This is a genomic window from Streptomyces hokutonensis (assembly GCF_042751305.1).
GTDB lineage: Bacteria > Actinomycetota > Actinomycetes > Streptomycetales > Streptomycetaceae > Streptomyces > Streptomyces hokutonensis_A.
The window spans coordinates 682,554-724,484 of the sequence record NZ_JBHYWD010000002.1 but is presented as its reverse complement, the minus strand read 5'-3'; the positions used below and the strand labels follow the sequence as shown (position 1 = coordinate 724,484).

The 41,931-nt window shown below is 71.3% G+C and carries 34 protein-coding genes and 1 pseudogene; 15 read left to right on the top strand and 20 right to left on the bottom strand.

All coding sequences use genetic code 11. From position 1 onward, the window contains the following. Positions 1 to 7 precede the first annotated feature (7 nt). Positions 8 to 868, bottom strand: a complete 861-nt coding sequence (locus ACFXC1_RS09470) for a hypothetical protein (RefSeq protein WP_381240972.1) — start codon at positions 866 to 868, stop codon at positions 8 to 10. 178 nt (positions 869 to 1,046) lie between these two features. Here ACFXC1_RS09470 and ACFXC1_RS09465 point away from each other — a divergent pair, with 178 nt between their 5' ends. Next, entirely contained in the window at positions 1,047 to 1,703 is a 657-nt protein-coding gene (locus tag ACFXC1_RS09465; RefSeq protein ID WP_381240970.1) for a GNAT family N-acetyltransferase, read from the top strand. Positions 1,704 to 1,745: 42 nt separating this feature from the next. Here the strand turns inward: ACFXC1_RS09465 and ACFXC1_RS09460 are convergent, their stop codons facing one another. From ACFXC1_RS09460 to ACFXC1_RS09440, 5 genes are all read right to left on the bottom strand, one after another. After that, positions 1,746 to 5,936: a beta-galactosidase gene (locus tag ACFXC1_RS09460; protein WP_381240968.1), complete on the bottom strand. Its 4,191-nt coding sequence runs from the start codon at positions 5,934 to 5,936 to the stop codon at positions 1,746 to 1,748. A gap of 157 nt (positions 5,937 to 6,093) precedes the next feature. After that, the gene (locus ACFXC1_RS09455) at positions 6,094 to 9,387 is read right to left on the bottom strand and encodes a lectin (protein WP_381240966.1); all 3,294 of its coding nucleotides are present in this window, start codon (positions 9,385 to 9,387) and stop codon (positions 6,094 to 6,096) included. A 586-nt stretch (positions 9,388 to 9,973) separates the two neighbouring features. Then, on the bottom strand, positions 9,974 to 11,230 hold the full coding sequence (locus ACFXC1_RS09450; protein ID WP_381240964.1) for an MFS transporter: 1,257 nt from the start codon (positions 11,228 to 11,230) through the stop codon (positions 9,974 to 9,976). Positions 11,231 to 11,241: 11 nt separating this feature from the next. Continuing rightward, positions 11,242 to 12,135, bottom strand: coding sequence for a dihydrodipicolinate synthase family protein (locus ACFXC1_RS09445; RefSeq protein WP_381240962.1), 894 nt, complete (start codon positions 12,133 to 12,135; stop codon positions 11,242 to 11,244). Positions 12,136 to 12,170: 35 nt separating this feature from the next. Beyond that, positions 12,171 to 13,493, bottom strand: a complete 1,323-nt coding sequence (locus tag ACFXC1_RS09440; RefSeq protein WP_381240960.1) for an aminotransferase class I/II-fold pyridoxal phosphate-dependent enzyme — start codon at positions 13,491 to 13,493, stop codon at positions 12,171 to 12,173. Between the two features lie 231 nt (positions 13,494 to 13,724). Here ACFXC1_RS09440 and ACFXC1_RS09435 point away from each other — a divergent pair, with 231 nt between their 5' ends. The 3 genes from ACFXC1_RS09435 (at position 13,725) to ACFXC1_RS09425 (ending at position 16,847) form a co-directional block, all read left to right on the top strand. Next, positions 13,725 to 14,519 carry a class I SAM-dependent methyltransferase gene (locus ACFXC1_RS09435; RefSeq protein WP_381240958.1) on the top strand — a complete coding sequence of 265 codons (795 nt, stop codon included), beginning with the start codon at positions 13,725 to 13,727 and terminating at the stop codon, positions 14,517 to 14,519. 286 nt (positions 14,520 to 14,805) lie between these two features. Continuing rightward, entirely contained in the window at positions 14,806 to 15,243 is a 438-nt protein-coding gene (locus ACFXC1_RS09430; protein ID WP_381240956.1) for a DUF485 domain-containing protein, read from the top strand. Next, complete coding sequence (locus ACFXC1_RS09425) at positions 15,240 to 16,847, top strand: sodium/solute symporter (RefSeq protein WP_381240954.1); 1,608 nt, start codon at positions 15,240 to 15,242, stop codon at positions 16,845 to 16,847. Before ACFXC1_RS09430 ends, ACFXC1_RS09425 begins: the two co-directional genes overlap by 4 nt. Before the next feature lie 52 nt (positions 16,848 to 16,899). Here the strand turns inward: ACFXC1_RS09425 and ACFXC1_RS09420 are convergent, their stop codons facing one another. After that, positions 16,900 to 17,655 (bottom strand): lysozyme, encoded by a 756-nt coding sequence (locus ACFXC1_RS09420; RefSeq protein ID WP_381241147.1) that lies wholly within the window; start codon positions 17,653 to 17,655, stop codon positions 16,900 to 16,902. 292 nt (positions 17,656 to 17,947) lie between these two features. Between ACFXC1_RS09420 and ACFXC1_RS09415 the strand changes: the two genes are divergently transcribed. Continuing rightward, positions 17,948 to 18,757 carry an inositol monophosphatase family protein gene (locus tag ACFXC1_RS09415; protein WP_381240952.1) on the top strand — a complete coding sequence of 270 codons (810 nt, stop codon included), beginning with the start codon at positions 17,948 to 17,950 and terminating at the stop codon, positions 18,755 to 18,757. A gap of 50 nt (positions 18,758 to 18,807) precedes the next feature. Here ACFXC1_RS09415 and ACFXC1_RS09410 read toward each other — a convergent pair whose 3' ends face one another. After that, positions 18,808 to 21,102 (bottom strand): FUSC family protein, encoded by a 2,295-nt coding sequence (locus ACFXC1_RS09410; protein ID WP_381240950.1) that lies wholly within the window; start codon positions 21,100 to 21,102, stop codon positions 18,808 to 18,810. Positions 21,103 to 21,211: 109 nt separating this feature from the next. Next, the gene (locus ACFXC1_RS09405) at positions 21,212 to 21,640 is read right to left on the bottom strand and encodes an ankyrin repeat domain-containing protein (protein ID WP_381240948.1); all 429 of its coding nucleotides are present in this window, start codon (positions 21,638 to 21,640) and stop codon (positions 21,212 to 21,214) included. Positions 21,641 to 21,667: 27 nt separating this feature from the next. Here ACFXC1_RS09405 and ACFXC1_RS09400 point away from each other — a divergent pair, with 27 nt between their 5' ends. Then, positions 21,668 to 22,633: an NAD(P)H-dependent flavin oxidoreductase gene (locus ACFXC1_RS09400; protein WP_381240946.1), complete on the top strand. Its 966-nt coding sequence runs from the start codon at positions 21,668 to 21,670 to the stop codon at positions 22,631 to 22,633. Positions 22,634 to 22,645: 12 nt separating this feature from the next. Here ACFXC1_RS09400 and ACFXC1_RS09395 read toward each other — a convergent pair whose 3' ends face one another. Next, positions 22,646 to 23,305, bottom strand: coding sequence for a class I SAM-dependent methyltransferase (locus ACFXC1_RS09395; protein WP_381240944.1), 660 nt, complete (start codon positions 23,303 to 23,305; stop codon positions 22,646 to 22,648). 55 nt (positions 23,306 to 23,360) lie between these two features. Here ACFXC1_RS09395 and ACFXC1_RS09390 point away from each other — a divergent pair, with 55 nt between their 5' ends. After that, complete coding sequence (locus ACFXC1_RS09390; RefSeq protein WP_381240942.1) at positions 23,361 to 23,966, top strand: YdcF family protein; 606 nt, start codon at positions 23,361 to 23,363, stop codon at positions 23,964 to 23,966. Positions 23,967 to 23,969: 3 nt separating this feature from the next. Here the strand turns inward: ACFXC1_RS09390 and ACFXC1_RS09385 are convergent, their stop codons facing one another. Beyond that, positions 23,970 to 24,473, bottom strand: a complete 504-nt coding sequence (locus ACFXC1_RS09385) for a cupin domain-containing protein (protein ID WP_381240941.1) — start codon at positions 24,471 to 24,473, stop codon at positions 23,970 to 23,972. A 162-nt stretch (positions 24,474 to 24,635) separates the two neighbouring features. On the opposite strand from ACFXC1_RS09385, the pseudogene ACFXC1_RS09380 reads away from it, so the two are divergent. Further along, positions 24,636 to 25,085, top strand: a pseudogene (locus tag ACFXC1_RS09380) (RrF2 family transcriptional regulator). Positions 25,086 to 25,600: 515 nt separating this feature from the next. Here ACFXC1_RS09380 and ACFXC1_RS09375 read toward each other — a convergent pair. The 8 genes from ACFXC1_RS09375 to ACFXC1_RS09340 all read right to left on the bottom strand — a co-directional run bounded on the left by ACFXC1_RS09375 (position 25,601) and on the right by ACFXC1_RS09340 (position 33,124). Beyond that, positions 25,601 to 26,689 carry an LLM class flavin-dependent oxidoreductase gene (locus ACFXC1_RS09375; protein ID WP_381240940.1) on the bottom strand — a complete coding sequence of 363 codons (1,089 nt, stop codon included), beginning with the start codon at positions 26,687 to 26,689 and terminating at the stop codon, positions 25,601 to 25,603. 17 nt (positions 26,690 to 26,706) lie between these two features. Next, positions 26,707 to 27,708, bottom strand: a complete 1,002-nt coding sequence (locus ACFXC1_RS09370) for an LLM class F420-dependent oxidoreductase (RefSeq protein WP_381240939.1) — start codon at positions 27,706 to 27,708, stop codon at positions 26,707 to 26,709. Positions 27,709 to 27,779: 71 nt separating this feature from the next. Next, entirely contained in the window at positions 27,780 to 29,381 is a 1,602-nt protein-coding gene (locus ACFXC1_RS09365; RefSeq protein ID WP_381240938.1) for an ABC transporter substrate-binding protein, read from the bottom strand. Positions 29,382 to 29,396: 15 nt separating this feature from the next. Next, the gene (locus ACFXC1_RS09360) at positions 29,397 to 30,176 is read right to left on the bottom strand and encodes an ABC transporter ATP-binding protein (RefSeq protein WP_381240937.1); all 780 of its coding nucleotides are present in this window, start codon (positions 30,174 to 30,176) and stop codon (positions 29,397 to 29,399) included. Next, positions 30,173 to 30,559 (bottom strand): hypothetical protein, encoded by a 387-nt coding sequence (locus ACFXC1_RS09355; protein WP_381240936.1) that lies wholly within the window; start codon positions 30,557 to 30,559, stop codon positions 30,173 to 30,175. The genes ACFXC1_RS09360 and ACFXC1_RS09355 overlap by 4 nt, the downstream gene beginning before the upstream one ends. Next, on the bottom strand, positions 30,556 to 31,338 hold the full coding sequence (locus ACFXC1_RS09350) for an ABC transporter ATP-binding protein (protein WP_381240935.1): 783 nt from the start codon (positions 31,336 to 31,338) through the stop codon (positions 30,556 to 30,558). The genes ACFXC1_RS09355 and ACFXC1_RS09350 overlap by 4 nt, the downstream gene beginning before the upstream one ends. Beyond that, on the bottom strand, positions 31,335 to 32,177 hold the full coding sequence (locus tag ACFXC1_RS09345) for an ABC transporter permease (protein ID WP_381240933.1): 843 nt from the start codon (positions 32,175 to 32,177) through the stop codon (positions 31,335 to 31,337). Before ACFXC1_RS09345 ends, ACFXC1_RS09350 begins: the two co-directional genes overlap by 4 nt. Beyond that, the gene (locus ACFXC1_RS09340; protein WP_381240931.1) at positions 32,174 to 33,124 is read right to left on the bottom strand and encodes an ABC transporter permease; all 951 of its coding nucleotides are present in this window, start codon (positions 33,122 to 33,124) and stop codon (positions 32,174 to 32,176) included. Before ACFXC1_RS09340 ends, ACFXC1_RS09345 begins: the two co-directional genes overlap by 4 nt. 399 nt (positions 33,125 to 33,523) lie before the next feature. Between ACFXC1_RS09340 and ACFXC1_RS09335 the strand changes: the two genes are divergently transcribed. The 7 genes from ACFXC1_RS09335 (at position 33,524) to ACFXC1_RS09305 (ending at position 41,011) form a co-directional block, all read left to right on the top strand. After that, complete coding sequence (locus tag ACFXC1_RS09335; protein ID WP_381240929.1) at positions 33,524 to 34,435, top strand: LuxR C-terminal-related transcriptional regulator; 912 nt, start codon at positions 33,524 to 33,526, stop codon at positions 34,433 to 34,435. Between the two features lie 292 nt (positions 34,436 to 34,727). Further along, a complete protein-coding gene (locus ACFXC1_RS09330; protein ID WP_381240926.1) occupies positions 34,728 to 35,462 on the top strand; it encodes a hypothetical protein in 735 nt (244 codons plus the stop codon). After that, a complete protein-coding gene (gene asnB, locus ACFXC1_RS09325; RefSeq protein WP_381240923.1) occupies positions 35,462 to 37,288 on the top strand; it encodes an asparagine synthase (glutamine-hydrolyzing) in 1,827 nt (608 codons plus the stop codon). Before ACFXC1_RS09330 ends, asnB begins: the two co-directional genes overlap by 1 nt. Further along, positions 37,285 to 37,809: a flavin reductase family protein gene (locus tag ACFXC1_RS09320; protein ID WP_381240921.1), complete on the top strand. Its 525-nt coding sequence runs from the start codon at positions 37,285 to 37,287 to the stop codon at positions 37,807 to 37,809. Before asnB ends, ACFXC1_RS09320 begins: the two co-directional genes overlap by 4 nt. Continuing rightward, on the top strand, positions 37,806 to 39,290 hold the full coding sequence (locus tag ACFXC1_RS09315; protein ID WP_381240918.1) for a 4-hydroxyphenylacetate 3-hydroxylase family protein: 1,485 nt from the start codon (positions 37,806 to 37,808) through the stop codon (positions 39,288 to 39,290). Before ACFXC1_RS09320 ends, ACFXC1_RS09315 begins: the two co-directional genes overlap by 4 nt. After that, positions 39,287 to 40,120 (top strand): class I SAM-dependent methyltransferase, encoded by an 834-nt coding sequence (locus ACFXC1_RS09310; RefSeq protein ID WP_381240917.1) that lies wholly within the window; start codon positions 39,287 to 39,289, stop codon positions 40,118 to 40,120. Before ACFXC1_RS09315 ends, ACFXC1_RS09310 begins: the two co-directional genes overlap by 4 nt. Positions 40,121 to 40,156: 36 nt before the next feature. Next, positions 40,157 to 41,011 (top strand): helix-turn-helix domain-containing protein, encoded by an 855-nt coding sequence (locus ACFXC1_RS09305; protein WP_381240916.1) that lies wholly within the window; start codon positions 40,157 to 40,159, stop codon positions 41,009 to 41,011. Here ACFXC1_RS09305 and ACFXC1_RS09300 read toward each other — a convergent pair. Then, entirely contained in the window at positions 40,971 to 41,810 is an 840-nt protein-coding gene (locus ACFXC1_RS09300; RefSeq protein WP_381241145.1) for an MFS transporter, read from the bottom strand. The genes ACFXC1_RS09305 and ACFXC1_RS09300 overlap by 41 nt on opposite strands. Between the last annotated feature and the right edge of the window lie 121 nt (positions 41,811 to 41,931).

Genomic DNA, 41,931 nt, shown 5'->3' with positions numbered 1-41,931 from the left:
TCTATTTTTATTTTTCGCCCCACAACTTTTTTAAAAACTTTTTTTTTGTTCGTGAGTGTCTTTTGTTTATAAGAGACAGCCTTCGGTCGACGAAGTCCCCTGCCGCCGTGGCCGGGCCGGTGGTGGGGGTACCCGCGAAGACGAAGCGGAAGTAGCCGTCGGTCTTCGCCCTGGTGGTGGTCTTCAGCGTGCCGCCGACGCCGCTGGTGACGGTCTTCAGGGTGGTGTAGACGGAGCTGCCCTTCTTGCGGAACTGGAGCTGGACCGGCCGGTCCTGGTAGCCGGTGTAGCTGCCGCTGTCCCAGTTGGCGCGGGTCAGCTTGCCGGTGACCGTGATCGTCCTGCCCTTCTTCACCGGCTCGGGCGCGGCGTTGACCGTCACCTTGGCGTACCGCTTGAAGTTCGCCGTGCCGGCCTCGTCGATCTCCGTCCACTCGTCCGTGGCGTCCTGCGCCCCGGCGAGCACCTTCCAGGCTCCGGCGAGGCCGTTGTGGTCGAAGTCCCGCGCGGCGTCCACCGCGAGGCTCACCTTGCAGGTGGAGGTGGCCGGGTCCGCCGGCGACACCACGCATGCTCCCGTCGGCGGGTACAGCGGGATGGCGCCGTCGGCGTCGTCCGTGTTGGGGCCGTGCCACAGGTACGCCCAGGACGCGGCGACACCCTGAGGGTCGTGGGCCGTCCACGTGATCGTGACGGTCTTTCTGGTGGTCAGGCCGAGCACGATGTCCTTGCCTCCGTTGACCACCACGTTCGAGAACGTGGTGTCGTCGGCGGCTGTCCTGTCCGCCGCCTGGGCGGTGGCCGGAAGCATCGATGCGGAAAGGGTGGCTGTCAGGAAAGTGACGGCGACGGCCGGGCGCATGCGCATGAGGTCCCCCCTTGGGACGCCGGGTCCGCCGCTCCCCCAAGCGTCGGACCTGATGGTGTGTCATCGGGGGCTAGACCCATGAGGACCGGTCCCGGTTGCCCCGTTCCCTCTGGCAAGCCACCACCACTCCTGATGTAATAGGTGAAACGCGCAACCGTTACTTACATCGGGAGGGGCTTTGTCTTTCAGGAACACGGCTGAAGCCGTAGAAGCGTGGGTCCACGGCTGGGCCCTTTCGCGTGGCGCGGCCGAACCGGCGCCCAGCGCCTGGGGTTTCACCATCGACGTCGGCCTGCCCCAGCACGTCATGCGCCACGTCCTGACAGCCGCCGACGAGCCGACCGTCCGCAAGATCACCGAGGGCGCCGCCGCCCCGAACGTCTGGCTGAAGGCGTTCGTACCACCGGAGACGCTCACCCCCTGGCTGGCCCCGGGCTGGTCCCTGGCAGCCGGTCCCGGCTTCCTGATGTCCGCCCCGCTGCGCGCCTCCCGCGCCGAGGTCCCCGACGGCTACCACCTGCTCACCTGGAACCGCGCCGGCGTGACCCGCGCCCTGGTGCGCGCCCCGGACGGCGCCTTCGCCGCGCGCGGTCAGGTCGCCGTCACCGGCCCCACCGCCGTCGTCGACCAGGTTCAGACCGACCCGGCCCACCAACGGCGCGGCCTGGGGCGTCTGGTGATGGCCACGCTCGCCGATGTCGCCGCAGGACAGGGGGCCGCGGTCGGCGTGCTGGGTGCGACGCCGGACGGCCGGGCCCTGTACGAGCGCATCGGATGGCGCGTCCTGGCCCCGCTGACCAGCGCTGTGCGGGGCCCGGACCCGGTTGGGGCATGAGCGAGCAGCCAGTGGAGACGTCCACGCTGCCCTGCCTCTCGGTCATTCACACGTCAGTGTGGGCGTCCCCCAGTCGCCGTGGTCGTTGCCGTTGCCGTCGCCCGCGTCGCCGACCTTGAGGTCGAGCACCTGGGCACCGCTGACGTCGACGTCGATCGGCACCGCGGCCTGTTTGCCACGGACCGTCGGGGTGGTGACCAGAGTCCTGCCGTCGGCGATCACGGAGAACATCACCGTGCCCGCACCGTTCGTCTCGTCGTCGACTCCGACGGACGCCGTCAGCCGCGAGCACTGTCCGGCGAGGTACAGCTCGACGTCGCTCACCGAGTTGGTGCCCAGACCCTTGGCGTAGCCGACGCCCGCGATGGTGATCGGACGGCCGTCACCGGCCGCCTGCTCACCGACGCTGGTGTCCCGTTCCACCGGGCCCCACCCGTTGGTGGACGACAGGAACGGCAGACCGCTCACGTCGCTCTGCCCGGCGGCCGGAGCCGGCGGGATGCCACGGACGATGCGCTCGTCGTCGCCGACGGCCTGCCGTCCGTTCTGCCGGTAGCGCACCGTCGCGGTGACTGCCGAGGCCGATGGCAGCGTTCCGGCCGGGGGCTGGACCTGCCAGGTGAAGGCGGCCGACGCGCCGGGCCGCAAGCGCTCGACCGACGTGGGGCTCGTGGCAGTCACGGTCCAGCCGTCGGGCGCCGAGAGCGACGCCGTCAGTCCGGAGGCGGGCCGTCCGTTCTTCGGCACCCGGACCGTCGTACGGGCGGTGAAGGCCTGTCCCGGCTGGGCGGTGTCCGGCACGTCGAGAGTGACGTCCGCTCCCGGGCGCTTCGGCATCGCGTAGGTCCGGGCGTCGTAGCGTGGGCTGTCGTTCTGTGCGACGCGCAGGGACGAGGCGTAGCTGCCGTAGTCGGTCAGTGAGACCTGGCCGAGGCCGCCGGTGCTGCCGTCGAGGTTCCACACGGCGATGGCGATGCTGTTGTGGCCGTTCGGGTTCAGGATCCCGTTGGGGACCGGGAAGGTGTGCTGCGGGCCGAGGTAGTTGACGTAGTTGCCGACCTGCCAGCCGTTCACGAAGATCGTGGCGCGGTACTTGCGTGCCGGGTCGTCGGTGAACGTCAGCCCGAGCGAGGTGTCCTGACCGTACGGCAGGTCCAGCTTGGCGTCGGTGCGGTACCAGGAGACGCCGGGTGTCGTGTCGGTTGTCGGGAGGGACACACGGTTCCAGTCGGCGTCCGGGTAGCCCGGCAGGGACCAGCCGGCCCGCTCGCCGTAGAGGCCGCCCGTCGACAGCGGGCCGCGGACCGTGTCCTGGAGATCCTCGCCACCCCGTACGCCCTGGAGGCGCCAGGTGACGGACGTCAGCGGCGCGCCGACGAGAGAGGCGCTGGTCAGGCCGCGCGCGGCCTTGTTGCCGTTGGTGGAGTTGTAGTCCTCCTCGTGTCCCATGTTGACGGTGAGCACCGAAATGACGTTGTCCCCTTGGGACTTCACCGCGTCGGCCGGGAAGGCGAAGTCACCGCTGCCGGTGGTTGAGCTGCCCAGGAACGTTCCGTTGAGCCAGACGGAGAACGCCTGCGCGTCTCCCCCCGAGTCCGAGACCAGATGGATGCCGGTCTCCTTGCCGGTGGCGCGGAAGCGGCCCCGGTACCACGTGTTGCCGGTGTGGAAGCCGTAGTCGTCGGCGTAGAGCACCGGGAGCGAGTTGACGCCGGAGACGCTGTTGGTGGTCGCCTTGTCGGCCACCTGCCAGCTGGTGTCGTCGAAACCGGGGGCCGCTTCGGGGGATTCCTCGGCGTGCTTCCAGTTCGTCAGTGTCGGCAGCTGTACCGGGGCGGCCACCGGGATCTTCCCGGTGAGGCTCCCCGTGTCGGTGGCGTGGGTGCCCAACGCCCTTCCGTTCCAGGTGACTTGGGCGGCGGAGGTGAACACCTCGATGTTCTTGTCGTCGGCGTTGTCGCCGGTGAGCGCCACGGTACGGCCACCGTGCAGGCTGGTCGCCATCCGCAGCAGGTGGGTGCCGCGCACGAGCACCGGGCCATTCGCCGTGTCCTGGCGCCAGAAGGTCTTCGCGGTGGCCTTGTCGCCGACGAGCAGGAGGAGCGGGCGCTTGCCGTTGCCGCTGATGCTGATGCGGATCAGGCCCTTGTGCGTGTAGTTCAGGCGGAGGTCACCGGTGGAGGGGTCCCAACTGGTCGCGACCGTCCCGCCGTTGGCGGTCACGGTGGGCTCGGTGGCGTAGCGGAGGACCGTCTCACCGTCGGTCCCCTCGTCGCCGTAGAGCACGGCGATGTCCCGGTCCCCGATGGTCGCGCTGGTCATGATCTCGGAGGTCGAGTACTGCAACTGGGCTTCGCCGAGGCGGTAGTTGGCCACGATCACATGGGAGTCGCGTCCGTCGAGGGTGATGGCGGTGCCGGGCTGCTGCGGCACAACAGGGTAGGTCGGCTCGGCGGCGGAGTCGCCCGTCGGTACGTCGATGGCGTCTACGGCCACGTAGTTGTCCGTGGATCCCGAGCCGTGGTTCCCGGCGACGACGATCTTCAGCGTGTGCGCGCCGGGCGTCAGGCCGGTCTTCTGGAAGAGCACCGCCTGGCTCTCGCTGCCGGAGTCGTCGACCGTGGCCACCTTGGTGCCGTCGAGGTAGACGTCGGCGTTGCCGTGGTTGTTGGTCTTCGAGCCGATCCAGCGGATCGCGGTGCCGTCGAAGGGGACGGTGAGCGAGTCGCCGGCCTTGTTCGAGAACGACTCCGTGTGCTTGTAATCGCCGCCGGTGTAGCTCGTGTTGGCCACGTGCGACCACGAACCGGCGTACTGGAGCGCGGAGTCGGGGTCGTCCCAGGTGTAAGTGGTGTCGGCGGTCGGCTGGGCGTTGAAGTCCAGGGAGATGTGCGTCTTGTCGACCGCGGTTGAAGTGGAGTTGCCGTGCCGCAGGACGTGGAACTGCGTCTTGGTGTCGGGGTTCATCCGGGCGGTGTCCACGATCGCGGAGTCGTCCGGCGGTGTGGCCCTGATGGCCTCGGTCTTCGTCAGCGGGGCGACCGACTGTGTGAAGTACCCGATGAGTTTGTCCTCGTAGTACTTCGGGTCGAGCTGGCGGGTCTCGCGGATCGCGGCCCCGTAGTCGTACGAGGTGTAGTTCTGCGGCATGCCGAGCCAGCCCCAGTTGGTGCCGCCGTAGGTCATGTAGAAGCTCTGCGCGGTCGCGCCGACGGCGATGTTCTGCTTGTAGAAGACGTTGGCGAACTGGTCGTTGATGAGCTGGGCGCACTTGTCGTAGCCGGGGCCGCCCCAGGGGTCGAAGGCGCCGCCCTGGAACTCCGGTGAGTAGAGCGGTTTTCCGGCCGGGTGGTCGTAGCTGATGTCGGGGACGCCGTTCCACTTCGCGGGGTTGGAGCAGTTGAAGCCCTGCGGGTAGGAGTCGGGGCCGTCGACGTCCAGGGCGCCGGTACCGGAGTTGAAGGTGCCGTTGTTGTTGCCGGTCAGCGGGACCGTGATGCCGTCGGCGCGGGCCTTGTCCTCGAGGTGTTGCATGTAGGAGCGGCCGGCGGCCGAGCCGTTGTAGTACTCGTTCTCGACCTGATAGGCGATCACTGACCCTGTGCCGTTGGTCAGTTGGTGGCGGGCGATGATCCGGTCGATCTGTGTCAGCCACTCGTCCGCGTACTTCAGGAACTGCGGGTCGTCGCTGCGGTTGTTCCCGGCCTTGGTGGTCAGCCAGCCGGGCAGGCCGCCGCTGTCGACCTCCGCGTTGATGTACGGCGCGGGGCGGGCGATGACGTAGAGGCCGGCCTCCTGGGCCATGTCGAGGAGCTTGTCGACGTCCCGCACGCCGGTGAAGTCGTAGACGCCCGGCTTGGGCGAGTGGTAGCCCCAATCGAAGTACAGGGAGGTCGAGTTGAAGCCCGCGGCCTTCATCTTCTGGAAGATGTCGCGCCACAGGTCCTGGCTCGGGAGCCGGAAGTAGTGGAACTCGCCCGACCACAGGTAGGTGCGTTTCCCGTCGACGAGGAACGAGTAGCCGTCGAGTGTCACGGTGTGCGTCTGCGGAGCGACGGCGGAGGCGTCCGGAGTGACGGCGGGCGTCTGCTCGCCGATGTCCTGCGCCGCCGCCGTTGCCGGCGCGGTCAGGCCCGCCGCGAGGGCGATGGTCGCGGCCGTCGCGAGGACGGCCCTCCACCACCGGCGTCGACCGGGTCTCGCAGCTTCCGAACCGTTCCGACTACCTCGCACGGCGGCCTCCAGACCGACTGGGCGAACAGCATCAAACAGACTCAGGCAAAGCCGAACAGTAAAGGTGCACAGGGCTCACCACAATGGGTCGGGAGTAGACAGTTGAGGGGCCGGTTCCCGAGCTCGCGTCCGGGAACCGGCCCTTCAACCGACTGCGCTACTGGCCGAATCCGTACGCGAACAGGTGGTCGGCGCCCGACGAGCCCGTCACCGGCAGCGTGATCGACGCGACCTGCTTGGACGCGTCCAGCGGGACCTTCGTGGCGAAGACATAGGCCTTGACGTTGTCCCGGCCCCCGCTCCCGGTGTTCCGGTAGGCGGTCGAGACGGCCGTCGTGTCCCCCGCGAGGGGCGTGCTGCCACCGCCGTTGAGGGTCCAGTCCGAGAAGCCGATCGTCGCCTGCGAGGTGGTGCCGTCGGTGTAGGTGACGGTCACCGTGCCCGAGACCCCGCTGCCGTCGGTCGGCGCGTTGGTCGCGGTGCCCAGCAGGCCGAGCGACGCGCCGGACGCGCCGGCCGGCATCGGGATGGTCTGGCCGGCCATCTCCAGGTTGTCCAGCTGCCCGGACGTCACCGTCGGCCAGGTGTAGGAGATGCCGTCGGCGGTGACGGTGGAACCGCTGGTGACACCCGCCGCCGCCAGCGCGTTCTGCGAGAACGCCCAGCCGCCGTTGTCGAACCCGCCCGAGAAGCTGGTGCCGTCCGGGTAGATGCCCTCGTTGGTGGCGTACGGCCACAGCGCGCCGGGCTTGGCGACGGCCACGCGGAGGGTCGCCCCGCTCAGTGCCGTACCGGTGGTGTGGTCGGTGAGCGCGAAGGCGACCGGGTAGGTTCCCTCGCTCGCGCCCGCCGTGACCTTGACCTTCGCCTCGGCGCTGCCGGTGGCGGGGACTGTCAACGAACCGGACGACGTGTCCAGCGTGACGCCGGAGGGCGCCGTCGCCTTCCAGTCGACCGTGACGGCCGTACTGCCGAGGTTGGTGAGGTCGAGTGTGCCGTCACCGGACGCGCCCGGCTGGAGCACCAGGCCGTCGCTGGAGGGACCGGTCGCGGCCAGCACCCGCCCGCCGCCCGTGGTGTCCGAGGGCGGTGCGGCCGAAGGGCCGGACGCCCAGGCCTTGTTGGGCGCGGTGCCGAGCGTGAAGTCGAGCGTGCCCGCGCCCTGGAACTGCTGATAGCTCAGCCAGGAGCTGTTCCACGCCTTGCCCTTGACGGCGAGCGCCTGCACGTACGGCGCGTCGGGCGCGGCCTGCGGTGCGTTGATCCCCACGGTCTTGCCGTTGCCGAGGGTCACCTTTGCCACCGGGAAGGCCGGGCTGCCGAGTGCCAGGGTGTCCGTGCCCGGGGTCTCCGGGTACATGCCGAGCTCGGACCAGACGTACCAGGAGCTCATCGCGCCGAGGTCGTCGTTGCCGAACGAGCCGACGGGCGCGTTGAAGTACAGGTTCTGCTGGGCGTCGCGGACGGCCGCCTGGGTCTTCCACGGCTGGCCCGTGTAGTCGTACTCCCAGGGGATCTCCACACTGGGTTCGTTGCTGAGGTCGGCGTCGGTGTTGCCGGGGCGGGTGATGTCGTCGAGCAGGCTGTCCAGGTAGGTCGAGTACGCCGCGTTGCCGCCGCGTGCCTGGATGAGCTGGCGCAGGTTGAAGGGGACCATCGGTGTGTACTGGGCGGAGGTGCCCTCCACGAAGCCGTTGGAGGTGCCCGGAGTGAAGCCGCCCGCGAACTGGCCGTCCTTGTTCTTGGCCTGCATGTAGCCGGTCTGCGGGTTGAAGACGTTCATCCAGTCCTGGGCGCGGGTGGCGAACTTCTCGTAGACGGACGTGTTGCCGAGCGACTTCGCGAAGGCGGCGATGGCGTAGTCGGCGGAGTCGTACTCGAGTTGGGTGGAGACGGGGCCGTAGAAGTTGCAGCAGTTGTAGTCGTTCTCGTCGAGCGGGAGGTAGCCCTTCGCGTCCCGTACGGGCTCTCCGGGGCGGTCGTTGTTCGGGACGGTGGCCTCGTGCTGGAGGGCGGCGAGTGCCTTGGCCGTGTCGAAGTTGGTCGCGCCGAAGGCGTACGCGTCGGCGATGATGCCGGCGGCCGGGTCGCCGACCATCACATAGCTCTCGCCGTTGTTCGAGGCCCACTTGGGCAACAGGCCCGTCTGGTCGTACCCGTTGAGCATCGAGGTGACGACGTCACCGGCGACCTTGGGCTCGACCATCGCCATCAGCTGGGTCTGGGAGCGGTAGGTGTCCCAGCCGGAGTAGTTGGCGTACTGGGCCTTCTGGCCCTTGGCCAGCGTGTGGATCTGGTTGTCCATGCCCATGTACTGGCCGTTGTCGTCGGAGAAGACGTTCGGGTGCAGCAGCGCGTGGTAGAGCGCGGTGTAGAACTGCGTCTGCTGATTCGCGGAGCCGCCGCCGATCTGAAGCTTGGTCAGCGCCGTGTTCCAGGCGCCGTGGTTGGCCTGTTCGACAGCGGCGAGATCCCACTTCTTGATCTCGGTGGAGAGGTTGTTCGCGGCTCCGGCGTCACTCGTGTACGAGATGCCGACCTTGGCGTTCACCGTGGGGTTCGTGGTGGTGTCGAAGGTGAGATACATGCCGTTCGCGCCGGTGGTGGGCGGCTGGGCGGCAGCGGATGTCCGCGGTGCAGCGCTGGATGCCGGGGACGGCGTACCGGAGTGCTTGTTCGCGCTCGTGTGGATCGTCGGGGCGGGCTTCGCCGGGACGGTGAAGTGCTTCTCTTTCAGCGGCGCCGACTTCGCCTTCCGGGGGGCCAGTTGGACCTTGCCGGCCTTCAGCGACTTCGCGTCGGGGGTGATGGTGCCGCCGACCCAGGTGCCGCTCGCGGCGAACGGCCGGTCGAACTTGATGTCGAAGTGCAGCGTGTATCTGTTGGCGGCACCGCAGAAGTGACCGCTGTCGATCGCGCCGCTGATCTCCTGGCTGTTCACGACCTGGACGCGGGTTCCGTCGATCTGGGTGGCACCGCCGCTGAGCTTGAACAGCAGGTTCGCCTGCTGCCCCGCGGGGAAGGTGAAGCGGCCGAGGCCCGCGCGGGTGGTGTCGGTCAGCTCGGTCTTGACGCCGTTCGCGTCGGTGACCTTGTAGTAGCCGAGCCCCGCCTGCTCGTCGGTGTGACTGAAACCGGCGGACGTGGCCCCGAGGTCGCCCGACAGTGCGCCGGTCACCGGCAGGACGGGCAGGTCGCCCGCGACGGGGCAGCCCGGTCCCGAGATGTGGGTGAGGCTGAAGCCGGAGATCTTCTTGTCGTTGTACTCGTAGCCGCCCCCGTCGGGGCGGTCGGGCGTCGTGTCGGGACCCCACTGGACCATCCCGGCCGGCATGTCGGGGCCGGGGAAGGTGTCCACCGCACCGGAGGTGCCAATGAGGGGGTTGACGAGCGAGGCGGGGTCCGTTACCAGGGCCGGCGTCGCGCCGCTCGCGGCATACGCGTTGCCCACTGCCGGCAGTGGCAGAACGGCCAGGCCCAGGACGCAGAACAGGGCCGAATATCGGCGGGATCTCTTGCGGTCACGTGGCGCAGCTGAATGTCGGGGTCTCACCATCGGTTGCCTCCGCAGCAATTCGTGCCTGGCAGAACAGGTGCCGACGCACCGAGATCCCGGAACGCCGGCGACAGGCAACAGTTCCGGTCGCCCCCGGCGGCCTGACAACGTTGCCATGCACGAGTGTCGAGTGAAACGTGTGTGCTGATGGCATGTCAACGAGGCCAACGGGACTTTCTGAAAGCGAAGTTCACAAGGAGGCGCATGTGGCGAGGTCCCGGAGCAGCCCGACCCGCTTCGCCCTTGTGCGCAAACTCCGTCGCAAACTCGCCGAGCCGATGGCCTGCCTCCCGAAGTGGTTGCTCAACCGGCTGGCGCGGCAATGATTCCGGCAAGAATCTCCCAGCACCGGGTCATCCTGACGTCATGGGATGCCCATTCGCTTGTTCGGGTACGGACACGGTCAGACCTGGCAAGGCGGCCGACGAATTGCGGATTCCTTGAACGTGAATTGTGTCCGGAGGCGATTCCCTCGGTGCGGTCACGGGTGCTTCTCGTCGGCTCGCGCGAAGCGCGTCTCGGCGGTCGCGGCGGCGACGGCAACGGAGACGGCCAAGAGGCCGACGACGAGCGGCAGTCGGACGGACACACCGGTCAGTGATCCAGCCAGTGCCGTGCCCGCGGAGCCGGACGTGATCTTCAGGGCCGCGACCCAGATGAAGACCTGGCCGCGCGCTCCGCTCGGCGCGTACTCCGTGCGGGCCGCGAGGGTGGAGGCGAAGAAGAAGGAGTTGAGGATCCCGGTGAGGGCGTATGCCGCGACGGACACCGCGAAGGCGGGGCTCGCGGTCACGGTGAGGAGGCCGGCGACGACGCCCAGGGCGAGGCGGCGCATCAGCCGGTCCGGGTCGCCGGTGAGCGGGCGGGCCATGACCGCTATGGACCCGGTGAGATTGCCGAGGCCGTAGGCGGCGGTCAGTAAGGCCGCCGTGGCGGGCTCGGTGCCGAGGGTCCTCGTCAGATGGACCGCGGTGATCGGCAGCGCGGCGACGCTCAGGGCGACGACCATCGTCAGGTAGACGGTGCGCCGGAGCCGGCCCGTGCGGGCCATCAGCGCGAGGGTCGCTCCCGGCTTGAGGACGGCCGACCTGTCGCCACCGTGCGACGGCACGCTGTACGGCAGCAGCAGGACGCAGCCCGCCGCCGTGGCCGCTCCGGCGGCGAGTGCGAGAGCCGCCGCGGTGGGCGAGACCCAGCCCGACAGGGCGGCCACCAGGGACGGGCCGACGGTGCCGCCGATGCCGTAAGTGGCCACGTCCCAGCCCTGGGCCCGGCGCTGCGTGCGCAGTTGGGGTCCGACGATGGCGGGAAGCCGGCTGCTGATGCCGCCGGTCAGCAGCGGCCCGCAGGCCCCGGCCGTGGCCAGCAGCAGCGCGGGCAGTACGACAGGTGTGTGACCGTACGTCACCACACCGGCGGTCAGCGCGGTGGCGTACAGCAGACAGGCCGCCGAGATGACCTTGCGGCCGTCCCGGGCGAGGTCGAGCGATCGGGCGACGAAGGGGCCGAGCAGATGCGGGGCGGTGATGCAGGCGCCGAGTACCCCGGCGAGCGTCCCGGAGCCGCCGGACGAGGTGACGAGCAGGACGACGGCGACCACGGCTCCGCCGTCGGCGGTGCGGGCCAGGGCCGCGGCGACGACGTAGCCCGCCAGGCCACCGGCGCCCCCGTCCCGTCCGGACGGAGGCGAGCCCTCCCGCGACCGCTGTGAACTGCTCGCTGTGCGCTGCGAGTTCATGCCGTTCGTGCTCAGGAGGTGAGCCCGAGGGTGTCCAGGGCGGCGACGACCTCCTGGCGGGCGGTCTCGTCCAGCCCTCGCAGCGGTAGCGGCAGGTTCGGTTCTCCTGTCAGTCCGAGGTGGGAGGCGGCGGCGGAGATGACGCGCAGGCTGCCGTGGCGGCGGAACAGGGCCCACAGCGGCTCGAGTTGCGCGGAGAGGTCCACCGCCGGACCCGCGTGGCCGGACTGGGCGGCGCGGGTGATGGCGAGCGCGGTCAGCGGGAAGGTGCCGCCGATGACCGAGTACCAGGCGTCGCACCCGGCGTTCAGACCGCGCGCGGCCGTCCAGTCCCCGCTCACCCCGATGGTGACGGTGTCGGGGATCAGCGCGCGGAGTGCGGCGACGCGGAGTCCGGCCTCGCGCGGGTCGTCGGGCACACCGGGGATCTTGATCGAGCCGATGTTGGGCAACTGCGCGATACGGCCGTGCAGTTCGTCGGTGAAGTGCACATGCGTGGTGCCCGGGTTGTCGTAGACGCACAGCGGTACGGAGAGGTCGCGTGTCACGTCCTCGTACAGGCCGAACACCTCGTCCTCGGTGAGGGGTTGATACGTCATCGGGGCGAGCAGCACTCCGGAGGCGCCCGCCCGCTGGGCGTCCTCGGCCAACTCCCGTACGTGCGAGGTGCGCAGCGCGCCGATGCCGACGATGACGGGCACCCCGTCGGCGGCCTCCACCGCGATCTTCGCGGCGTGGGCGCGCTGTTCGCGGGTGAGGTAGGCGTAGCCGCCGGTGGAGCCGAGCGCGCCGATGGAGTCCACGCCGGCGGCGGCGAGCCGTGCGACGAGCGCCGCGTAGGCCGTTTCGTCGATGCCCTGCTCGTCGGTGGGCGTGAGGGGGAAGGCGCTCAGGCCGCGGAACATGGTGACTCCTTGCGTGGGTGGGACGTGCGTGCTGGTCAGTTGGCCGTCGCCGAGCGCAATTCCTTGACGACCGCGGCGAGTTCGGCGGCGAAGGCCTCGGCCTGCCGCTCGCTGACGGTGGAGGAGGTGACGCGGATCGCACCCTGGTGGGCGGCCGGGTCCGGCGCGAAGAGGTGCCCGGGCCGTACTGCCCACCCGCGCTGGGCGAGGGCCGCGACCGCGGCCCGTGCGTCGACGTCGAGCTGGACCCATACGTTCAGTCCGTCGGGCCGGTGCGGGACCTCGATGCCCTGCGCGTGCAGTCGCCCGACGAGCAGGCCACTGCGCCGGGCGTACAACTCGCGGGCCCGTTCGTGGAGTTCGTGGACGCCGGGGTCGAGCAGGAGTTCGCGGGTGACGTGCTGAAGCAGGCGGCTGACCCAAGTGGTGCCGGCGCTCAGCCGCGCTTCCAGGCGCGCGGCGGTCTCGGCGTCGGCGGCGACGAGGGCGAGTCGCAGATCCGGTCCGAGGAACTTGGACACGGACCGCACCAGCGCCCAGCGTGAACTGTTCGGCGGTGTGATGCGGTGGTACGGCCGCGCGGAGACCACCGAGAAGTGGTCGTCCTCGATCACGAGGACCTGGGGGTACTCCGTGAGGATCGTGCGCAGGTCGGCCGCCCGTTCCTCGGTGAGGCTCGCGCCGGTCGGGTTGTGGGCCCGGGGTGTGCAGACGACCGCGCGGGCGCCGGCTTCCAGGGCCGCCCGCAGGGCGTCGGGGCGCATGCCGGCGCCGTCGACGCCGACGGGTGCGGTGCGGTAGCCGTTGAGGCGCAGGGTGCCGATGCTCGCCAGGAAGCAGGGATCCTCGATCGCCACCAGATCCCCGCGGGTGAGATGGGCGTTCAGGAGCCGCTCGGTGGCGTCCACCGCTCCGTGCGTCACCAGCGTGCGGAGGGGTTGGTCGATGTCCTCGGCGAAGTCGGCACCGGCCCATGCCTCCAGTCCGGGGTCGATGGCGGGCGCGCCGTACAGCGGCGGGCTGTAGTCGCCGCGCCGGGTGGCGGCCAGAATGTCGGGCAGCAACCTCGGGTCGGGGTTGCCACTGGCGAGGTCGACGCAGTCGGCGCCGACACCGACGCCTTCGCGCGCGAGCTGCGGCACCGCCGCGACGACCGTGCCGCCGCGGCCCCGCGTCTCGGCGACTCCCGCCTCGACAAGGCGCCGGTAGGCGAGGGCGACCGTGTTCCGGTTGACGCCCAGCTCGGCCGCGAGCGTCCGCACCGGGGGCAGACTCGTCCGCGGCGCCAGCTCGCCGGAAGCGACCTGGTCGCGCACGCTCCCCGCGATCTCGGCCGCGGTGACGCCCCTGATAGCCACGTGATCAGCTCCACCCGAGGAGAAGGATTCGTCCAAGCACCAGGATTCGTCCTATGCCAAAGTTTGTCCTATGCCAAACATACGCCACGGGCGACCACCGGCGCCACCGTCCTCGTCGAGCGGGTGGAAACCCCGGACGTCGCCGGGGCCCGCTGGTTCCCTCTTCTGCTGGTAGCGATCCGCGTGCTGCCGGGCTGTCCCGACCGGCCCGCTCTTGCCAGGGTGAGGGGCATGACTGTGGGTGTGGGTTTCAGTGGTGAGGTCGCCGAGTTCTACGCGAAGTACCGTCGTGGCTATCCGCCTCCGGTCATCGAGGCGCTGCGAGCCGCCTTCGCGCTCACCGCCGACGACATCGTGCTCGACCTCGGATGCGGCACCGGCCAGCTCTCTCTTCCGCTCGCCTCCCGGGTCCGTTCCGTCATCGGCATGGACCCGGAGCCGGACATGCTGCGGCTCGCCGGGGAAGCGGCCGCGGGGCAGGACGTGCGCAATGTGACATGGGTGCTGGGGGCCGACAGTGACGTCCCCGCGGTGGGGGCGCTGGTGGGGCGGGGCTCCCTGGCGATGACGGTGATCGGGCAGGCGCTGCACTGGATGCGGCACGAGGAGCTCTTCCGTACCTTGGCGCCGTTGTTCCGTACGGGCGGCGGCATCGCCGTCGTGGCCAACGGCACACCGTTGTGGCAGCAGGACTGCGCCTGGTCACACGCGCTGCGGGCCTGTCTGGAGGAGCACTTCGGCAGGAGGCTGGAGGCGACGTGCGGGACCGCCGCGCGCGACCGGCGCCGATACGAGGAAGCGCTCCGTGCGGCCGGGTTCACGGATGTGCGGGAAACGGTGATCGACCACAGCGTCGAGCTGAGCGTCGACGAGATCATCGGCGGCGTCTACTCCGCGATCCCCGCGGACAAGCTGCCCGGGCAGGAGGACCGGCCGGCGTTCGCCGAGCGGATTCACCAAGCGCTTCCGTCCGGCCCGTATCTCGAAAGCGTCCGGGTCTCCGTACTCGCGGGCCGGGTGGCCTGATCGACCTCACAACTGGCGATGAGCCAACTCCCGGGTGCCGCGCGTCTCTCCACCGTTCGACCGTCTCGACGCGGCGAAGGCTCTCACGACACTCCCGTGAGGTTCCATCCCACCCCTCACAACGGCAACATCCGAGGTCAGCGCGGTGCAACGGTCCTCACCAGGGAGTTCGTCGGAAGTCCTGCGCGGGCTCCGGCGCCCGCATAGCGTGCGGTGACCAGGACCGTTCCCCGCGTTCTCGCGGTCGGTACCTGTTGGGGCCCACGACCCACTAGGAGATCTTGGAATGTCCGCCGACAGCTCCGAGTTACACCCGCTGCGCCACCGGCCCGCGCGACACGCCTCCCCCATCCCGCCCTCGCCGCCACCCGCTCAGCACAACAACAGCAACTGGCGGTCGGTACGGGCCCGTTCATGGACCGGGCCCCACCGCGATCTACGACTCCTGCGCCGGGCCTGCCGCCGGCAGCGACGCGTCGCGGCATTCGTCGCACTCGGCTACTTCGCCGTCTTCCTCACCCTCACCGTCGAACTCCCCTCGGTGATGACCGCTCCCGCCGTCGGCGGTCTGCCCGCCGGCCTCTGCCTGGCCCTGGTCCAACTCCCCGTCACCTGGCTGGCCGTGCTCTTCTACGAGTACACCGCGCGACGCCACGTCGACCCCCTCGCCCGCCGGGTGCGCCACCAGACACCGCACCCCCGCGACGAGCAGGTCCTGCCGTGACCGACTTCAAGGGCGCCGCACAGTCCTGGTCACTCGTGGCGTTCTTCAGCGTCGTCACCCTCACCCTGCTGCTGTGCGTGGTCACCGGCCCCGACCGCGACGACCTCGACGAGTTCTACACCGGCTACCGGTTCCTCTCCCCGCTCCGCAACGGCCTGGCCATCGCGGGCGACTACATCTCCGCAGCCACCGTCCTGACCGTCGGCGGCATCATCGCGCTCTGCGGCTACGACGGTGTCGTCCTGGCCCTGAGCACGCTACTCTCCCTGCTGCTCCTGATGTTCCTGCTGGCCGAACCGCTGCACCACACCGGCAGGTTCACCATGGGCGACGTACTGGCCCGCCGGATGCCGGGCCGCGCGGTGCGCATCACCGCGTGCGCCGTCACCCTCGCCGCGCTGGTGCCCATGATGGTCGTCCAACTCGCGGGCGTGGGGCAGCTGTTGGCGTACGTTCTCGGCTTCTCCGACAGCACCATGCGCACCGGCTGCGTCGTCGGTGCCGGGGCGCTGATGATCACGTACGCGGCTCTCGGCGGCATGCGCGGCACCGCGCTGATCCAGATCCTGAAGACCGTGATCCTCCTCGGCTCGGGCCTGGTCGTCGCCGCGCTCATCCTGCACACCTTCGGCTGGAGCCCGCCGACTCTCTTCCGGACCGCCGCACGGAACAGCGGGGCGGGGCCCAACTACCTGCGCTACGGGCTCCAGTTCGCCGGCGGACGGCATCCCGCCCTCGACATGATCAGCACGCAGTGCGCCATCGTGCTCGGCGGTGCGTCCCTCCCCCACGTCACCATGCGCATGTACACGGCCGGGAGCACCCGTCAGGTGCGCCGTGCGATGTCGTGGGCCGTGTCGGCGGTTGCTCTGTTCATCGCCGTCATGACCGTCGTCGCGGTCGGCGCGACCGCGCTCATCGGCTCGAAGACCATCACCACCGCGGATCCGCGCGGCTCGACCGCCTATCTCCTCGGGGCGCGCGCCGCGTTCGGCACCGATCTCTCGCGTCCGGAGAGCCTGCTGTTCACCACCGTCACCACGGCCATCTTCCTGACCCTGCTGGCCTCCGTGGCCAGCATGACCCTGGCCTGCGCCAACTCCCTCGCCCACGACATCGCCGCCCGCCCCGACACACCGCCGCTGCGCGAAATGGCGCTGGCCCGCCTGTCCGCCCTCGCCGTGGGAATCCCCGTGATCGGCCTGGCCGTACTCGCCCAGCACCGCAGTCTCCAGCCGCTCGCCATCCTCTCCTTCTGCCTGGGCGCCTCGGCGATCGCCCCGGCGCTCCTCTACAGCCTCTTCTGGCGCCGCTACACCCGCGCCGGTCTGCTGGCCACACTCATCGGCGGCACGGTCAGCGTCCTCGTCCTCCTCCCCGGCACGAGCCTCGTCTCCGGCACCCCCCAATCGGCGTTCCCCGACGCCGACTTCAACTGGTTCCCCTTCACCACGACCGCGCTGGTCTCCGTCCCGGCCGGGTTCCTCTGCGGCTTCGTCGCCACCGTCCTGTCCCGCAGAAGGTCCGGCGCCCGCGCACGCAACCGCTACGAAGCCATCGAGCCCGTCCTGCTGGCCGGACCGGCGTACCCCAAGAACAGATGACAACCCGCCGCCGAGGTCGGGACCGGGGGCCGCGGCCCCCGGCACCCGCCTGTCAGCCGGCGACAGCGAACTGGCGCAGCGCGTCCTGGGAACCGTTGAACCGGTCGTGGTCACCGACCGTCTGCCCGGACGACGTGTACTGCCACATCGTGTACGCCGACCAGCCCGCCGGAAGCGCCCCCACGGACGAGGCGTACCGGGCCACCCACAGGGGGTTCGTGGCACCGAAGCCCCGGTAGCCGCCGGTGCAGCTGCTCCACCAGCTGGTGGACGTGTAGATCACGGCATTGCGACCGGTCCGGGTCTTGTAGCGGTTCAGGAAGTCACCGATCCAGGTGACCATGCCGCTCGCCGACTTGCCGTAGCAGGAGTCCCCGTAGGGATTCCACTCGATGTCCAGTGCCCCCGGGAGCGTCCGGCCGTCGCCCGACCAGCCCCCGCCGTGGTCCACGAAGTAGTCGGCCTGCGCGGCTCCGCTGCCGCCGTCCGGTGTGGCGAAGTGGTAGGCCCCGCGGACCATGCCGACGTCGTACGCACCCTCGTACTGGTCCTCGAAATACGGGTTGCGGTAGGAGGTGCCTTCCGTGGCCTTCGTGTAGGCCCACCTGGTACCGGCGCTCCACAGGCCGGTCCACGCCACATCACGCTGATAGCTGGAGACGTCCACGCCCTCGGTCTGTCCGGCCCGCTCCTCCGGGGACACCGTGCCGGTCCTGCCGCTCGTCCCGTCGTGGGCCAGGACGCCGATGCCCATGTAGGCGCTGCCCCGTGCGGGTCCGGGTTCGGCCGTGGTCGGCGCGGGGGCCATACCGGTCACGGTGAGGAGAAGGCCGGACACCACCACGGCCACGCACAGACGGGAAAGCCCGTCCCAGGTTGATATTCGTCGTCGCATACCGCCTATACGAACCGCAACCGTGCCGCATCGCACGTCATGTACCGCCAACCACGCCCGCACCCCGTACCTCTGGGCATCCGTGGGCCCGGCGCACGGCTCGACGAGGGCGAGGCCGCCGACGAAGCCGTAGGAGGACGTGATCTCCTGGATCGAGGCCGACCCGGGAAGGTTCGCCCGCACACGACTGGAGTGGTGAAGAGCAGTGACGAACGAGCATGACCTGGACGACGCGCTTCGGGTGGCCGTGGAGCTGGCCGCGTGGGCGTCGGAGACGATCCGCGGCGGGAACGGAGGGGCCTCGGGCCCGGTACGGCAGAAGGCGAGCCCGGCCGACATCGTCACGGACACGGACGAGGCGGTGGAGCGGCACGTACGGTCGGTGCTGCGGCGCGAGTTCCCCGGCTGGGGGATCGACGGCGAGGAGTACGGCGTCGAGGAGGGCGCGTCGGACGCGCCGCACTGGGTGATCGACCCGGTGGACGGAACCACCAACTACGCCCACGGGCTGGGCTGGTGCTCCTTCTCGCTGGGCCTCGCGCGGCCGGACGGCTCCCCTCTGCTGGGCCTGGTCGCGGACCCGTGGCGGGGCGAGGTGTTCACGGCCGTACGGGGCGGGGGCGCGCACCTGAACGGCGTCCCGATCCACGCGGCGGACCACACGACACTGACCGGCCATGTGTTCATGACGGAGTGGGCGGCGCACGCGCACTGGCCGGGCCTGGACGCACTGCTCGCCCAAATGGCCGAGCGGCACTGCACGGTACGCGTGATGGGCTCGACGGCACTGTCCTTGGTGCAGGTCGCGGCGGGCCGGGCGGCCGCCGCCGCGATCGGCGAGTTCCACCCCGTGGACGGTCTCCCGGCGCTGCTGATCGCAACGGAGGCAGGAGCGGTGGCCTTGCCCCAACTCCCCGCCTACGACGAGCCGTTGCTGCTGGCCGCGCCCGGAGTCGCGGCGGAGGCACGGGAGTTGTGGCAGTCGACGGTCAGTCCCCCGGTCCCGCGACAGTGACGACGACCTTGCCCTGCGGGTGGCCGTTCTCCAAGTGGCGGTATCAGGCATCAGGCCGAAGCGCTCGGCTTCGCCGCCGCCGTCAGGATGTACTGGAGTCGGCGGGCCGCGTTGAGATGGTCCGCGGTCCAGATGATGCGGACGGCGGTGGCCGTGGCGCGTCCGTCGTCGTCGCGCAGGTCGCGGCGCAGGGAGTCGACGAGGCGCGCTTCCTCCTCCGGATTGCGGGCCAACGGAGCCGGTACGGCGGTGTGTTGACCGAGTCCGGCGGCCAGGTCGCGATACCAGTCGGAGAGCCGGACGACGGTGTCGAGGAGGATCAGCCGGGCCTCGGAGCGGTCGGGCTGGATCTGTTCGTCGCCGCCGTTGCGCTGCCACAGTTCCAGCACGGCGTCGGCGGCGAGGCGCAGTCCCACGATCCCGGTGACCAGGGTGGTCATGTCGGAGAGCCGTACCGGCTTGGCGCCCCGTTCGGCGAGGTAGCTGCGGAAGGCGTCGTCGAGCCGGCGGGACGCGGCGGCCGCCTGCCGGCTCGCCTCCAGCGGTGCGTCGGTCGGCAGACAGCCGATGCTGCAGCGGCTGGCCGCGTACTCCACCGCGTCCGCGAGATAACGGGCACTGGCGTCGTAGGCGGCCGACAGCGCCCGGTCCACGGCGGCCCCTGCGCCTCGCGGCCAGAAGAACAGTCCCACCAGCACACTCACCGCGCAGCCCAGGGCGATGTCCTGGATACGCAGCAGCACGATGTGCCAGTCGGGGTCCTGGCCGATGTTGAACAGGATGACCAGGGTCACGGTGAAGGCCGCCTGTCCGGCGGCGAAGGAGATGGCGGCGGGGGCGATTCCGGCGAAGAGCACGGCGACGGGGAGCAGGAACCAGAGCAGGGTGCCGTGGTGGCCGATGAGCTGGAGCAGCCCGACTCCCACGAGCGAACCCACCAGGGTGCCGCCGAGGGCGCGCAGCGCGTTCTGCCCGGTGTTGAGCGCGTTGGAGCGCAGCACCGACAGGGTTCCGAGCAGTACCCAGAAGGAGTGCTGGACCCCTGTCGCGTTCGCCAGCGCCACCGCGATTCCTAGACCGAGCGCGCCCCGGAGGCTGTTGTGCAGCCAGACCGAGCGCGGCTCCAGGTGGGCGGCGGCACGCTCGACGGCCGAGCCCAGCGGCTGAACCAGAGCACCCGGTTCCCCGCCTAGCAGTCGCTCCGGCCAGCTGCGCCGCTCGGCAGCCGCGGCGAGATCCACGTTGCCGGCGATCTGCAGGGTGGCGAAGCCCAACTCCTGGGCGCGGAACGAGAGATCGAGGGTCTCGATGAAGGCGCGGACCTCCGACTCCGTGCGCGGCTTCGGCTGTTCCACGGGCAGCCGGTGGGTGGCGCCGTCCTCCATGCCGTCCATCGCCGCGCGCAGGACGACCAGGGCGGCGCGCAGGGCGTCGGGCGCTTCGCGCGGGGCGTCGAGGAGTACGGCCGCCTCGTCCAGGGCCGTGGCCGCCGCCCGGCGTACGGTGCGTGCGTCGGCGTCGCAGACCCGGCGTTCGGCAGCCGCGGGACCGCTGTCCTCCACGATGGCGCTGAGCCAGGTGAGTTCGTCGACCAGGCGGACCAGGGCGCGGGAGCCGACGGAGAGACCGGTGGGCCGGTAGGGAGTGGCGTCGAAGGCGGTGCGCAGGTCCGCCGCGGCGGCGGTGGCCCGGTCGGCGGCGGCCTCGCACTGCCGGGCGGTCGGCGCCTGCGGGCCGCCGTCCAGCCAGGAGGCGTCGGTGCGCAGTTGTGCCGCCGCCGCGCGGCAGACCCGGGCGGCGGGCGCGCTGAGCGGGTCCCCGGTGGGCCGGGGCCACAGCAGGGAGATCGCGAGCATGGCGGCGACCGCGGCGAGGCCCGCGCCCGCGAGCCGGTCGGGCAGTTGCGACAGCGGGGCCGGCGAGGTCACGGGGAGGATGAAGGCCAGCAGGAGAGCGGTCGTGGCGCCCGCGAGGACGGAGCTGACCACCCCCGAGAAGAGCACCAGGAAACCCACCACGACCATGGTGGCGACCGCCAGCCAGTTCGTCCGCGCCACCAGCGTCCCAAGACAGATGAGCGCCGCCCAGCCCAGCGCGAGTCCCACGTGCGCCCGCAGGCGCTGCACCATCGGGCCGGTGAACTCCACCAGCAGGAGCATCGAGAACGACCCGAACGCCGCGTAGGTCGCCATCGTCGAGGATTTCAGCAGTTGGCCGCAGAGGGCGAACAACGCGGGCATCACCAGTGCGGTGCGGGCGGCCCTGCGGGTCGCCGCGAGCCCCGGATCGTGGGCACGCAGCCACGTCGGAATCCGCCGGGGCAGTCCGCGCCAAGGTCTCTCCATACGCCGGCGCACCTCCAGCCCGCGCAGCACCCATGTGCCCCGCCATCCCGAGTATCCGCCATGCCCGGCGATCGTCCCCACCGGGACGGGCCAAGGCGCGGGAGGCCCATCACCCAGTGATCGCCAGCGCGCCGGCCTCGGCGAGGAGGGCGGCCGTCACGGGATGAGGACCGTGGTTCGCCCACTCCAGCGGGGACCGGCCGGTGCCGTGATCTTCCCGTACGTTCGGATCGGCGCCATGCGCCAGCAGTTCGCGGACCGTGTCGGAGTGCCCCCAGCAGGCCGCCGCGCACAAGGGCAGGCCCTCCGCGCCGATGCCGCTGCTCTCGGTGCCGGGGAGGGCGCCGGCCGAAAGGAGCAGGCGGACGATCTCGGCTTGCCCGTTCACGGAGGCGGCGTAGAGCGGCGTGGTGCCCTCGCTGTCGACTCGCCCCGGGTCGGCACCGGCCCGTAGCACCGATTTCACGGCACCGGCGTCACCCACGACTATCGCCCCGAAGAGCCGCCGGGAGAGCTTCTTCTGCTGCCGCTGCTTCATGGGCCGAGATTAGGTGATGATGGGTTCATGGCATTGACGACGGCGTTCACGAAGCTGTTCGGCGTGCAACACCCCATCGCCTTGGCGCCCATGGGCGGATCGGCCGGTGGCGCGCTGACCGCGGCCGTCTCCCGTGGGGGCGGGCTCGGCCTGCTGGGCAGTGGCAACGGCGAACGCGACTGGCTGGCGAGGGAGTTGGCCATCGTCACCGAGAACACCACGAACCCGTGGGGTATCGGTTTCCTCACCTGGCAGATAGATGTCGCGGCGGTGGAGCACGCGCTGGAACACCAACCCCGGGCCGTGATGCTGTCGTTCGGTGATCCGAGCCCGTTCGCCGAGCGAATTCGCCGTACGGGTACGCCACTTGTCATTCAGGTCACCGATCTGGAGGAAGCCCGGCGGGCGGTGGACCTGGGCGCCGACGTGATCGTGGCGCAGGGTTCCGAGAGCGGCGGACACGGTGCCCGGCACGGTCGCTCCACGCTGCCGTTCGTGCCGGTCGTCGTCGATCTGGCAGCTCCGACACCCGTACTCGCCGCCGGTGGCATCGCCGACGGCCGTGGGCTGGCCGCCGCTCTCGCCCTGGGAGCCGCCGGGGCACTCATCGGCACCCGCTTCCAGGCCACCGCCGAAGCCCTGGTCGCCCCCTCGACCAGCACGGCCATCGTCCAGGGCCACGGCGCGGACACCGAGCGCAACAGGATCCTCGACATCGCCCGAGGCTCCGACTGGCCGTCGAAGTACACCGCCCGCACACTCGGCCACCCGTTCCTCGACCAGTGGCGCGACCGGGAGACGGAACTCGCCACCGACCCCCACGCCCGGCACGCCTACCAAGCCGCCCTGGCCCAGGGCGACATACCGCCGCTGCCCGTGTGGGCGGGCGAAGCAGTCGACCTCATCAACGACCTGCCGTCGGCCACCGACCTCGTCAACTCCCTTGTCACACAGGCCGAGGAGGCACTCGCCCGAGCCGGAAAGGAACCCTGATCTCATCTGACGTTATGTCAGGTCGGCCTTTCGAGCGAGGATCTGGATCCCCTTCGACTCATGGCCGTTCATCGTGGACACCGTCACGGTCCGGGTGCCGATGCCTTCGAAATCGGCGAGCAGCGCGGTGAGCCACTCGCGGGAGTGATGGCGGCACACCGCGCCGTCGCCGGTCCGGAACACGCCGTAACTGACGTCACCGCGGCCGGCGTAGTCGTCGTAGCGGCTGCGGTTGCGCTCGTCGTCCTGCAGCAGGAGGTCACTGACGTAGAGGACTCCGCCGGGCTCGAGGACGCGGTGCAGCTCGGCGATCAGTCGGCGTTGAGCTTCGTCGCCCGGGACGCAGGTCAGTACGGCGAAGAGCAGGACCACGTCGAAGTCGGCGTCCGGGGAGGGCAGGGACGGAGGTGCGTCCAGGGTGGTGAAGTGCACGGCGGGGTGCAGGAGTTGGGCCCGTTCGATCATCGCCGGTGAGATGTCGGCGCCTGTCAGATTGCGGAAACCGTGCTGTTCGAGTTCGTCCAGCGTGCGGCCGTAGCCGCATCCGTAGTCGAGAATCGCGGCCTGCCTGCTGATCCCCGCCAGCCAAGGCAGATGGAGCGGGTGCGTGAATGTCTTCGTGGCCGCGGCGGCGTCCCAGTAGGAGATCTGGGTGTCGAGATGATCGGACACGGTGGATGCCTCTCTGCGGAGCAGCAGGGACACCAGGGTGACCTAGAGTCGCCGAATGCGACAAAGGACAGGCGTGGTGGCAGCCGGGGTGGTGGTCCTGGCCTGGGGCGAGTGGCTGAACCGCCGCTGGTCTCGAACTCTCGTGGGAGACAACGGGGGTGAAGTCGAGGCAGTGGTCGTGCTGGGATACCGGAACCCTCAGGCGACGGCGAATTTCATCAACCGTTGGCGAGTCCGCGCCGGAATTCGCTCCATCACCGATGACGGCGCGCACGACACTCGCGTGATCTTCAGCGGCGGCACGACGACCAGCGGTGGTGTCTCCGAGGCCCGGCTGATGGCCGACTACGCGCGGTCGGTGCTCGAATTCGACGGCCCGGTTTTCCTCGAAGACGAAAGCACGACGACATGGGAGAACGTCACCAATGTGATCCCGCTGCTCGAGGACGCAGACCGCATCAAGATCGTCTCCCAGCCGGCACACGCCCTCAAGGCCCGCGCCCACTTGCGGCGGCAGCGCCCCGATCTCGCGAAGAGGCTCGTGCGCGCGGACGACTACCGCCCCGGCGAGTGGCTGATCGTCAAACCGCTGCTGGCGCTGTACGGGCTCTGGAAACTCCGCGACCTGAAGGCCGATGAGCGGAGGACGACACCTGACTGACCCTCAACTCCCGGCTCCCAGCACGTACAACCCCGGAAGGTTGACCACGATCGCCTCCTGGGTGCTGCGGGCGATCACGACCACGGCTTCCTCCGCGGGGTCGGGGTTCTCCTCGCGGTGCGGGACGAACGGGGGGATGAAGATGTAGTCGCCGGGGGACGTGCGCAGGCGTATCTCCTCCGGCTGCGGGCCGGCGTCGTCGAGGAAGACGAACTCGGGGTGTCCGCTCACCACGTAGATCGCGGTCTCGGACTCGCCGTGGTGGTGGTCGGAGGAGGCCGTGGAGGGGGCGACATGCGTCTGGCCCATCCACAGTTTCTCGGAGCCGACCGTCTTCCCGCTCACCGCGGCGAACCTGCGCATGCCCCCGCTCTGCGCCGTGTCGCCGTCGAGGGCGTCGGCGCGGATGTGGTGCAGGCGGTTGCGCAGTGGGGTCGCGGGCTGCCCTGCGGCGTCATGGAGATGGGGGTGGAAACCTTCGCCGGCGGTGGTCAGCGGCTCGCTCATGCCCGGTGACGCTAGAGCCGCCCCGAAAAGGATGTCAAGAGGTGTCCATTGCCCTTCACCTGCGGCAATGTTCCCGCAATGTATGCGGGAATGGGCGGGCGATCCCGCGCTGGGAACCCGTGGAAGTTCTCGTGCCGGGGCCCGCGTCGGCATTATGTGCGCATGCATATCTCCGCGAAGGCGGACTACGCCACGCGGGCCCTCTTGGAGCTCGCCTGCGAACCTGCCCGTCCCCTCACGTGCGAGGCGATCGCCTCCTCGCAGCAGATCCCGTTCCGGTTCCTGAAGTCCGTGGTGGGTGAGTTGCGCAGAGCCGGTCTGGTGCGCAGCCAGCGCGGCTGCGAGGGCGGCCACTGACTCGGCCGGCCCGCCGACGAGATCACACTCCTGGACGTCTCCCGCGCCGTGGACGGCGAGTTGGTCACCCTGCGCGGCGAACCACTGGCCGGGCTCGACTACCCCGGACCCGCCTCCGGCCTGCCAGGCGTGTATCGCCGTATCGAGGCGGAGGCCGCCGCCCTGCCCGGCGGCACCACCCTCGCCACCCTGCTGCCCGCCGCCACCGACGAACACGCGACTGCCGGGCGCCTGAGCCGCCGGGGAGCCGCATGACGACCCCGCCGACCAACTCGCCGTAGAAGTCGTCGAGTTCACGGATCCCCTGTGTCCCTGGGCCAGAGGATCCGAGCCCGTCTTCCGCCGGCTCCGAGCCGCCTTCGCGGGACAGGTCCGCCGGCGTCGCGCGTACCGCATCCTCTTCGACCACGACGACGACCCGGCACCCGATCCCGCCGCGGAGACCGCCTGGTACGCGCGCTACGTCGAGGACATCGGTGCCCACACCCACGCGCCGCGAGCCCGTCGGCTCAGCCGGGTGGCCGCGAGTTCCTGGCCGGCCGCCCTGGGCGCCAAGGCCGCCGAAGCGCAGGGCGCCGAGGTGACCGATCGGGTGCTGCGGCGGCTGCGGGAGAGCGTGTTCGTGCTCGGGGAGCCCGCGGACACGGCCGGGCCGGCGCTCTCCGTGGTGTCGGGCGTACCCGGCTCCCGCGGCCTCGTCCGGGTGCAGCCACAGGCGGCCGTGCGGCGGTGCTCGCGTCCACGGCGTGAAGCGCGGGGGCGGTCCGTGCCTACCAGCCCCTTCGGCCTTGAGATCGGCCCGTGCGGAGGAGGGTCACCAACTCCCGTCGCAGGGAACGGTCTTCCTCGGTCTCCACGGCTGTGTCGAGCTGGACGATGTCGATGCCGCTCGAGCGCAGCCAGTCGATGCGGTCCGCCACGGTGCGGGGCGAGCCGACGAAGGCGGCGGCGAGGGAACGGCGGATGTACGCGGTGATCTCGGCCGGGCCCGGGCCGGGTACCGAACGGCCGCGTTCGCGGTCCCGGTCGAGCTGGACGGCCTCGCTCCAGCGGGAGGTGTGTGCCGCCGTGCTCAGCCGGACGGCGTCGTCGGCGATCCGCCGGGCCCGGGCCTGGGCCTGCTCGTCGGTGCCGGCGAGCACCAGGTTCACGGGCCGCCAGATCCGCAGCGACCGTCCGTGCGCGGTCGCGGCGGCTCTGATCTCGGCGACGCGGAGGCGGGTCGCGGTGAGGGGCATCGGTGCGATGGCGTACACCTCGGCGTACCGGGCGGCCAGGTCGAGGCCCTCCGGGGACGAGCCGCCGAAGGAGACCAACTCCCCGCGCGGTGTGGGGAGTAGGCCCGACCGTGCCCCCCGGACGCTGTAGTACTCGCCCTCGAAGGCGAAGTCCTTCTCCTCGGTCAGTGCCCGGTGGAAGACGTCCAGGTACTCGCCGGCCCGCCGGTAGCGCTCGGCCTTCGGCAGTGTGTCGCCGTCGCGCGCGACATCGGTGTCGCTCGATCCGACGACCACGTGTGCGGTGGCCCGGCCGCCGGACAGCCGGTCGAGGGTGGCGAGCGACCGGGCTGCCGCGGTGGGCGCGGTGGTGCCGATCCGGTGGGCGACGGCGATGCGCAGCCGGCTGGTGGCGGCGAGCGCCCAGGACGCGACGAGCCAGGGGTCCGGCCAGGAACTCGACTGGGTCACCAGGGCGCTGTCGAGGCCGTCCTCCTCGTTCTCCCGGGCGGTGCGGACGACGTGGTCGGGGTCGGCGTCCCGGTCGCGGGGATCGGGGGCGAAGCGCAGCGCCTGCCGCTCCCGTGGCGTGTCGCCGAGGACGGGAGCGGCCCTGACGCCGCCGCGTATGTCGAGTTCCATGCCGGAACCTCCGCAGGTCAGCCGCCGGTGGGTCCGAGGCGGGCCAGGGTGTCGAGCAGCCTGGCCCGGCTGACGAACACCTCGGGCGGCAGTGAGACGTACAGCTGGAGCGTGGTCACGCCGGGGCGGTGGTAGCGCAGGATGCGTTCGCGGCACTCCTCGGGCGAACCGCTGATGAAGAGGCCGTCGACCACTTCGTCCGGCAGGGCCTTCTGGGCGGCCTCGATGTCTCCCGCGGCCCAGCGTTCGTGCGATTCGCGCAGCAACTCGCCGTGTCCCAGCCACTCGTGGAACTTTCGGTAGGGCTCCCGGTTGAGGATCCAGGCGAGGAAGGGCCGGGTGGCGCGGTGAGCGTAGTCGAGGTCCTCGGTGGGGCAGACGAAGACCTTGACGACGAGTTCCTTGCCGGGCGGCTGCGGGCCGACGGCGTCGAGGATCTTCGGTACGTCCTCGGGGAAGAGCAGGTTGGTGATCGCTCCGTCCCCTTCGGTGAAGCCGAGGCGCAGCATGCCGGGCCGCAGTGCGCCGAGGATGACCTTGACCGGGTCGGTCGGTGGATGCGGCAGCCGGTAGCCGGTGATGGAGAAGGTGTCGAAGTCGCCCGCGATGTGTTCGCCGCGCAGTGCCCGCGTCACGAAGCGAAGCACGTCGCGGGTCCGCTTGAAGGGGTCGTCGAAGGGGATGCCGTTGATATCGGTGACGTGCGCGGGGACTGATGCGCCGAGCCCCAACAGCAGTCTTCCGGGCGCGAGTTGGGCCAGTGTGGCGGCGGTCTGGGCGAGGACGGCCGGTCCGCGGGTGTGCACGGGAACGATGCCGGTGGCGATCCGCAGCGTCTCCGACCAGGCGGCGGTGACGGCGAGCGGGGTGAAGGCGTCGGTGCCGCCGCCCTCCGCGCTCCACACGTCGGTGTAGCCGAGGTCGGGCAGGCGTTCCACGAGGAAGCGGTGCCGGTCGATGGTCAGGCCCGGCAGGGGCAGGGTGATGCCCCACTTGGGCGGTTGCCGGTCATCGGTCATGCGGACGGCCGTCCTTTCGTACGTCGTCTGGGCCGGTCGGCCGCTTGTCCTTCGTCGTTCGGGACGGCCGGTCACTTGCCGACCCACACGGTGGTCAGGTCCAGGAACCAGGACTGCGGTTGGACGAGTCCGTGGACCGCGGGCGAAAGGGCGCGCGGATTGCGGTCGTTGACCACGAACAGCCAGGGCGCGTCCTGGGTGACCTTGGCGAGCGCCTGCCGGTAGTCGCTCTGCCGGGTGGTCCTGTCGGGTGAGGCAGCGGCCTCGGCGAGGAGTTTGTCGACGGCCGGGTTGCTGTAATGGCCCGTCCAGAAGGGGCTGTTGCTGCCGATGAACAGCGGCAGCAACGCCTCGGACTGGAAGAGCGTGGTGGACTGCGCGATGGCGTCCGAACCGAGGGCGACTTTCCCCTTGGCCTCGGCGCCGATCAGCGTGGACCAGTCGGTGGTGCGGATGGTCACCTTGATGCCCACGGCAGCCAGGTCGCGTTGCAGCGCCTCGGTGATCGGCACGGGCAGCAGATTGCCGGAGCCGCCGGTCGGCACGGTGACGGAGGTGCTGAAGCCGTCCGGGTAACCGGCCTCTGCGAGCAGCTTCTTGGCCTTGGCGGGGTCGTAGGAGTAGGTGTTGCCCTGCGGGTCGTAGGCGAAGGTGGCGCGCGGGGCGGCCTGGTAGGCGGGGTCGGCGGTGCCGTGCAGGAGGTCGTCGGCGATGGCCTTGCGGTTGATGGCGTAGTTGGCGGCCCGGCGCACGTCGGCGTTCTTCCAGGGGCCCTTGGTGGTGTCGAGGATCCAGTACCAGAGGTGGTCGTAGCTGTTGGTGAGGATCTGCGCGCCGTCGGCCTTGAGGCTCGCGAGGTCGTCCGGGTTGGGGTACTCGATCCAGTTCACGGAGCCCGAGCGCAGGGCGGCGGTCCGGGCGGCCGGGTCGGGGAGCGCCTTGATGATCAGGCGGTCGAGCCTGGGTGCGCCGCGCCAGTAGTGCTTGTTGGCGACGAGTTCGATCTGCTCGCCGGAGGTCTGCGACTTGAAGGTGAACGGCCCGGTGCCGACGGGGTGCTGGGAGAAGTTCGCGGAGCCCGTCCTGCGTACGGCGGTGGGGCTGGCGATCAGGACGTGGGCGAGGTCTTCGGGGAAGTGCCCGTTGGGGGTCTTGGTGGTCAACTGCACGTGGTCGGCGTCGAGTTGGCGGTACTGGACGATGTCTCCGGCGTACTCGCTCGCGGCGGCGCCGAGGACGGTCGTGTAGTACGGGCTCTTCTTGTTCAGGTAGCGGTCGAGGTTGAAGATCACGGAGTCGGCGTCGAAGCGGGTCCCGTCCTGGAAGGTGACGCCCTTGCGGAGGGTGAAGGTCCAGGTCTTGTGGTCTTCCGCGACCTTCCAGGAGGTGGCGAGGGCGCCGGTGATCTCGGGCGGAGCGTCGGTCTTTGACAGGTCGTAGCGGGTGAGGCCCTCGTACAGCTGGAAGGAGACCAGCCGCTTGCCCTCGAAGCCGGCCCCTCCGATGACCGTGTCGGGGTTGGGGAGTTTGCCGGTTGCACCGATGACCAGGGTGCCGCCGCGCCCGGTGGCCGTGCCGGCGGACTGACCGGCGGAGGACGAACTGCAGCCGGCGACGGCGAGCAGGAGAAGGGCCGCGGGCAGGATGGTTCTGGTTCGGGGGCGGTGCGTCATGGGATTCCTGTCGGTTCAGTGGAGCAGGGAGGGTTCACCGGTGGCGGCGGCCAACAGGGCCTGGGTGTAGGGGTGTCGGGGTGCCGTCCAGACGGTGTCGGCCGGGCCTTCCTCGACGGCGCGGCCGTGCCGCAACACCGTGACCCGGTGGGCCAGTTGGCGTACGACGGCCAGGTCGTGCGAGATGAAGAGGTAGGCCAGGCCCAGGCGGTCCTGGAGTTCGGTGAGCAGGTGGAGGACCTGGGCCTGCACCTTGGGGTCGAGGGCGGAGGTCGGTTCGTCGCAGATCACGAGCCGGGGGTGGGTGGCCAGCGCGCGGGCGATGGCTACGCGTTGCAGCTGGCCGCCCGACAGTTCGCCGGGATGGCGACGGGCGAGGTGTGGATCGAGTCCGACCTGGGAGAACAGCTCGGCCACCACGGCGGGCCGCTCCCGGCGCGGCATGCCGTGGGTGCGCAGTGCGAAGTTCACGGCCTCCCCGGCTCGCAGGCTCGGGTTGAGCGAGCCCCGGGGGTGCTGGGGCACGAACTGCAGCCGGGCCCGGACCGCCCGTCCGCTCCGGCCGCGCAGCCGGCCGGGGTCGTGCCCTGTGAAGCGCACCGTGCCCTCACTGGGCGCGATCAGGCCGAGGGCGAGGCGGGCGAGGGTGGACTTGCCGGAGCCCGACTCGCCCACCAACCCCAGGGTTTCGCCGGGAGCGACGGTCAGGGTGACGTCGTCGACGGCGACCTGGCCGCGCGGGTAGCGCTTGGTGACGTGGTCCAGGATCAGCAGCGGGTCCTGGGGGGCGGTCATGGGCGGTCTCCCAGCGGTGCCGTGAGAAGTTCGGCGGCAGGGCGGGCGAGTGTCTTCTCGGGCGGTGCCGCCACGGGGATCCGTCCCGCGCGCGTGACGGCACCGCGGCCGCCGACGCGGCGCGCCGTGGTCGGGTCATGGGTGACGAGCTGCGCCAGGACGGTGAGCGGCCGAACCCTGAAAACGGTCATGGACGACCTCCCAGCGGCGCAACGCGTAGGCCGGCGGGCGGAGTTGGCGAGCACCTTCCTGCGCAGCGCCGGCTCCACGATCCGCCCCTCCCGCAGGACAGCCACATGGCCGCGGATACTGCGCGCCGCAATCAGATCGCCGGTAACGGGCAACACGGAAACAGTGAGCAGCGAAACCCTGAGAACAGTCATGGGCGGTCTCCCTGCGGCGCAGCGAGCAGCCCGGCCGCACGGCGCCCGGAGCCGGCGAGCACCTTCTCTGTCGGTCCCGTACCGACGATCCGTCCCTCACTCATGACGACCACATCACCGCCGATGCGGCGTGCCGCGGTCAGGTCGTGGGTGACGAGCAGCAGGGAGATGCCCTGTTCGGTGCGCAGGGTGTCGAAGAGGTCGAGGATGCGGCCTCGGACGAGGGCGTCCAGGGCGGTGGTGGGCTCGTCGGCGATGAGGAGTTCCGGTCCGCAGGCCACCGCCAGGGCGATTGCCGCCCGTTGCTTCAGACCTCCGGACAGCTCGTGGGGGTACGCGCGTGCCACGCGGTCCGGGTCCGTGACGCCGGCGGTGGTGAGCAGGCCGGGGACGGCTGCTCGGGCGGCTCGTCGGTTGTCGGCGATGCGGTGGCGGAGGAGGACTTCGACGAGTTGCGGGCCGATCCGGCGGAGCGGGTCGAGGGCGCCGTTCGGGTCCTGCGGTACGTAGCCGATGCGGCGCCCGCGGATGCGGGAGAGCTCGGCCTCGCCGAGGGTTCGCAGGTCGGTGTCGCCGAGCCGTACCCGGCCGGTGATGTGCGCCTCGCGGCCGGGCAGGCCCAGGACGGTGCGGGCGACCGTGGTCTTGCCGCTGCCGGACTCCCCGAGGAGGACCAGGGCCGCGCCCGCTTCGAGGGTGAGCGAGACGTCGTCCACCGCTCGCACCGGGCCGTCGGGCCCGTCGTAGCGCACGGACAGGTTCTCGACGTAGAGGCTCATCGCGCCCCCTGCGGGAGCCGTGCCGCACGGTCGCCGACGTGGTGGCGCAGGGCGTCGCCGAGTGTGTTGAAAACGACCGACACGACGAGGACGGCGAGTGCGGGCAGGACCGCGACGAAGGGGTGGGTGAAGATGGCGGGGCGCAACTCGTCGAGCATGGCGCCCCATTCGGCGGTCGGCGGTGCGACACCGAGGCCGAGGAAGGACAGGCCGGCGGCGTACACGACGGAGAGGCCGACGAGCGAGGACGCGTAGACGAGTACGACCGGGGCGACGACGGGGGCTACTTGGCGCAGGGCGACGGCCGCGCGCCCGGCGCCGCTGACCCGGGCGGCCTCCAGGTATTCGGCGGTTCGGATGCGCTGCACCTCGGTGAAGACCACTCGGGCCACGGCCGGGGTGAGGACGACGGACAGCGCGAGGACGGTGGCGGCGAGGCCGGGCTGCAGCAGGGTGGCCACGGCGATGGCCAGCAGGACGCCGGGGAAGGCGTAGAGCACGTCGAGGGTGCGCAGCAGGGCCTGTTCGGTGATCCTGCCGCCGAGTCCGGCGGCGATGCCCAGGGCGGTACCGGCAGTCGTGGCGACCGCCACCGGCAGCAGGCCGCCGATGAGCGAGGGCCGGGTGGCGAGGATGAGCCGGCTGAGCATGTCTCGGCCCTGGGAGTCGGTGCCGAGCGGATGGCCGGGGCTGCCGGGATCCAGCAGCCGGTGCTGGAGCGATCCGGCGGTGGCGGTGTATGGGGCGAGGAGGGGGCCGGCGAGGGCGAGCAGGAGGAGCAGTGCGGCACAGGTGGCCGGGATCAGGAGGCTCGCGTCACGGTGCAGGGAACGGGTCATGCCGTACTCCGCACGCGAGGGTCGACGAGCGCGTGGGCCGCGTCGACCAGGATGTTGACGCCGACGAAAGCCACGGCCACGACCAGTACTCCGCCCTGGACCAGAGGAAGGTCGCGGGCAGTCAGCGCGTCGTAGAGGAGGCGGCCGATGCCGGGCCAGGCGAACAGGGTCTCCACGAAGACCACTCCCTCCAGCAGGTAGGCGAGTTGGAGGCCGCCGATGGTGAGCAGGGCGGGTGAGGCGTTGTGGGCGCAGTGGCGCAGGATCGCCGTGCGGCTCAGGCCCCGGGCCCGGAGGCCGTCGGCGAGGTCCGAGGCGAGGGTGGAGGCGAGCGCGGTGCGGAACACGCGTGCGGTGAGGCCGAGCGGGACGAGGGCGGCGGCGGTCGCCGGCAGCACGAGATGCCGTAGCAGGTCCAGTGTGCCGCCGGAGCCGAACACGTCGTGCGTGCCGCCGGCCGGGAGCCACCGCAGCCGGATCGCGAACACGGCGAGGAGGAGCAGGGCCACCGAGTACTGCGGGGCGGACACGGCCAGGGTGCTCAGCGCGCCCGAGAGTCGGCCGGTCGCGCCGTGTGGGCGTACGGCGCCGAGTGCGCCCAGCAGTACGCCGCCGGTGACGACCAGGAGGAACGCGGTGCCCGCGAGGATCAGGGTCTGGCCGAGCGCGGGCAACAGGAGTTCCCCGACCGGGCGTTGGGCGGAGATCGAGGTGCCCAGGTCACCGTGTGCGGTGTGCCAGAGCCAGCTCGCGTAGCGCGCGGGCAGCGGACGTCCGGTGCCGAGGCGGTCGGCGAGTCGCTCGCGGGCCTCGGCGGGGGCGCCGGGGCCCAGCAGGGCGGCGACCGGGTCGCCGGGGATGAGGGCGACGGTGGCGTAGACGACGGCGCTCACGCCGAGCAGGGTCGGTACGGCGAGCAGCAGCCGGCGCAGCAGGAACCGGGTCATCCCGGGGCACGGTGGTTCGGGGGGCCGGGCATGGGGGTGGTTCCTTCCTCGGCGGGCGAGTTGCGGCGTGAGGAAGGGTGCGGGGCGGGCCGGGGCGGCAACCAGCCAGGCGTTCGTGCTGATACCGGGGGTCATAGGATCGCCGGGACCCGGCAGACCGACCTTGACCCGGCACAAAATGGCCAATTACCCTTCCTGCATGGCCCCTTGGCGAACCGACTACACCCTGGTCGGTATCGGCGGCTCGTGGCACCGCAGGTGCTTCGACGAGATCTGTCGTCCCCGCGCACGACGCTGACCGCCCGGCCTGTTCGCCGTCCCGGCAGCGTCCTCCTCAGCCATCCCCGCCGGTCCCGGTCCAGGGCTCGGCGCCGCCGTATCCGAGGGGACCGCGACACGATGCCACGCACCGTCGAAGCACCGATCGAACTCCCGGCGCCGCCGCGCCAGCCGGCCCTCCGCAGGGCGCCCGGCACTCTGCGCAGGTCGCCCGGCGCGGCCGCGCTGCACGCGGAGATAGACAATCCGCTGGATCTGATAGCCGGTCACCAGCTGCTGGCCGAGACCGAGCACCGGCGCGCGGAGGCGCACCCGCCGGGCCGGACCGCCTGCGACTGCGGCCACCCCGCGTGCGGGGCGCCGGCGAGCGGGCCCGCCGCCGGGACCCGGGTGTTCCTGCTGGAGCGGCATCCGGTGGCCCGGGCCGGGCTGCGCAGTGTGCTGTCGACGGTGCCCGGGCTGACCGTGGTGGGCAGTACGGGCGATCCGGCGCACGCTCTGGGCAGTGTGCGGCGGGTGCGGCCCGACGTCGTCCTGCTCGGGCAGGGTGACTCCCTCGGCGACGATCTGGCCGCGGTGGTGCGGCTGCGCGGGCCGGACGGCGCGCCGGACACGCGGGTGCTGCTGCTGCGCCGGGCCGAGACCACGGCCGAGGCCAACCGGATGCTGCTGGCCGGCGCGAGCGGCTGCTTCCCGCTGGAGCTGGCGGAGGACCGGATCATCGGCGCGGTGACCCTGGCCGCCGCGGGGGGCTCGGTGTTCCTGCCCGCGCCGCCGGCCGCCCGGCTCCAGGCCGCGAGCGTGGCCGGACACGCCACCGAGCCACCGCCCCAGCGCTGCGGGCTCACCGACCGCGAACGCGACGTCCTGGCGCAGCTGGCCCAGGGGCTGAGCAACGCCGAGATCGGCCGTGAACTCGCCCTGGCCGAGGCCACGGTGAAGAAGCACCTCACCCAGGCCATGCGCAAGACCGGCCAACCGGACCGGCTGCGGGCGGCGTTGTACGCCCATCGGCACGGCCTGGCGGGCTGATCCCGTACGGCATTTCGCAGGGCGGGCCTCCGATCGGGGGCCCGCCCTGCGGGCTGTCAGGACGGGTGCGTGCCGGAGCCCCCACGATGCGGGGCGGCACTCCGGAGTCGCCGACCGGCCCCGGCCCTGCGTCGACTCCGGCCGACGCGGGCGACCTTCGGCGCACTCCGACCGGTCCGATCGTCGCCCCCGCCGCATCCCTTCGGGGCTTCTGGGTGATCGGGCCCGCGCATAGCGTTGCCGACGACCTGAACCCCGAGGTCAGCACTCCCCCACTGCTGAAGGAGATCCCATGAGCGATGCGCCCGACGCAGGCATCGCACCCACCGGAGCCGACGTCCTGCACGATCCGTACGCCGGCACCCGCACCGAATCCGCCCTGCCCCACTCCCCGTACCGGGGCATGTCCGACGCCGACCGGTCGGCGCTGTGGCAGCAACGGCTGCACGAGGCCGAGGCGGGTCTGACCCGGCTGCTCGCGGCGCGCGGCGACGAGGTCCACCTCACCGACTGGTTCGCGCTCCAGGCCGAGATCTTCGCCGACCTGCCCGACCCGCTCACCGCCGAACCACCGGCCTGGCAACGGGTGTTCTTCCGCGGCCAGGCCCTGATGGAGCGCTTCCTGGTGGCCCGCTACGGCGAGGAGGTGCTCGCCGACTGGGCGCGCGCCAACGCCGAGATACACCGGCAGGTGGAGCCCGACCACGGCCGGGGCGCCGCCGACCCCATCCACCGGATCGCCCGGCAGGCCGAACTGTACGGCTCCACCTACGAGTTCGACGACGACGCACCACCCGCCGCCGAGCGGGCCGCGCTGACCATCACGCACTGCTCCATCTGGGACTACCGCGAGCAGGCGCGGCGCACCGGCGTCAAGATCACCCTCGCCTCTCCGTGCACGTACTGCACCGAGGCCCTCTCCGCCAACATCCGCGCGAAGGGCTTCCGGCCCTCGCACCAGTTGCGCAGCGGCCCCACCGGCCACGGCTGCCGCTGGGAGGCCACCGACGAACGGCAGGAGCCCTGATGTGCGGCGTCTCCGGATGGGTCGACTGGGAGACCGATCTGCGTACCCGGGAGCGGACGGTGCGGGCCATGGCCGAGACCCTGGCCTGCCGGGGACCCGACGCCGGCGGCCTCTGGCTGTCCCGGCACGCAGCTCTCGGTCACCGCAGGCTCTCCGTCATCGACCTGGAAGGCGGCGGTCAGCCGCTGCCCGACCAGGACACCGACACCGCGCTCAGCTACAACGGCGAGCTGTACAACTACCTTGACCTGAGGCGGGAGTTGCAGTCCCTGGGACACGCCTTCCGTACCCGCTCCGACACCGAGGTCGTGCTGCGAGCCCATCTCCAGTGGGGCCACGACGCGCCGCGGCGCTTCAACGGCATCTTCGCGTACGCGCTGTGGGACGGCCGTCGACAGGAACTCCTCCTGGTCCGCGACCACTTGGGCGTCAAGCCGCTGTACTGGTATGCCCACCGCGACGGGGTGCTGTTCGGCTCCGAGCCGAAGGCGGTGCTCGCGAATCCGTTGTTCCGCGCCGAGTTGGACGCCGAGGGCATCGCGGAACTCTTCGCCCTGCCGGCCGCCCCGACCGCGGGGCACGGCATCTTCCGGGGGCTGCGCGAACTGCGCCCCGGCCATCTGCTGGCCGTCGGCAGGACTGCGACGCGTGAACTGCGGTACTGGCAGCTGGCGTCGACGCCCCACACCGACAACGCGGCGACCACCCGCGAGCGGGTCCGTGATCTGCTCGCCGACACCGTCGAACGCCAGATGCTCAGCGACGTCCCGCTGTGCACCCTGCTGTCCGGGGGCGTCGACTCCAGTGCGATCACCGCCCTCGCCGCGGCCGCCCGGGAACGGACCGGGCACTCCAAAGTGACCAGTTTCTCGGTGGACTTCCCCGGCAGCGCCGACCGCACTCCGGACGCCTGGCGCACCAGCGCCGACGCACCGTTCGTGCAGGCGGCCGTGGAGCACATCGGGACCCTGCACACCTCGGTCGTGGTGCCCGACGACGACCTGCTGGACGCCCGCGACGCCGTGCTGCGCGCCCGCGACCGGCCCGGCTGGGGCGAGATGGACGCCTCGCTGCACCTGCTCTTCCGCGAGGTGCGGCGCCGCTCGACGGTCGCCCTGTCGGGTGAGGCGGCCGACGAGATCTTCGGCGGCTACCCCTACTTCCACGATCCGGCGGCGCTGGCCGCCGACACCTTCCCGTGGCTGCACGGCCGTACGACACCCGCCGCGCTGCTGCGTCCCGACGTACGCGCCGAGGTACGGCCCGAGGAGTACACGGCCGAGCAGTACCGGCGCTCCCTTGCCGAAGTCCCTTTGCTGCCCGGCGAGGCGGGTGCCGACCGGCGGATCCGTGAGGTCTTCCACCTGGCGCTGGCCCGCTGGCTGCCGCCGCTTCTCGACCGGGCCGACCGGGTCAGTATGTCGGTGGGTCTTGAGCTGCGGGTGCCGTTCTGCGACCACCGGCTCGTGGAGTACGTGTGGAACGTGCCCTGGGCGCTCAAGGCTCCGGGCGGACGCCCCAAGGGGCTGCTGCGCGACGCCGTACGGGATCTGTTGCCGCCGCAGGTCACCGACCGGCCGAAGAGCGGTTATCCGTCGACTCCCGCGGTGCGCTACACCGAGGTGCTGACGGCCCGGGCGCACGAGTTGCTCGCCGATCCGAACGCCCCGGTCTTCGACCTGGTGGACCGGGCCGTCGTCCGTGCCTCCCTCGCCGAGGGCCGGCCACTGCCCAGTCCGCGGACCGCGCCGAACCCCGTGGGCGGCCTGGATCACCTGGTCCAGGTGGACGAATGGCTGCGGGCCTACCGCGTGGGCCTGCGATGAGCGCACCGGTTCTCGACGCGTTCCGTGAGGCCGCCCGGCGGTGGACGACCGGAGTCGCGGTGCTCACCGCGCGGCACGGCGAGGAGGTGTTCGCGAAGACGGTCTCCTCGCTGTGCACGCTGTCGCTGGATCCGCCGTTGGTGAGCGTGGCCGTGGACCGGCGCAGTCCGCTGGTGGGCGCGGTGCGCGCCGACGCGCGGTACGCGGTGTGTGTGCTGGGCGCCCGCCAGGAGGGGCTCGCCCGGCGGTTCGCCGCACCGGGGGCCGGCCGGGCGCTGGGCCTGTTCACCGGGGCGCCCATGCGGATCGCGGCGACCGGGGCGCCGGTCCTGGAGGAATGTCTCGCCTGGTTCGACTGCCGGCTGCACGCCGTGCTGCCCGGGGGCGATCACGCGCTGCTGGTCGGCCGGGTCGTGGCCGCCGGGGACAGCGGGCCGGGCGACCCGCTGCTCTACCACGACCGTGCGTTCCGTTCCCTCGCCTCTCTGCCCGCACCGACCCCCACGGGAGTCAGCACATGACCCTGCCCGACCCCACCCCCAGGGGCCTGCTCACCGGCGACCGCTACCGCGCGGAGCTGAACGACGGCCGCGAGGTCTATCTCGACGGCAAGCGCGTCAGCGATCCCGTCACGCATCCGGCCTTCCGCCCCGCGGTGGACGAACTGGCGCGGCTGCTGGACCTCCAGCACGACCCCGCCCACCACGACCTGCTCACCTGCAAGGATCCCGACAGCGGCCGCCGTATCGCGCGCGGCTACCAACCGCCGCGCACCATCGAGGAGTTGCGCCTCCAGCGGCGCAGCGCCGAGTTCTGGCACGCCGAGTCGCTGGGCCAGCACGGCCGTTCGCCGGCCTTCATGTCCTCGATCGCGCTGGGCGTGTACGACTTCCGCCACCAGCTGGAGCGCGCGCACGCCGGGTTCGGCGCCAACGCGGAGGCCTGGTACCGGCATTGCGCGGACAACGACCTGGTCCTCTCGCACGCGCTGGGCGATCCGCAGATCGACCGCTCGGCGGACCCGGTCGACGATCCCGACCTCGCGCTGCGGGTCCTCGCCGAGAACGACCAAGGCATCGTCGTACGCGGCGCCAAGCAGCTGACGACCCTGGCGCCGTTCGCGCACGAGGTGCTGGTGTATCTGTCGGCGTCCTTCACCCAGCGCCGCGGTGAGCAGTTCGTGGTGTGGTTCGCGCTGCCGCTCAACACCCCGGGCCTGATCACTCTGTGCCGCGAACCGCTCGGCGACACCCCGTGGGGGCACGCGCATCCGCTCGGCGCCCGCTTCGACGAGCAGGACGCCATGCTGTTCTTCGACGACGTGACCGTGCCCTGGGACCGCGTGTTCCTACTGCGCGACGGCGCGTTGGCGCGCACCGGACTCGCCCGGATCAACGCGTGGAGCGCGTACATCGGCCATGTCCGCTACCGCGAGCGGCTGCGCACCCTGCTGGCCACCGCCACTCTGGTGGCCGAGAGCATCGGCGTCGATCAATTCCGCAACATCCAGGAGGACTTGGGCCGCCTCGCCGGGTACGCCGAGCTGACCGAACTCTTCCTCGACGCCGCCGAGGCCCGCGCCCAGGTCACCGACAGCGGACTGCTGGCGCCCGGCGACACCGCCGCCAGCCGGGTCTGGTCGGCCGAGGTCGCGGGCAGCGCGGTGGAGATCCTCCGCACGATCGGCGCCTCAGGCCTGCTGATGCAGCCCACCGCGAACGACCTCGCCAACCCCCGGCTGCGCCCGCACCTGGACCGGTACATGCGCGGCCGTGGCATCGACGCCGACCACAAGTCCCGCCTGTTCAGGCTCGCTTGGGAACTGACCGGGGACGCCTTCGGCCAGCGCCAGCACCTCTACGAGTACGTCCACCGGGGCGATCTGGCCCGCAACCGGATCAATCTCTTCAAGCGCTACGACCAGAGCGGTACCAGGGAGCGCCTGCTGCGGCTGCTCGAACCGGCCACCGCCACCGACTCCGCACAGGAGGCCCGCACATGACCGCGTCCGCCGCCGAGATCCAGGCCCGCACCCTGGCGGGCTACGCCGATGCCAGCAGGCTGCGCCAGGTGCACGACCGCGACTGGGTCCTCGACCAGGTCACCGGCGAACCCCGTGTGCTGCTCGACCTGGGCAGCGGCATCGGCCAATTGCTCGGGACCGCCCTCGACCGCTTCCCCTCGCTGCGGCGGGCCGTCGGCCTGGAACGCTCCCCGCACCGGATCGCCGAGGCCACCGAGCGACTCCGCCCGTACGGGGACCGGGTCGCCCTTCACGAGGCGGACCTCACCGCACCCGCACCACTCCCCCACCGCCCGGACATCGTCACCATGACGTCGGTCCTGCACTGGCTGTATCCGGACGAGCAGCGAATCTTCGAGTGGACCCGCGAACACCTCGCGCCGGACGGTGTCTTCCTGCTGACGACCTATCACCCGGCGCGCGACGAGCACGGCCTGGGCGGCGAGGACGACCTCGTCCGCACTGTCCTCGAAGCCCAGCACACCGATGTACCGGGCCTGTTCGCCGCACACGGAGTGCTGCCGATAGCGACCCGCACCCGGACCACCGGGGAACTCCGGCCCCTGCTGAAGCGGTACTTCAGGATCGAGGCGACCCTCGACCGCGACGCGGTGGTGACCGTGGAGAGCGCCGGGCAGTACGAGCACTTCCACGCCGCCACCTTCGGCGACTACTACAGCCGACTCGTCGCACCCGATCGACGCGCCGAGTTCTTCCGGGCGGTCGGGAACACGGCGTGGCGGCGGCAGGAGGAGACCGGACATGTCAGTCACATGACGGTACGGCTGTGGCGGCTCGCTGCCGCGTAACCTGGGACGACCCGCACGGCCGAGGAGCCATCCACCATGTCAACTCCCGTTCCCAGCCCGGAACTCGGCGCCTTCCTCCGGGCCCACCGCGAACTGCTCAAGCCCGCCGACGTCGGACTCAGTTCGACCGCCCGCCGGCGGACCCCCGGGCTGCGCCGCGAGGAGGTGGCCTCGCTGTCGGGTGTGGGCCTGGCCTGGTACACGTGGCTGGAGCAGGGGCGGGTGACCGCCTCACGCCAAGTGCTGGGCGCGGTCGCGCGGGCGCTGCGGCTGGACGCGGCGGGGCTGCGGCACGCGATGCGGCTCGCCGGGTACCACGAGCCGGTCGCCGCGGAGGACGAGAGACGGAGCGGACTGGTGACGGCGGTGCAGCCGGTCCTGGACTCCTGGCCGGCGAGTCCGGCCGTACTGCTGGACCGGTACTTCGACCTGCTGGGCTGGAACGCCTCCTGGAGCGCGCTGTGGGGTTCGCCGGAGACCGTGCCGGCGGACCGGCGCAACCTGATGTGGCTGATGGTGGCGGACGCCCGGCTGCGGACGGTCCTGCACGACTGGGAACCGCTCGCGATGAACGTCTTCCAGCACTTCCGGGCCCAGGCCGGGACCGCGCTGGCCGACGCCCGGACCGGTGAGGTCTATCGCCGGCTGGAGGAGGACGCGCCGGAACTCCGCCACTGGTGGGGGTGCCACTCGGTGGCGGAGCTGACCGCGCGCACGGTGACCGTGGAGCCCGCGGGCACCGGCCGGATCGAGCTGTCGCTGTCGTCGTTCCATCCGGTGGACGACCCGTCCGCGCTGGTGCTGCTGTTCACCCCGCGCACGGAGGCGGACCGGACCCGGATGGCCGGGCTCAGCGAGCGTCCGCTGCGCTCGGTCGCCGCCTCGCACTGACCAGCAGTGCACCGAAAGCGGCAGACAGAGCGAGGCCGACACCGATGGTGAGCGTGCCGGTCGTGACGTCCTTGAAGACGCCGACGGCCCATGCACCCAGGCCCGTGCCGGCGTACATCGTCGAGGTCAGCCAGGCGCTGGACGTCGCACGCAGGGCCGGCGCGACGGTGCCGGCCAGGGTCTGCTGATCGGTGACGAAGGCACCACTGGCCACGAACCACAACGCCACTCCGATCACCGACAGCGGCAGTCCCGGCCCCGCGACCGCGAGGCCGATCCCGGCCGCCAGCAGCACGCCCCACAGCGGCAGCAGCGGCGCGGGCGCTCCGCCGGCCGCCCGCGTCCGGTCGCCCAGCCGTCCTCCGGCCATCGAGCCCACCACGCTGCCCGCTCCGACCACGATGCCGATCAGGCCCAGTTCGGAGACGCTCAGGTCGAACCGGTCGACGAGTACGGCGCCGAGGAAGGTGTACGCACCGAGATTCGCCGCGTTGAACACCGTGTTGACCAGCAGGGCGTTGCGGAGGGACGGGTCGGCCCAGCCGGAGAGCACGGCCTTGACGGCGCCGACAGGGGCGGGCTGCGGCGCGGTGGGCCGGACCTGGCGCAGCAGCAGCGGTACGGCCGCAGCGGTGCCGATCGCCAGCGCGAGGAACGCCGAGCGCCAGCCCGAGATCCCCGCGAGCAGACCACCCAGCGGTACGCCGACGACCTGGCCGCACGAGAACAGGGCCATGCCCAGGCCCAGGGCCCGGCCACGCACCCGGTCCGGTGCGGTCTCCGCGATGTGCGCCCAGATCGCCGGTCCGGCCGCGGGGGGGGGGGGGGGCCGGCCCGCCCCGGGGCGCGCCCCCCCGCCCCGCGGCGCGCGCGCGCGGGCGCGCGCGCGGGGGGGCGCGGCGCGCCGCGCGGGGCAGCGG

Bases quoted from the DNA above. Each gene is read 5' to 3' on its own strand.
- ACFXC1_RS09470 (WP_381240972.1), bottom strand. From the start codon at position 868: ATGCGCATGCGCCCGGCCGTCGCCGTCACTTTCCTGACAGCCACCCTT.
- ACFXC1_RS09450 (WP_381240964.1), bottom strand. From the start codon at position 11,230: ATGAACTCGCAGCGCACAGCGAGCAGTTCACAGCGGTCGCGGGAGGGC.
- ACFXC1_RS09445 (WP_381240962.1), bottom strand. From the start codon at position 12,135: ATGTTCCGCGGCCTGAGCGCCTTCCCCCTCACGCCCACCGACGAGCAG.
- ACFXC1_RS09435 (WP_381240958.1), top strand. From the start codon at position 13,725: ATGACTGTGGGTGTGGGTTTCAGTGGTGAGGTCGCCGAGTTCTACGCG.
- ACFXC1_RS09430 (WP_381240956.1), top strand. From the start codon at position 14,806: ATGTCCGCCGACAGCTCCGAGTTACACCCGCTGCGCCACCGGCCCGCG.
- ACFXC1_RS09420 (WP_381241147.1), bottom strand. From the start codon at position 17,655: ATGGCCCCCGCGCCGACCACGGCCGAACCCGGACCCGCACGGGGCAGC.
- ACFXC1_RS09410 (WP_381240950.1), bottom strand. From the start codon at position 21,102: ATGGAGAGACCTTGGCGCGGACTGCCCCGGCGGATTCCGACGTGGCTG.
- ACFXC1_RS09405 (WP_381240948.1), bottom strand. From the start codon at position 21,640: ATGAAGCAGCGGCAGCAGAAGAAGCTCTCCCGGCGGCTCTTCGGGGCG.
- ACFXC1_RS09400 (WP_381240946.1), top strand. From the start codon at position 21,668: ATGGCATTGACGACGGCGTTCACGAAGCTGTTCGGCGTGCAACACCCC.
- ACFXC1_RS09390 (WP_381240942.1), top strand. From the start codon at position 23,361: ATGCGACAAAGGACAGGCGTGGTGGCAGCCGGGGTGGTGGTCCTGGCC.
- ACFXC1_RS09385 (WP_381240941.1), bottom strand. From the start codon at position 24,473: ATGAGCGAGCCGCTGACCACCGCCGGCGAAGGTTTCCACCCCCATCTC.
- ACFXC1_RS09375 (WP_381240940.1), bottom strand. From the start codon at position 26,689: ATGGAACTCGACATACGCGGCGGCGTCAGGGCCGCTCCCGTCCTCGGC.
- ACFXC1_RS09370 (WP_381240939.1), bottom strand. From the start codon at position 27,708: ATGACCGATGACCGGCAACCGCCCAAGTGGGGCATCACCCTGCCCCTG.
- ACFXC1_RS09365 (WP_381240938.1), bottom strand. From the start codon at position 29,381: ATGACGCACCGCCCCCGAACCAGAACCATCCTGCCCGCGGCCCTTCTC.
- ACFXC1_RS09360 (WP_381240937.1), bottom strand. From the start codon at position 30,176: ATGACCGCCCCCCAGGACCCGCTGCTGATCCTGGACCACGTCACCAAG.
- ACFXC1_RS09355 (WP_381240936.1), bottom strand. From the start codon at position 30,559: ATGACTGTTCTCAGGGTTTCGCTGCTCACTGTTTCCGTGTTGCCCGTT.
- ACFXC1_RS09350 (WP_381240935.1), bottom strand. From the start codon at position 31,338: ATGAGCCTCTACGTCGAGAACCTGTCCGTGCGCTACGACGGGCCCGAC.
- ACFXC1_RS09345 (WP_381240933.1), bottom strand. From the start codon at position 32,177: ATGACCCGTTCCCTGCACCGTGACGCGAGCCTCCTGATCCCGGCCACC.
- ACFXC1_RS09340 (WP_381240931.1), bottom strand. From the start codon at position 33,124: ATGACCCGGTTCCTGCTGCGCCGGCTGCTGCTCGCCGTACCGACCCTG.
- ACFXC1_RS09335 (WP_381240929.1), top strand. From the start codon at position 33,524: ATGCCACGCACCGTCGAAGCACCGATCGAACTCCCGGCGCCGCCGCGC.
- ACFXC1_RS09330 (WP_381240926.1), top strand. From the start codon at position 34,728: ATGAGCGATGCGCCCGACGCAGGCATCGCACCCACCGGAGCCGACGTC.
- asnB (WP_381240923.1), top strand. From the start codon at position 35,462: ATGTGCGGCGTCTCCGGATGGGTCGACTGGGAGACCGATCTGCGTACC.
- ACFXC1_RS09320 (WP_381240921.1), top strand. From the start codon at position 37,285: ATGAGCGCACCGGTTCTCGACGCGTTCCGTGAGGCCGCCCGGCGGTGG.
- ACFXC1_RS09315 (WP_381240918.1), top strand. From the start codon at position 37,806: ATGACCCTGCCCGACCCCACCCCCAGGGGCCTGCTCACCGGCGACCGC.
- ACFXC1_RS09310 (WP_381240917.1), top strand. From the start codon at position 39,287: ATGACCGCGTCCGCCGCCGAGATCCAGGCCCGCACCCTGGCGGGCTAC.
- ACFXC1_RS09305 (WP_381240916.1), top strand. From the start codon at position 40,157: ATGTCAACTCCCGTTCCCAGCCCGGAACTCGGCGCCTTCCTCCGGGCC.